We start from the raw sequence: 57,671 nt of genomic DNA, 5'->3' as shown, positions 1-57,671 counted from the left end.
GCCGGACGCGCTGTCGCAAGGCTACGCCGTCGCCAGCACCGACACCGGTCATGACAGCGGCACCGACGACGGCAAAGGTGGCCGCTTCGCCCTCGGCCATCCGGAAAAGCTGATCGACTACGCCTACCGCGCCGACCATCTGATGACGGTGCACGCCAAAGCCATCATCAAGGCCTTCTACGGCCACGGCCCGAAATACTCGTACTGGGTAGGCTGCTCGCTGGGCGGCCTGGAAGGACTGGTCGAAGCGCAGCGCTATCCCGAAGACTACGACGGCATCGTGGTCGGCGCGCCGCCCAACACGCTGGTCAACTTCAACGCCGCGCAACTGTGGCCCGGCTGGCTGGTGCGGCAGAACCCCGCGCTGAACATGACCAAGGCCAAATTCGAGATGGTCAGCAAGGCCGTGCTGCAAGCCTGCGCCGGCCCGGTCGGCCGCCAGCAGGGCTTTGTTGACGCGCCGGAGCAATGCGGCTTCGAGCCACGCCAACTGCTGTGCAAGGGCGAGGAGACGGCGGACTGCCTGACCGCCGGCCAGGTGCAGCTGATGGAGCAGATCTATCGCGGCCCGGTCAACCCGCGCACCGGCGAGGTGATCTTCCCCGGCCCGGCCAAGGGCAGCGAGGCCGAACTGTTCGTGTTCGCCGGTGACAAACCGTTCGCCAACGCGCTGGATCTGTTCCGTTATGCCGCCTTCGAAGACGTCAACTGGGATGGCACGCAGATCGACTGGGATCGCGATATCGCTCAAGCCAGCGCCAAGGTCGGCGCGCTGTTCAGCGTCGACGCCAATCTGCAGCCATTCTTCGCGCGCGGCGGCAAGCTGCTGCTGTACATCGGCTGGAACGATTACCACAACCCCGCCGAGCTGGTGGACTACTACCATGCGCTGCGCCGCAATGGCGGTCAGGATGGCGTGCGCCTGTTCACGCTGCCCGGCGTCGGCCACTGCTTCGGCGGCGCCGGCTGCGACACCTTCGACAAACTGGGCGCCATCGATGACTGGGTCAGCGCCCGCAAGCCGCCGCTGCGCCTGACCGCGTCCAAGGTCGTCAACGGCAGGATCGCGCGCACGCGACCGATCTGCGCCTACCAGGCCGTGGCCAAATACAAGGGCAGCGGCGATATCAACGATGCATCCAGCTTTATCTGCGCGGCTGCTGAAGAAAAAGGAAATACCGGTTCATGAAACTTCTGAATGTACATCGCTGGATCTCGATCGCGGTGGTGCTAGTCTCGCTGTACCTGTCGGTGACCGGCACGCTGATCCAGCTGGTCGACCTCAAGGGGCTGCTGCTGGGCAGTTCGCCGTATGACGAAAACCTGCAGGCCATGCGCGGTGATCTCAATGGCCCCGGCGACTACGCGATGATCGGACCGGCCGACTATCTGGCCGCGCCGCTGCCGGCCGATCTGGATTATCCGGCCATGTTTGGCAAGGCGCTGGCGGCCACCCGCGCGGCCGCCGGCGACACGCCGCTGCGCTATCTGGAGCTACGCCAGGATCAGGGGCGGCTGCTGGCGATCGCGCAGCTGGCGCAGCCAGTCGCCGTGGCACCCGGCGAACGTGAGCCGGCCTACGCCACGCTGGTGCTGGACGTCGTCAGTGGCCAGCCGCTGCCCGGCGTGCAGGCGCCGCGCCACAATATGGAGTCGCAGCAGTCGCTGCGCATCGTGGTCAAGTCGCTGCACCGCATGACCACTTTCGGCAATAACGCGCTGTGGATCAACGTGGTGGTGGGCACCGGCTTGATGGTGCTGATCGTCACCGGCGTCTGGATCTACGTCAAACAGTATCGTTCGCGCGCCGCGCTGGGACGCAAGGCGCTGTTCTGGAAAGCCCAGGACTGGTGGCGCACGTTGCACCGTTCGATCTCGGTGGCATGCGCGGTGTTCCTGATGGTGGTGACGGTTAGCGGCTTGTGGCTGGCGGTGGAGAGCCTGTCGTTCGGCTATTACATCTCGGCCCAGATCGCGCAGGCGCAGGCCAGCGGCCGGCCGCCGATGATGCGGCGTGACGCCATGCAGCCATTGCCGGACGCGCAGGTGGCGCAAATGGCGCGGATGACCATCGAAGCTTATCGCCGCAATCATCCGGACGTGGCGCCGCGCGCGCTGCGGCTGCGCGTGTTCGCCAATTATGCGCAGGGTGTGGTCATCAGCGGCGAGGGCGAGGCGCGGCAGCTGGTCTACAACGCCGACAGCGGCGCGCCGATGCTGCAGACCGAGGCGGGCTATCCGGACACCGGCTTCCCGTTCGGCTGGCAGGCGCACCAGTGGGCCAAGCAGGTCCACAACGGCAGCATGATCGGCATCAGCGGCCGCGCGATGAATCTGCTGGCCGGGCTGGCGCTGTTTTATCTGTCGTTGTCCGGCATCGTCATGTACGTCAAGCTGTGGCGCCGGCGCGCGGCCAATGGCCGCAAGGCGCTGGTGTGGTAATCGTTCGAAAGGAGAGAGACATGTTCAACCGAATTCTGGCAGCCGCGCTGCTCGCATGGCCGCTGTTATCGGTCGCCGCGCCGTCCACGCCATCCGCGGACGTTGCGCAGCTGCTGGCCGCCGAAGACGCGCGCTTCCAGGCGGTGCTGACGCATGACACGGCGGCGCTGGAACGCAGCATCGCCGACGACGTGGTCTACAGCCACATGACCGGCCAGCGTGACGACAAGGCGGCGGTGCTGCGCAGTGCCGCGCGACTGTCGTTCAGCAGCATCCAGCCGCTGGAGCGCACGGCGCGCGTGATTGGCGAGATCGGCATCGTACGCGGCAAGCTGGTACGCCAGCTGCCGGACCGCACGCTGACCGATGGCTATCTGGCGCTGTACGCGCTGCGCGACGGCCGCTGGCAGTTGCTGGAGTGGGTGTCGGCCGCGCCGCAGGCCGGGGAGCCGGCCAAATGACGCATATCGTGATCGCAGGCGCCGGCCATGCCGGCAGCGCGGTGGCGGCGGCGCTGCGCCAGTATGGTTTCGACGGCCAACTGACGCTGGTGGGCGAGGAGCAGGTGCTGCCGTATCAGCGTCCGCCGTTGTCCAAGGGCTGGCTGTTGGGCGAGGTGGAGCAGGACGATATCGCGCTGCGTCCGGCCGCGTTCTATGACGAGCAGAAGGTGGCGCTGCAACTGGGCCGCCGCATCAAACGGCTGGAGCGGCAGGCGCAGACGCTGCACTTTGACGCCGGTCCCGCGCTGCATTATGACCGGCTGGTGATCGCCACCGGTTCCTGTCCGGTGTGTCCGCCAATCCCCGGCGCGGATAACGACGGCGTGCTAATGCTGCGCAGCGTGCGCGACGCGGCACGCCTGAAAGCGGCGCTGCGGCCCGGCGCGCGGCTGGTCGTCATCGGTGGGGGCTACATCGGGCTGGAGGTGGCGGCGTCGGCGCGCCAGCTGGGCGCCAGCGTCACCGTGGTGGAGCGCGCGCCGCGCGTGCTGGCGCGGGTGGCGCATGCCGAGCTGTCGGCTTTTCTGACCCGTGTGCATACCGAGCGTGGCGTGCGCATTGAAACCAATCGCTGTGTGGCGCGCATCGACGCGGTGGGTGGCGCGGTGCGCCAGGTGACGCTGGATGATGGCCGCGTGCTGCCGTGCGATCTGGTGCTGGTGGGCGTGGGCGGCCGGCCCAACGACGGCCTGGCGCGCGCCGCCGGCCTCGATTGCGACGACGGCATCGTGGTCGATCTGCAGGCGCGCACGTCGGACCCGCACATTTACGCGATCGGCGACGTCACGCGCCGTCCGTTGCCGCTGTACGAGCGCATGGCGCGGCTGGAGAGTGTGCCCAACGCCACCGAGCAGGCGCGCCAGGTGGCGTGCGCCATCACCGGCCGCCCCGCGCCGGCGCCGGAAGTGCCGTGGCAATGGTCGGACCAGTACGACATGAAGATCCAGATCGCCGGCCATCCGTATGACGCCGACGAGGTGGTGCGACGCACGCCGGCGGGCGACGCCAACGCGCTGGCGTTGTTCCACTTCCGTGGCGAGCGCTTGCTGGCGGTGGAAGCGGTCAACGCGCCGGCCGAGTTCATGGCGGGCCGCCAGCTGATCGCGCGCAGGGCGGGGCTGGACAAACAGAAGTTGAGCGACGTGTCGCTGACGATGAAGCAGTTGATAAATCAAGGAGGGCAGTAAATGGCAGCGATCATTTTTATTCAGCCGGACGGCACGCGCCAAAGCGTGCAGGGCGTGGTGGGCAAGTCGGTGATGGAGGCGGCGGTGCGCCACAACGTGCCGGGCATCGACGCTGAGTGCGGCGGCAGCTGCTCGTGCGGCACCTGTCATGTGCACGTGCGCGACGAATGGTCTGGCCGGCTGCCGCCGAAAAGCGCGGACGAGGAGGCGACGCTGGACTGCGCCTTCGGCGTGCTGCACGACAGTCGTTTGTCATGTCAGATCGTGTTCCGCGAAGAGCTGGATGGACTGGTGGTGCACCTATGATCTTGTACTAAAAATACAGCGCTAAGGCGCGAGAAATCTGTGTGTTCCCCCATGCTGCGCCGGCTTTCGGCGCGGCAGGGAGGCATGCATTTCGTGGTTCCGTAGAGACGCGCAAAAGTGCCAGCGATTCTGATTTTTGTGTAAGGCTAGACAGCGTTAGACTGGGCTATGCTTTTCGCAGAGATTGTTTGAAAACTACAGCCACGAAGTTTTTGAATCCTCTCCAACAACGGATAAAAAAACAAGGAGACTCACATGAAAAACAGTACCCAGAAAGATTGGGCCATCAAGTCGCTCGGGCTGGTGACGGCGTTGGCCGGCGTGGCCCATGCGCAGGACAGCGCGACGCCGCCGATGACGGAAGTGGTGGTCACCGGTTCGCGCGTCAGCCTCGGTAACCAGAGCCCGACGCCACTGACCTCGGTCAGCACCGACGATCTGCTGACCACCAAACCAGGCAGCATTTCCGATGCCATCAACGAGCTGCCGATTTTCTCCGGCTCGCGCGGGCAGAATCAGAACTCCGGCAACGGCACCACCAATAACTCGGGCAATCTGCAGAATCTGCGCGGCTTGGGCTTCGCGCGCACGCTGGTGCTGTGGGATGGCCATCGGCTGCCGGCCACCACACAGGACCAGTTGGTCGATACCGACATGATTCCGCAGATGCTGTTGAAGCGGGTCGACATCGTCACCGGCGGCGCCTCGGCGGTGTATGGTTCGGACGCGGTGACCGGGGTGGTCAACTTCATCACCGACACCCGCTTCACTGGCGTCAAGGTGCAGGCCAGCGGCGGCGTATCGACCTATGGCGACGACAAGACGGCCGATCTGGGCATCGCCGGCGGCACCGATCTGGCCGACGGCCGTGGTCACGTCATCGCCAGCTACCAGTATCGCAACGATCCCGGTGTACTGTATCGCACCGACCGGCCATGGGGTACGCACCAGTGGACCGCGCAGGGCGCCGGTACGGTCGCCAATCCGTATCACCTGGTCGACAATACCCGCATCGCCACCTCGTCCTACGGTGGCCTGGTGCGCACTGGCCCGCTGGCGGGCATGAACTTCACCCAGGATGGCGTGCTGAGTCCTTTCGTGCACGGCAGCGCCACCGGCAACAGCACCTATGAAAGCGGCGGCGACGGCGCTTATTACAACGGCTCGATTCGCGGTTCGATGAAGTCGCACCAGGCGTTCGTACGCGGCGACTACGATTTCACCGATAGCGTGCATGGCTACCTGGAAGCCAGCTTCACCGACAACCACACCGAGAACTTCGGCGCCTACAATGCGCTGTTGAACGGCGTCACCGTCAGCGCCTCCAATCCTTTCCTGGCGCAGAATTACCAGAGCCAGTTGGCGGCGGCCGGCGTCACCAGCTTCAATGTGGCGCGCGTGTTTGCCGACGCGCCGCGCATTAACACGGCGAGTCATAGCCAGCAGTACTTCGTCAGCGGTGGCTTGAATGGCGATCTGGCGAATGGCTGGAAGTGGGATGTATTCGGCACTACCTCGCAGGCCAAGCTGAATACCCGTAACGACAATAACTGGAATGCGCAAAAGCTGGCGGCGTCGCTGGACGCGGTGGTCAATCCGACCACCGGCCAAATTGTCTGCCGCGCTTCGCTGACCAATAGCGCTTATTCCAACTGCGTGCCGCTGAATATCTTCGGCCCCACTGCGGCCAGCGCGGCGGCGCTGGCCTACATCACCGAGGCGACGACGTTTGATGTCACCAACACGATGGATGAAGTCGAGGGCACGCTGTCCGGCGCGCCATTCTCGACCTGGGCCGGCGCGGTCGATGTCGCGCTGACCGGGCAGTGGCGCCGTCAGACCTATGCGGTTGGCAGCTCGGCGGTGCCGACCGCCAAGGCCGATTGCACCGGCATTACCTACAACTGCTCGTCGTCGACGCTGTTGTATGTGGATTCAACGCTGGCCACGCGCTCGAAGGTGGCGCAGTCGGTGAAGGAGGCGGCGCTGGAGGCCGATGTGCCGCTGTTGAAGGGCGCTGCGTTTGCCAAGGATTTGCACCTGAATCTGGCCGGCCGCTTCACCAACTACGATACCAGCGGCAGTGCGCGCACCTACAAGATCGGCGTCGATTGGGATGTCAACGATCAGCTCAAGCTGCGCGCCAGCAGCTCGCGCGACATCCGCGCGCCGAATCTGAACGATCTGTTCGCGCCGGCCACCACCAACGCCGGTTCGTACACCGATACGCTGACCGGCACCAGCAACACGGTACCGGTGACGGTGGTCGGTAATCCGAATCTGAAGCCGGAAGTGGGCAAGACCATCGCCGCCGGTTTCGTCATCAAGCCGAAGGCGTTGCCCGGCTTTAGCGCGTCGCTGGATTACTTCAACATCGACGTCACTGATGCCATCACCAATATCCAGGGCACCAATCCGTCGGTGCAGGCGGCCTGCTATGCCAGCGGCGGCACTTCGCCTTACTGCGCGCTGCAAACCCGCCCGCTGGGCTTCACCAATACCAGCGCGGCCAATGCGGTGACGTCGTTCACCAGCACCGTGATCAATATCGGCAGCATGCGCACCCGTGGCTTCGATCTGGAGGCGGCGTACCGCACCCAGTTGGCGGGCAATCCGTTCAATCTGCGTTTGCTGACCACCTATCAGCCGCACATCATTTATGAAACCCCGGGCTTGCAGACGGTGGACATGGGCGGTGTGGCGTATGGCCCGAACGGCCTGCAGGCCAGTGCCAAGATCCGTTCGACGCTGCTGGCCAGCTATAAGGTGCGTGACTATTCGATCGATGTCAGCGAGCGGTGGCGCAGCAACCTGAGTTACAGCGGTGATCCGACGGTGGTGGTGTCGTCGCCGAATGCGCCGGCGGTGGCTTACACCAATCTGAATCTGGCGTGGAATTTCCGTTATGGCAGCCAGGCCAGTGGTCAGCTGTATTTCAATGTGCAGAATCTGTTCAACCGTCAGCCGCCGGCGATTGCCTTCATTGCCGGCAATGGCGCGGTGGGGACCTTCAGCGGCTTCGCCCAGGGTGACGATCCGACCGGCCGTTACCTCTCGGTCGGCCTGCGGGTGAAGATGTAACTCCCGATGCCGGGCGGTGGCCGCGTTGGCCGCCGTCCGGCTTAACCTTTATCCGATCCTGATTATGGCCCTCCATTCCGCCAGTCCCGCGCGCGTCGTCGCGGACCCCGTCGACAGCGCGCCGCATGCCGGTGCCGATCTGCCCGATCTGCGCATCTTCGTGTTTGCGCTGTTTTTTATTTTCGGCGGCATCACCAGTTTGAACGATGTGCTGATCCCCAAGCTGAAAAGCCTGTTCACGCTGTCGTACGCGCAGGCGATGCTGGTGCAGTCGGCGTTCTTTGCTGCTTACTTCATCGTGTCGCTGCCGGCGGCGGCCATCGTGCGCCGCATCGGTTATATGCGCACGGCGGTGGTGGGTTTGCTGACCATGACCGGCGGCTGTCTGCTGTTCATCCCGGCCTCGCTGTCCGGCATGTTCGTGCTGTTTCTGGGCGCGCTGTTTGTGCTGGCGGCCGGCATCACGGTGGTGCAGGTGGTGGCCAATCCGCTGATTTCGGCGCTGGGCGCGCCGGCCAGCGCGCATAGCCGTCTGACCTTTGCGCAGGCGTTCAATTCGCTGGGCACCACGGTGTTTCCTTATGTGGGCTCGATCCTGATACTCGGTTCGCTGGCCAAGGTCGATCCGGCCGCGCTGGCCGGGCCGGCGCTGGACGCGTTCCGCACTCAGGAGACACATGTGATCGTGCGCACCTATGCCGGACTGGCGATTGCGCTGGCGGCGATCGCGCTGCTGGTCTGGTTGCGGCGGCATCGGCTGGCGGAGGCGCCGGCCGAAGAGGGTGGCATGCTGCGCGCGTTTGAGCTGTTACGGCGGCCGCGCTTTGCGTTTGGGGCGCTGTGCATTTTTCTGTACGTCGGCGCCGAGGTGGCGATCGGGTCGCTGATTGTCGACTATCTGATGCAGGCCAGTGTGTTCGGCGTTGGCGCGGTGGAAGCGGGCAAGCATGTGCCGATTTATTGGGGCGGGGCGATGCTGGGCCGCTTCGTCGGCGCCTGGTTGCTGCGGGTGTGCGCGCCGGGCAAGGTGTTGGCGGCGGCGGCGGGCGCGGTGATCGTGCTGTTGCTGGTGTCGGCCAATAGTACGGGCGCGTTGTCCGGTTGGGCGCTGCTGGCGATTGGCTTGTTCAATTCGATCATGTTCCCGACGATTTTCTCGCTGGCCTGCGAGGGTTTGGGCGCACGCGCGGCGGAGGGCTCGGGCTTGATTTGCGTTGCGATCGTCGGTGGCGCGATTGTGCCGCTGCTGACCGGCGGCGCGGCCGATGCGGCCAGCCTGAAGATGGCGTTGGCGGTGCCGGCGTTGTGCTATGCGGTGATTCTGGCCTTTGGCGCATACGCGCGCCGGCCTGCATGACAAGGAGATGATGTTGAGCAGAATGAGAATCTTGCTGGCGGCGCTGCTGCTGGCATACGGCGCGGGCGCACAGGCGGAAGCCTGCGGCGGCGAGCAGCGGCTTGACGCTGGACGCGCGGAGGTTGGCGCGGGCGGGCTGGGTACGGCGTGTGCCGCGCCGGCGGGCGCGTTGCGTGCTGCGGCGCTGCGGGTCGATATCACGCCGCGCGATTTGCGTGGGTTGAATCCGATGGGCGGTTCGTTCACGGCGGTGCACGATCCGATTTATCTGCGAGCGCTGTTGCTGGACGATGGCCGGCAGGCGGTGGCGCTGGTGTCGCTGGATTTGATCGAGGTGGGCGACACCACGGCGGTGCGGGAGCGGATTGCGCGCGAGGTGGGCGTGGCGGCGGATCATGTGTTGATCAGCCCCAGTCACGATCACAATGCGCCGCGTCTGGGGCGGGTGACGCCGGGCGCGCTGGCGCATGATGGCGGGCCGGAGTCGGATGCTTATACCGCCTGGGTGTATGACCGCATGGTGGCGGTCTTGCGCGAGGCGCGGGCGGCGTTGCGGCCGGCGCGGTTGGGCAGTGGGCGCGGGCAGGTGGACGTCAACATGAATCGCGATGCCTACAGTGAGCGCGGCTGGGGACTGGGCCTGGCGCCGCAGGGGCCATCCGACAAGACGCTGCGTGTGCTCAAAGTGGAGACGGAGGATGGCGCGCCGTTGGCGCTGGTGCTGAACTACGGCGTGCATTCGACCGTGACGCTGGGCAGCGCCGAGCTGTCCGGCGACCTGGCCGGCGCCGCCGAGCGATACGTCGAAGAGACGCTCGGTCAGGGCGTGGTGGCGCTGTGGACCCCGGCCGCTCTGGGCGACCAAGCCCCACGCGTCTCGCGCCCCAACGCCGTATCGCGGCCAGCCGTCGTCGCCGCGCCGCAGCCCGCACCAGCCGCGCAGCAGCCGGCCGATGTCGCATCTCGCGCTGCCGCCGCCGCCGCGTCGCAGCCCGACGCCGTGGCATCGCCCGCCGCCGCCGGCGTCTCGGTGTCGCAGCGCTCTGCTGATCGCCGGGGGGCATCAGTACCCGGGGAGGGCGCGGCGCCGGCGGCCAAGGACGCGCAGCGCGCCAACGCCGCCGCCTGGCGCGCCATGGATGCACAGGGGCTGCTGGTCGGCGCCGAGGCGCTGCGGGTAGCGGACGGCATCACCATATTGCGCTCGGACGTCCATCTGGCCGCCGCGCAGCGCGTGATCTCCTGCCCGGTCAAAACCGGCCGCAATCTGATGTCGACCATGAAGCAGCAGACTGTGGACCACGTGCCAGTGCGACTCAGCCTGCTGCTGATCGACCGCGTGGCGCTGGCCGGCGTCTCCGGCGAGGTGCTGAACGCCATTGGCAGCCGCCTGTACGCGACCTCGCCGCTGAGCGACACCTTCCTGGTCTCCATCGCCAACGACCGCATCGGCTACCTGCCGCCGGATGCCGCCTACGACCAACCGCTGTTCGAAGTGAACGGCAGCCCGGTCGCGCGCGGCTGCGCCGAGAACGCCATCGTCGATGGCCTGAGCCAGATGATCCGTGAACACATGTAAGGAACCCGCAATGAAGCTGTTGAACATACAGGCGATCGCCATCGCCACCATCGCCGCTACCCTGTCGCCCGTCATGGCGGCGCAATCGGCACAATCGACGCCCGACGTCGGCCATGTGCCGGCATTGGCCACCTCGCTGGTCAAACCAAAATCCACCACCGCGCTGAAAGTCACCAGCCCGGCCTTTGCCGACGGCGCCCGCATCCCGGCCGACAACACGCAATACGGCGCCAATCGCTTCCCAGGCCTGCAATGGACGGCCGGCCCGCGCGGCACGCGATCGTACGTGATCATCGTGCAGGGCGATCCGCGCCGCGACGGCCAGACCGGCAGCCGCGCCACGCCCAGCGCTGCCGGCCAGACCTCGATCCACTTCAGCGCCATCAACCTGCCCGCCAACGTCACCAGCCTGGCGGCCGGTCTGAGCGCGCTGCCAGCCGGCGCCAGCTACGGTCCCAATGTGCACGGACTGGCCGAACCCTACGCTGGCCCGCACACCCACACCAGCGTGCCGCAGCCTTACCACTTCCAGGTGTTCGCGCTGAATACCAAACTCACCGCCAGCCACACGCTGACCTTCGACCAGATCATCGCCGCGATGCAAGGCCACGTGCTGGCCAGCGGCGAAATCACCGCCACCTCCGCCAAGCCCGAAGGCGAGCAATACGCCAAAGCCGTCCGCACCGAAAGCGGCCTGGTGACCGGCGTGGCCGGACGCGATTCCGCCGTCACCATCTACAAAGGCATTCCCTACGCGGCGCCGCCGGTGGGCGCATTACGTTGGCGGCCACCAGCGCCGGCGCAAGCGTGGGAAGGTGTGCGCAAGGCCGACCAATTCGGCCCTCTGTGCCCTCAACCTGCCGAACCAGGCATGCCGCCGCAAGCCATGAGTGAGGACTGCCTGACGCTGAACATCTGGACCGCGAGCGCGGTGGAAGCCACGCCGCGCCCGGTCTACGTGTGGATTTACGGCGGCGGCTTCATTGGCGGCACCGGCGCCAGCCCGGACTTCGATGGCGAAGGTCTGGCACGCAAGGGCGTACTGGTGGTCACCTTCAACTACCGCCTCGGCGCGCTGGGTTTCCTGTCCACGCCCGAACTGAGCGCGGAATCCGGTCACAAGGCATCCGGCAATTACGGCCTGCTGGACGATATCGCCGTGCTGCAGTGGGTACAGCGTAACATCGCCGCGTTTGGCGGTGATCCGAAGCGCGTCACCATCGGCGGCCAGTCGGCCGGCGCCGGCTCGGTGGGCTTCCTGTCGATGTCGCCGCTGGCCACTGGCCTGTTCCAGCAGTCGATCGCCCAGAGCCACGCACGCGACCCACGCGATCCCGAACTGCGCTACCTGTCGGTCTCCTACCGCCAGCAGCAGGCGGCGGAGCAGGCGGGCCTGCGTTATGTTGACGCCAAAGGCACGCATGATCTGGCCGCGCTGCGCGCCATGCCATGGCAGCAGGTGGTTGAAGGCAGCAACACCATCGACGCCAATGTCGACACGCTCAGCTCCGGCAAGCCGCCGCTGTTCCGGCCCGTGGTTGATGGCTGGGTGATCCCGCAAGGTTACAGCGCCACCATGGCTGCCAACGCGCAGAACAAGGTGATCTACATCGCCGGCAATAACAGCGACGAAACCGGCGCCGTGCCGGAAACCGCGTTTGCCACACTGCGCGCGCGCACCGGCCCACCGCGTGCTGGCAACCCGCAGGTGAACGTGACGCTGGAAGCCTTCCGCAGCAACGCCCGTGCCAAGTTCGGCGCGCTGGCCGACGATTTCCTCAAGCTGTACCCGGCCACCAATGACGATGAAGCGGCGCTGGCCAGCAACCAGGCGGCGCGCGACAATTCGCGCATCTCGACTTGGTCGTGGGCGCGCGCATGGGAGAAAGGTAGCGGCAAACCTGTCTACACGTATTTTTGGACCCATGCGCAGCCGGGGCCGGGGGCGGCCATGCGTGGCGCTTTCCATGGTTCGGAAATCAACTATGCGTTTGGTAATTTGTACGCTACCAACCGACCGTGGACTGACGAAGACAAACGCATCGCGGACACCATGTCGTCGTACTGGGCAAACATCATCAAGACCGGCAACCCGAATGGCGCTGGCTTGCCGCAGTGGCCAGCCTATGACGCAGGCGCGGCGTCGGTGATGCGGCTGGGCGAGGACTGGGGCACGATGCCCATCGCTACGCCCGAGCGCATCGACTTCTGGCAGCGTTTCTTCGCCACGCAGCAGCCTTGGTAGGCGGGGAGGTTATGAAAGCAAGCATCGCTTGCGGGCGACCAGCCCGCGAGGATGCTGCGAAAAGACTTACTTGCTACCCAATTCGTGCATCGGCACGCGGCAAGTCTCGCGCGCGGTGAACACCGAGAACGCTGAAATCGCCGAAGTGCAGCTGACGAAGATCGCCACCGGCACCCAACCCATCGGATCTTCCGGACGCAGGATGGCCGCGCTGATGGTCGGCGCAAAGCCGCCCAGTGCAAAGCCGAGCTGCGTACCGATCGCCATGCCCGATAAACGCACGCGGGTGCTGAACATCTCGCCATACATCGCCGGCCACACGCCATTGGCCGCGCTATACACCACGCCCGACAGCAGCAGACCAAACACAAAAATCAGCGGAATATTCGAGGTGCTGATCGCCCACATATAAGGCCACGCCAGCGCCGCCGAACCCAGCGCGCCAAACATGAACACCGGACGACGACCAATCCGGTCCGCCAGCGAAGCAAACATCGGAATCGCCCCCAGCGCCACCACATTGGCCAGCACCAGCACCGTCAGCATGGTGGAACGCGGCAGATGCATGGTATTCACCGCATACGACAGCGTGAACACACTGAAGATGGTACTGATCACCGACACCAGCGCCGCAAAGATCACGCGCACCAGATTGGCCTTATGCTCCTGGAACAGCACCGTCAGTGGCAGACGATCATCCTGATGCGACACCTCTTCCTTGAAGGCCGGGGTTTCAGGCAGCGTGCGGCGCACCCAGAAGCCCACCACCACCACCACAGCGCTAAGGAAAAACGGAATCCGCCAGCCCCACGACAGCAGCTGCTCTTCCGGCAGCGCTGATATGGGCAGGAACACCAGCGTGGCCAGAATCAGGCCGGCCTGCGTGCCGCTCAAGGTAAAGCTGGTGAAGAATGCACGGCGATTCGGCGGCGCGTGCTCCAGCGTCATCGAATTGGCGCCGGCCTGTTCGCCCGCCGCCGACACGCCCTGCAGCATGCGCAGGATCACCAGCATCACCGGCGAAGCGATACCCGCCTGGCCATAGGTCGGCAGCAGGCCGACCATAAACGTCGACACGCCCATCAGCAGCAGCGTAAACGTCAGCACCTTCTTGCGGCCGTACTTGTCACCGATATGGCCCAGCAGCACCGCGCCGATCGGCCGCGTGATGTAAGCCACGCCAAACGTGGCAAAGGCGGCCACCGCGGCGGCGGCCGGGTCAAACGCCGGGAAGAAGATCTTCCCGAACACCAGCGCGGCGGCGGTGCCGTAGATGAAGAAGTCGTAATACTCCACGGCGCTGCCTATCCAGCTGGCCAGCGCCGCCTTGCGCGGTGAACGGTTGGGTTGTGGCGCGGCAGCGGTTTGCTGCGTGGCCTTGCCCGGTGCGGTTGCTATCGACATTGCGTCCTCCAAGAACAATATTATAAGTAAGAGATCAGAAGCGGTGCAGGACGCCGGTCTGGAGACCGGTCAGTTTTTTTCCATTGACATCTGCACCAGCCAGGTTGGCCGAGGGGCCGGCCGAACCGCTGAAGCGGAAGCCGGCCTTGCTATCGTTGTGCAGCATGCTGACAAAGGAGTACAGCGTGGTGCGTTTCGACATATCGTAATAAGCACCGGCATTGGCGCCGCGCGCGCTGGCACCGCCGCCCGAGGTATCGTGCAGCACCCCGTACAGCGCGCCCACGCGCAACTGCTGGCTGATGCGGTAGTCGGCCGACACCTGCACCATGTTGTAATAGCGTCCGGCGTTGATGTCGGTGCCGGTGAAGTAGTTATTCGGGTTGCTGACGTTGTTCAGAATCGCCGCCGTGTTGTAGCCATTGGCGCTGCTGGTGGTATTGTTGCTGCGACCCAGCACCAGAAACAGCTTGCCCTTGCTGTACTGGTAGTTCAGATAGACGTTGTGATACACCACCCGATCCGGCACAGTGGCGGTCTTGCGGTCCGGCTCCGCGCTCAGACCGACGTAGCCGGCGCGCCACTTCTCGCCCTGCCAGTCCAGCATCGCCTGCAGCACCGGGCCGTTATCGGTTTTATTGGTGTTTTCCGGCAGCGCGTAGTGCAGCGTCAACTGCGTGCCCTGCACGCGCGGCGACTTGTAGTACAGATCATTGTCGTAGCGCGACGGAATGCCGAAGGTGTTGAACAGCGAACCGAAAGTGGTGCGGTCGGTATAGTCGATGGCACCGCCGGCCATGAAGATCTCGGTGTTCTGGCGGCCGATGCGGAATTCGCCATACGGCGCCACCACGCCCACCCACGCCTGGCGGTCGAAGATACGGCTGCTGTCGGCCATGGTGCCGCTGTCGGCGGCAAAGCCTTGCTCCAGCGTGAACTTCATCTGATAGCCGTCGCCCAGCTCCTCGCTGCCACGCACGCCGAGACGGCTGCGCAGAATCGCGCCGTCGTTCAGGCCCGTGATGCTGGCGCCGCTGCTGCTGTGGATATAGCCGATGTATTCGTCGAAATTGCCGTACAGCGTGGTCTGCATCGGCGCTTGCGCCGAAGCCGCGCCGCTGGCCAACGCGGCCAGCAAGCAAAGGTGCTTCTTCATTTTTGTGTCTCCGTTCTTGTCTTAGGTTTTATAGTATTTTTATGTCATGGCGTGGCCAACCTGTAAGCCCTCGGGATCGCCCCGAAGGCCGTCACTCCAATCAGGGCACTCAGGCCCGCCATGCAGGCCACCAGCGTTTCCGCCGGTGGCCAGGTGCTGGCCGAAGCCAGCTGGCCTGCCATGAAGGCCAGGCCGGTGATGATGCAACCGGACAGCGCGGCCGCGCGTCCAGCTTTGGACGGGAAGGGCGCTACCGCGCCACCCTGTCCGCACGGCTGGTGAAAGCCGTGCCCCAACATGAAGACGCACTGCGGAATCGCCAGCGTCCATACTGAATGCCATGGGCTGCGCCACAGCGCCAGTTGCGCCGCGCCGCCCAGCAGCGACAGGCAGGCGCCGATGCGCACCGTGTGCGGCACACTCCAGCGCCGCAACGCCTGCCGGCACAACACCGTCCCGCACAGGAAGGACAGCGTGCACGCCGCCGGCAACAGCCCATACGCCACACGCGACATGCCGAACTGGCTGATGAACACAAACGGCGACAGCACCAGAAACACCAGCGCACCGCTGTAGCTCAAGCCCGCCAACAGCGACGAATACACAAACTGCGGCGTCGCCAGAAAATCGCCAAAGCCGCCACTCGCCACCACGCCACTGCCCGCGCTGCGCACATGGCTATCCGCCAGCCCGCGATACACCGTCAGCCATGCCAGCATGCCGAAGCAGGCCACCGCCGCATTGGCCGCATGCCAGCCCAGATACTGCGCCGCCCAGCCACCCAGCAGCGGCGCGCAGGCGCCGATCGCCGCCATGCCGGTCATGGTGCGCGCCATCACGCGCAAGCCGGACGCGCCCGGATAACTGTCGCGTATCACCGCCCGCGCCCCAACCACACAAGCCGCCGTGCCGGCGCCCAGCAAGGCGCGGCTCACCAGCAGCACGCCAAAATCCGACGTCAGCGCCGCGCCCCAGGCGGCCACGCTATACAAGCCCAATCCGCACAACAGCGTGCGACGCCGGCCATAACGATCCGCCAGCGGCCCCGCCGCCAGCTGCGCCAGTCCGAACGTCAGCACAAACGCGGTCAACGTCCATTGCACCTCGCCGTTGGCACGACCCAGATCCGCCGCGATCTGCGGCAACGCCGGCAGATACAAATCGCTGCCCACGGTTTGCGTGGCCAGCAGCAGAACCAGAACCAATGCCATCGGCGGCGCGCGCATCACATCCCCGCCAACGCCGTAATCGCCAGCGGATAGCCATTCACGCCGAACCCCGCCATCACTCCCGCCGCCGCCGGCGACAGGTACGAGTGATGCCGGAACGGCTCGCGCGCATGCACATTCGAGATATGCAGCTCAATCACCCGCACCTGCGCGCCCTTGATCGCATCGTGCAGCGCCACCGAGGTATGCGTATAGCCGCCGGCATTGAACACCACCCCCGCCAGCTCGCCGCGCGCCTGCGCCGCCCCCGCCTCGTGCAACCAGTCGATCAGCACACCCTCATGATTCGACTGCCGGAAATCCAGTGCCAGACCATGACGCTCGCAAGCCGCCTGGCATAAACCCTCGACATCGGCCAGCGTCTGCGCGCCATACACGCCGGGTTCGCGCTGCCCCAGCAGATTCAGATTCGGCCCGTTCAGGACCAGTACCCGCTTGCTCATGCCATCTCCGGTTGACCGTGCACCGGACGGCGCACCTCCAGGCTGCGCCGCAGCACCTGATCGGTCACCCACTTGGCCGAACGATGCGCGCGCGCCGCCACAATCTCCGGCGCCAACTGCAGATAATCGTCATTGAACACCTCAAAGCTGTAATCGCCGCGATAACCGCCACGATCCAGCCGGCGCAGCAGATCGGCCAATTCCGTCGAATGCGCACCCTCGCCGGGGAATACGCGCAGATGGCGCGCCGTCTCCAGCCGCTCCTCCGCGCTGCGGATTTCGCGCCACATGAAGTCCGACAGCTGCACCATCGCGATCTTGTGCGCCGGGATATCGGCCAGACCATCCAGATCGGCGCGATTGGCCAGCATGTGGAAGGAATCGATCACCACGCCCAGATTCGCATGGTCGGCCAGCTCCACCGCCTGCCACGATTGTTCATACTGATTGATATGACGCCCCCACGACAGCGCCTCGAAGCCCACCCGCACCCCCAGCGGCACCGCCGCCGTGGCCAGCTTGGACAGCTGGCGCGCGATCAGATTGATGTCGCCGCTGGCATGGCTGGACGTGGTCGAACACACCATCAGCAACGGTGCGCCCACCGCCTGGCACACCCGCAGCATCTCCTTGGCGATATCGAACTTGTAGTCGTGCAGCGCGCCGCTCAAACCCTCGTAATCGCGCATCACCTGAATGCCGGTCACGCGCACGCCGCTGGCGCGCACGATGCGTACCGCCTCATCCAGCCCGCCCGGATGGCCGGCCAGATCGCGCGCCCACAGCATGATCTGCGAAAAACCCAGCGCCTTCGAGGCGCGCAGCTTGGCTTCCAGCGGCCCCGCCAGCGTAATGCTGTCCATGCCGAAGTTGGAGAGATTCATAACGCCCCCAGTGCGCGGAATTCGTCGGACGAAACACCCGGCCAGCCGAAGTGCTCCAGATACAAAGGCGCCTGCTCGATCAGCATCTCCTTGCCCTTCTGGATGCGGCAGCCCAGCTCCTCGGCCTGACGCAGCAAGCGCGTCATCTCGATCTTCATGCCGCAATCGGCCACGATGCAATCGGTCGACACGCCGCGCAAATCGATCGGCACCATGTCATCCGCGTGCATGCCCAGCGGGGTCGCATTGACCACCACCTGATAGCCGGCCGCGTGCGGCGTGCCGATCGTAATCCGCACCGCCGGGAAGGCCGCCTGCAAGCGCGCCTGCAGCGCCGCCGCCTGTTCGGCGCGGGTATCGCAGATCGCTACTTCCGAGAAGCCGCGCTCCGCCAGCGCATAGGCGATCGCGCAGCCAACGCCGCCCGTACCCACCACCAGCGCGCGCGACGTCGCCGGATTCGGCCCCTGGCCGGCGCAAGTGCGGTCGTACGCGCGAATGAAACCCTCGCCATCGATCAGATCACCGGTCAGCACGCCGCCGGCGGCGCGGAAGATCGAATTGCACGATCCCGCCAGCGCCGCCCGTGCCGTCGCGTGTTCCACCGCGCCCACACTGGCCGGCTTGTGCGGGATCGACACGAAGATGCCGCCCACGTTCTCGAACGACATCAGCATCCGCACCGCTTCCACATACGCTTCCGGCTTGATCTTCAGCGGCACCACGCGCGCATCGATGTTATGCCGCTTGAAATAGGCGTTGAACAGCGCCGGCGCCTTCACCTGCTCGACCGGCCAGCCGATCACCGGGAAAATGCGCGTGGTTCCGGAAATCTCAATCATGCTGCTTCTCCTTCAACTGGCTGGCCACCAGCTCGAAACTGACACCGCCTTTATACAACTGGGTCAACGCGCCTTTCTCGCTGGCCTGCGCCGGCTCGCGGTCGATGAACACGATGCCGCGCTGCTTCAGCGCGCGCACCGCCGCCGGCACATCCGGCGCGCCGAACGCCACCCGGATCAGCTGCTCGCCCCACTGCAGGCCGGCCGCGCCTTCCGGCGGCTCCACCAGTTGCAGATAGAAGCTGTGGCATGGGCTTTCCAGCAGCGTCCCTTTCGGCACCACGCCGAAGTAGCGACCTTCTGGCAGCGGATGGAAATCCATCAGCTGCTGATAGAACGCGATCCACTCCGGCGCGCGGCCGGCGCCAATCGCCTGCACCACGCCAAAGAAGTGCAGCTCGGCCAGCGCCGGCGCGCTGCTCGGCGCATGCGGAATCGGCTTGAAGTCGACGTCGTAAATGGAAAAATCGCGGAAGCGGTCGACGAAGTACAGAATCGAATCACCCGGACCATGCACGCCGGGGATGTTCAGCTCCATCACGCCGGCGCGGGTCTGGATCGCCCACGCGCCCTGATCGATGGCGTGGCGGTAGGCGGCATCGGCGTCGCGCACCCGTAGCGCGATCGCGCTGACCACGGTGGAACGCGGCTCGGTGCCGGACTGCTGCAGCGCGCGCGGGTCGGCGTTGACGATCACGTTCATGCTGCCCTGGCGGTACAGCGTCACCTCGCGCGAGCGGTGGCGCGCGGTCGCCACAAAGCCCAGCTGCTCCAGCAGCGTGCCGAACGCCAGCGGCTCGGCGCTGGCGTATTCGATGAATTCGATCCCGTCGATGCCGAGCGGATTATTCGGCTCGGGATGGATTTCTTGTGCTTTCATGATCTCCTCGCTTGAATGCATGTGCTAACGAGTGTAGGAAAGCGCCGGGCCGAAAAACAGGGCCGTAAACCGCAAATAATGCGATAATCGCCTGTAGTGCGCGATAATCGCGCAAAATGGCAAAAATGTATGAGAAAACAAGCATTGCAGGATGTCGAAGTCGCCAAGCGCGACGTCATCGAAGGCCTGGTCAAGGGCCTGGAAGTGATCCGCGCCTTCAGCGACGAATCGGTGCGGCTCAGCGCCAGTGAGCTGTCGGACAAGGTCGGCCTGACCCGCAGCGCGGCGCGGCGCTATTTACTGACGCTGGTCCACGTCGGCATGGCGCAGACCGACGGCCACCAGTTCTGGCTGACCCCCAAGGTGCTGTCGCTGGGCCACTCCTATCTCGACTCGGCGCGCCTGCCGCGCGCCATCGTGCCGTTCCTGCAGCGCCTCACCACCCAGCTGCAGGAATCCACCAACTACTCGGTGCTGGAAGGCGACGACGTGGTCTACGTCAGCCGCGTCAACGCGCCGCGCCTGCTGGCGCCCGGCTTCGATCCCGGCACCCGGCTGCCGGCCTACACCTCCACCGCCGGCCGCGTGCTGCTGTCCGGACTACCGGAAGAGGAACTGCACGCCTACCTGGAGCGGGTCGAACTGGTGGCCTACACCCACATGACCGTCACCGACAAGAACGCGCTGCGGCGCGAACTGCTGACCATCCGCCAGGACGGCTTCGCCGTCACCGAAAACCAGTACGAAGTCGGCATGCGCGGCATCTCGGTGCCGATCAAAAGCCGGCGCGGGGAGCTGGTGGGCGCGCTGTCGGTCTCGATGAGCATCGCCAGCTGCTCGCGCGCAGAAGCCGCCGCGCGCTGCGTGCCGGCGCTACAGGCCACCGCCAACACCGTCATGCTGTGGATTTAGCGCGCTGCGCGGCTAGAGGCCGCCCTCGGATGTAATGCTGGCATCGTGCCGGCGCTGCTCGCATAATGATCCGATCACTACTCGAAACAGCCTATGGAAAACTTGAATCGGGACCGCAGCGGCGCGGATGCGGTCAGCCTGTTGTCGGCATTGCGCGCCGGCGCGCTCACCTCGGAACAACTGGTGCGCACGCACCTGGACCGGCTGGCGCACACGCAGCCGCACATCAATGGCGCCACCCAGATCTTCGCCGACGCCGCGCTGACCGAAGCGCGCCGGTTGGACCAGAGCGGCGATCGCGCCTTGCCGTTGTTTGGCCTGCCGTTCAGCGTCAAGGAGACCTTCGGCCTGGCCGGCGAACAGGTGACCGCCGGTTCGATCCGCATGACGCCCGAAGCACACCGGCAGGACGCCGAAATCGTGCGCCGCCTCAAAGCCGCCGGCGCCATCGTCATCGCCCGCAGCAACGTGCCGGAGTTCGCGATGACGGCGGAATCCAGCAACCCGCGTTTCGGCCGCACCAGCAATCCGCTCGACACCAGCCGCGTGGCCGGCGGCTCCAGCGGCGGCGAGGGCGCGCTGGTGGGCTCCGGCAGCTCGGTGTTCGGCGTCGGCTCCGACATCCTCGGCTCGATCCGCATCCCGGCCGCGTTCTGCGGCGTGGTCGGATTCAAACCGCATTCCAACGCCATCGATCTACGCGGCACCTGGCCGGTCGTCACCGGCCACACCCGCAGCTGGTTGGCGCTAGGCCCGCTGACGCGCAGCGTGCGCGACGCGGAACTGGTCTACAACGTGATCGCCGATCAGCCACTTGCAGCGGCAGCGGACGCGCGCGGGCGCCTGCTGATGCCGGAGGGACTGCCGCTACGCATGCAAGACCATTGCATCTCGGCCGCACTGGCCGCCGCCCGCAGCGCGCTGATGGTGGCCGGCTATCGCCCAGAGTCGAGCGACTTCGCCGACACCCGCGAGCTATACCTGCAAATCCCCAAGCTGATTCTGGACGACTTTGCCGACACCTGGACCCGCCTGCTATCCTCGCCGCAGCACGGCCGCTACTCGCCGTTGAAGGAACTGCTGGCGCAACTGCGGGGCAAACCGACCATCGACAGCGGCCTGCTGCGCTGGACCCTGATCGCACCGTTGCTGAAGCCGCGCAGCGCGGCCAAGGTCGACCGGCTGGCGGCCCGTTTCGCCGCCGCCCGCGCCCACTACCACGCCATGCTGGGCAAGGACGGCGTCCTCGTGCTGCCGACCCTCGGCCTGCTGCCGCCGCCGCACGGCCGCATGAACCAGCTATCGCTGAAGCCCGGCGTCAACGGCATGTTCACCGCCCACACCATGGGCAATTACCTCGACCTGCCAGCCATCGCCATCCCGGCCTGGAAGCACCGCGATCCGGCCACCGGCCTGCCGCCCAGCATCTCGGTGCTGTGCGCCCCCGGTGCCGAAGCCGCGTTGTTCGCCGCCGCCAAACGCATCGAAGCCGCCATCTAGCGCGCCGCCGCAACCCCGCCCTGGAACTGCGCATCGCGTTCCAGCATGCGGTTGATGCTGGTCTCCGCGCGCGCCAGACTGCGATCCAGATCCGCGCCATAGACGATCACCGACGTCATCGCATCGCCCAGCGTCTTGCTGACGATGGCCTGGCGCGCCACCTCGATCGGCAGCGCCACGCCATCGCGCGAAATACTGGCGATCTCGCCGCGCAGCGGCAGCGCCTTGAACGTGGCCGACTCGATCACCGAGCTGCGGGTCGGCAGCTGCCCGGTGCGCGCCCACACGCCACCCTCGTCGTACAGGAACTTGAGGAACGCCAGCGCCGCATGCCGGCTGCGCGCATCCGGCGTGCCGCCCTTGAGCAGCACCATCACATGGTTGTCGGCCCACACCGCGCCCTGACCGTACAACTGCGGAAACGGCACTGCCAGATAGCCGCCGGCGGTGGCGCTGCCCGGCTGCGTCGACTGCCGCAGCAGATCGCCGATGATCCAGGTGCCGTTGACCATCACCGCGCCTTCGCCGGCCGCAAAGCCCTGCAGCGCCGCGCCGTAGTCATTGCCGCGCGTGGTCAGCCCCTCCTGATACATGCTGCGCAACAGCGCCACCGTCGACCGCACCACAGGGCTGTGCAGATCGATATGGAAGTCATCGTTGGGGAACAGGCTGGCGTTCTGCTGGCGTATCAGCGTCAGCATGATGCGCGGGAAAAAGGCCGGATCGTTATCCGTCAGCCAGATGAAATACGGCTTGCCGGTGGCGGCCTTGAACTTGCGCGCCTGCTCCAGCATCTGCTGCGGCGTATGCGGCAGCAGCGGCCTGCCATCCTTGCCGGTCAGCCCCGCGCGCCGTAGCAGATTGACGTTGATGTGCCACAGCCAGGAATGGGTATCGAACGGCAGCGCATAGTGATGGCCATCGACCGTCACCGCCGTCCGCGCCTGCGGCGTGAAATCGGCAACGTCGATGCCGGCCGCGCGGAACTCATCGTCCAGCGGCGCAATCAAACCGCGCTTGACGAAATCGTTCAGCGCGGAGCTGTGCAGGATCGCCACCGCCGGCACATCGCGGCCGACGATGCGCGCCCCCAGCTGGCTGTAATACGAGCCATGCTCCACCACCTGCGTATGCACTGTGATCTGCTCGCGATTGGTGGCATTGAACTTGTTCACCAGCGCCGTGATGATGCCGCACTCGCCGCTGGCGTGCGCGGTGTCGGTAGACTTGCCGTAATCCGCTTCGCAGGAACCGAAGAAGCGCGCGAACGAAATATCGACCGGCGTCGCCGCCGCCGGCATCGATGCGGCGGCCAGCATCCAGGCCAGCGCCGCTACAGGAATGAGTCTCATGCTTGACGTACCTTGGCGCCGGCAACCGCGGCGACGATATATTGTTGGAAGAAAGCGTACAACACCAGCACCGGCACCGCCGCGAACACCGCCTGCGCCATCAGGAATCCCAGCCCTTCGGATTGCGCGAAATTGGTCTGGGTCGAGGCCAGGCCCAGCGTCAGCGTGTAGTGGTCGGACTGGGTGGCCGAAATCAGCGGCCACAGATAGTCGTTCCACGCGCTGAGGAAAGTGACGATCCCCAACGTCGCCTGCGCCGGCAGCGACAGCGGCAGAATCACGCGCGTGAACACGGTCCAACGCGAGGCATTGTCCAGCAACGCAGCTTCCTCCAGGTCGCGCGGAATCGCCCTGAAATACTGCGTCATCAGGAACACCCCGAACGGTGCCGCCAGTCCGGGCAGGATCAGCCCCGGATAGCTGTTGTGCAGCCCCCAGTCGGCAAACATGCGGTGCAGCGGTATCACCACCGCCGTCTGCGGCACCGCCAACCCGGCCAGCACCAGCCGGTACAGCCAGGTCTTGCCGGGGAATTCAGTGCGCGCGAAGCCGTAGCCGGCCAGCGACGACAGCAGCAGCACCAGCACCGTCTGGCCGAACGCCACCACGCAGGAATTGGCGATCCAGCGGAACACCAGCGAGGTGCCGAGGATGTCGCTGTAATTCTTCAGCGTGTACGGTGGCGCCAGCAGAATGTCGGTGCGCTGCGCCAGCAGCTCATTCGGCTTGAAGGACAGCGCCAGTATCCACAGCAGAGGCGCCACCCAGGCGATGGCCGCCAGCACGGTGGCACCAAAGATGACGCGGTTGCCCCAGCGGTTGCTCAGATTCGGATTCATGACGATACCTTTCCGGCGCGGCGTTCCAGCCAGCCTTGCAGCGACATCCCCACCAGCATCAGCAGGAACAAAGCCTGCGCGCCGGCGGCGGCGTAACCCAGCTGCCATTGTTCGAACATGGCTTCGTAGACAAACATCACCAGCGAACGGGTGCTGTTGTTCGGACCTCCCTGCGTCAGCAGCTGGACCTGGCCGAACACCTGCAACTGGGCGATCAGCTGCGTCACCGCCACCAGCACCACGCTGTGACGGATGGCCGGCAGGGTGATGTGGCGGAAGCTGCGCCAGCGGCTGGTGTTGTCCAGCGCCGCCGCCTCGTACACATCCTGCGGGATCTGCTGCAGCGACGCCAGGAACAGCATCATCGGCATGCCAATGCCCCACCACACCGTGGCCAACGCCACCATCGGCAAGGCCAGCCACTCGTTGGTCAGCGGCGCGCCGGAATCCAGACCGACGCCATGCGCGAAGTTGGCCAGCATGCCGCGCTCCGGCATCAGCACCAGCCGCCACACCAGCGTGACGATGGTGACCGACAGCACGCCGGCGCCAAAGAACACGCCGCGCAAAATGGCGGTGGCGCGGCCCGGCCGGTTGAGCGCCAGCGCCAGTGCCAGCCCGGTGATCACCATGGCCGGCGTGCACAGGGCCGCGAACAGCACCGTGTTGCCGGCCGAGCGCACGAACATCTCGTCCTGTAGCAGATCGACGAAGTTGACGGCGCCGACCCAGCGGCCCAGATTGGACAGCAGGTCGATCGCGTGAAGACTGAGCCAGAGACCATGCAGCAGCGGCCAGGCCAGCAGCACCAGATAGCACAGCAGGAACGGCGCGATGAACAGCAAGCCGCTCCAGGAGCTGGCGCCGTGGCTGCGGCGGGCCGCCATCAGCAGGGAAGAGGGCAGGTCGCGCTTCATGCTGGATGATGCGCGGCGCCCGCCGCGTCGAACAGGTGAGCGCGTTGCAGCTCCAGCCGCAGACGGATGCTGGTGCCAATCGCCGGCTCGGCCGCGCGCGGCGGCGCATCGGCCACCACCAGCAGGCCGTCCGCCAGTTGCACATGCAACAGCGTGCGGTCGCCCAGGCGTTCGATCACTTCCACCACGCCTTGCAGCTGGCCGTCGGCGGCGGGCACGATGGCGTCCGGCCGCAAGCCCAGTTCCATCGGCGCCGCGCCGGCCGCCGCACTGACCGCGTCCAGCGCCGGCACACTGGTGCGCAGCAGAACGCCATTCGCTAGCGTCACCGCGCAGCAGCCATCGATATCGGCGCTGCGCGTCACCGGCAGGAAGTTCATCGCCGGGCTGCCGACAAAGCCGGCCACAAAGCGCGTGGCAGGCCGCTGATACAGCTCCATCGGTGCCGCAAACTGCTCGATGCGGCCCTGATTCAGCACCACGATGCGGTTAGCCAGCGTCATTGCCTCCACCTGGTCGTGGGTGACGAACAGCATGGTCGCGCCCAGCCGCTTGTGCAGGCGCGCCAGCTCCAGCCGGGTGCGGGTACGCAGCGCGGCGTCGAGATTGGACAAGGGCTCGTCGAACAAAAAGGCCAGCGGCTCCTTGACCACCGCGCGGCCGATCGCCACCCGCTGGCGCTGGCCGCCGGACAGCTGCACCGGCTTGCGCTCCAACAGTGCCTGCAGCTCCAGCATCTGCGCGGCGGCTTCGACCCTGCGCGCGATCTCGGCTTCAGCCATGCGGATGTTACGCAGACCGAACGCCATATTGTCGCGCACCGTCATGTGCGGATACAGCGCATACTGCTGAAACACCATGGCGATGCCGCGCTGGCCGGGCGGCAGCGTGGTGACATCGCGCCCGCCGATGGCGATGCTGCCGCTGGAAACCGGCTCCAGCCCCGCCAGCATGCGCAGCAGCGTCGACTTGCCGCAGCCGGAAGGGCCGAGCAGGGCGATGAACTCGCCGGCGCCGATCGACAGGTTGAAGTTCGGGATCACCGTGTTCTGGCCATAACGCTTGCTGACGTCGCGCCACTCGATGCCCGCCAGTTCATGCGCCATCTTCATTTGGCCGTGCCGTGCTGCCGCAGCAGCTCGACCTCATAAGCGCGATAGGGCGTGCCATCCTCGTGCAGCACATCGTGGAACCACACCGAAGGTGGCGCGAAGGTGTAGGGATTTTTCCACGAGTCCCACGGCATATTGGTCTGGCTCTTGCCGGCCACGAAGCCCCAGTTGATCATGCCGATGCTTTCCGCGCGCGCGATCTGCAGCGTGCTGTCAAAGGTGGAGCCCATGCCGCGTGCCATATACTCGGTGCACACCAGCGGCCGGCCGTACGCCTGCAACTGGCGGATGCGGGCCAGGAATTTCTCCGGCCAGCTGTAATCGTGGAAGGTGACGATGTCGGACAGCGCCAGTTGCGCCTTCTGCACATCGTTCAGCAGCGTGGAGGAGGGCGACCAGTCGTCACCGAACCAGATGCCGCTGGTGAGCGGCTGTTGCGGCGCGCAAGCCTGGGCCCAGCCGAACACCTGCGGCAGCAGTTTTGCCACCAGCGCGATTTTGTCCTTTGCTTCAAACTGCAGGTAGTAGCCCATGCCGCCGCCCTGGTTGTCCGGTTCATTCCACAAGTCCCAGCACCACACGCGGTCGTCCTGGCCGAAGCTGGTGACGATGTCCTCGACGTAGGCGCGCAGCGCCGGATAGCTGGCCGGATCGGCCAACTGCGCCGCACCAGGGCTCTGCACCCAGCCCGAGTTGTGAATGCCGGGCATGGGCAAGCGCTGGCGGCCCAGCGCGGGACGCGGGTCCCAGCACGAATCGAATAATACCAGCATGGTGCGGATGCCATGCCGGGTGGCGATCTCCAGATAGGTGTCGATGCGCTGCTTCAAGCCCTCGGCATCCTGCGCCCACAGCAGATCGTGCAGGAACACGCGCATGGTGTTCATGCCCAGACCAGCGGCCCAGCCGAGTTCCAGGTCGATGCGCTCAGTGTCGAAGGTCTCGGCCTGCCACATCTCCAATTGGTTGATGGCGCTGGCGGGAATGAAATTGGCGCCGAGGATGCGCGGCTGTTGTGCGTACCAGGCATGCGCGCGCGGGGCGCTCCACAGTGGTGCTTGCGGAACGGCGGGCGTGGCGATTGCAGTAGTCATCGTGTGCTTTCTTGGTCAGGTTGGAGGAGCGTATCAGGGCGTCAGTGCGGCGCTGCCATAACGGGTGCGGCAGCTTTGGTCGGCACCGCCGTCGGTTTGCAGCATCAGCAGGCGCTTGCCGTCGGCCGACGGCAGCAGCGGGCTGGAATAGTTCTGGCACCAGTTGGTGACGCTGGGCGGCGCAGCAATCGCCAGCGGCGACGCCACCGCCGCCCACGCACCGCTGCCATCGGCGCTGGTGTTGGTGAACATGGTCTTGCCATTGCCGGCATCGGGTACGCCGTTCTTGTCGAACAGGATCTGGCCAATGGCGATCAGCATGCCGTTCGGCTGCCCGGCCACCGGGGCCCAGGTGAAAGTGGGCGCGTGGCGGAAGAACTGGCCGCTGGCTGTCTCCAGCCGGAAGCCCGGATCGTTGGCGGCGCCCCAGTCGATGCCGTCGGCGGAGCGCTTGGCGCGCAACGCGCAATCGAGCGGGCCGGCGTAGCAGTTCTCATAGGTCATCAGGTAAGCGCCGGACGGCAGGCGGCGCACGATCGCCATGCCGGGACGCGCATTGGGATCGTCGCCGGCGACGATGGTGCGCGGCGCGCTCCAGTTGACGCCATCGCCGCTGCTGACTTCCACCAGAATCTGCGAATGGCCGGCCAGCGTTTCGTCCGAGTAGTAGCACATCAACTCACCGCTGGCGGCGATGGCGAATTCCGGCTCCCAGATGCCGGATGGGTCTTTGCTGTTCTTGGCGATGCGGCCCTTGCCGCACAGGGACAGGTAATTCCAGGTGACGCCGCCGTCGGCGCTTTGATAGATGCGGTTCTCCATCGGTGCCGTGCGTTCCTGGCCGACCGAGGCGGCATACAGCAGCGTACCGGCCGGCAGCGCACCGATCTTCACCGGCAGCTCATACAAGGCGGCGCAGCAATGGCCGCCCTTGAAATCCGGATCGGCGATGGTGCCGATGCGGCTGTAGCTCAGGCCATCGTCGCCGCTGGCGTAAATGGCGCCGACCGACTGGCCGCTCTCGGTCGACTGCATGGAGGCGAGCACGCGGCCGTTGAGCGCGGCGCTGGCGTGATGGCTTTGCCGCACCAAACGCGGATAGGCGCCGAAGGCGTCCGCGATCAGCGTGCCGCGCGTGCCGGCATTGGCTACCGGCGTGGTGGCGGTGGTGCCGCCGCTGCCACTGCTGGCAATCACGCCGCTGCCGCCGCAGCCGTTCAAATTCAATGCAAGGCTCGCGCACAGCGCGGCCACGGCAAACCTGCCGTAACGGTTGTTCATATAGTCTCCTGTTGTGGTGGAATTTGAATGTCACCAATTTTTTTGTGAGTTAATTATCGCAACATTCATCATTAGTGACAACAATATTTGTTATAAATTTTGAGCGGCTGGCGATTTCACCACGCGGTATCATGCTGACATGGTGCTCACGCACAGTGAACCAACAAAATTTTTCAGAGGAATAGGTCGCTACATGGATGCAGGAAATCGGGCGTTGCTGGTGGAGGGGGATGCGGTGCTGCCGCTGGTGAAGGCGCTGTCGTCGGACACGCGGCAGGCCATGCTCGGGCTGCTGACCCACAAGGTGCTGAACCTGTCGGAGCTGGCCGCCGCCATGAACCTGCCGCATTCCACCGTCAGCTTCAACGTCAACCAGCTGGAAGCGGTCGGCCTGGTGGTGGTCGAGACCGAACCGGGCACGCGCGGCATCCAGAAGCTGTGCTCCAAGCGCTACGATGAGGTGCGCATCCGCCTGCCCGGTGCGGCGGTGGAAGCGGAGCAGAACACCGTCACCATCAGTATGCCGATCGGCAGCTACCGCAGCGTCGAGGCCAGTCCCACTTGTGGCCTGGTCAGCGAGACCAAGATCATCGGCATGCTGGATGATCCGCGCTCCTTCTTCGAGCCGGAACACGTCAACGCCCAGCTGCTGTGGTTTGGCGCGGGCCATGTGGAATATGCCTTCCCTAATAATGTGCCGTACGGCGCGGTGACCACCGAACTGTCGCTGTCGATGGAGCTGTGCTCGGAGGCGCCCAACTACAATCCGGACTGGCCATCCGATATCACGCTGTGGATCAACGACGTCGAGGTGGGAACCTGGACCTCGCCCGGCGACTTTGGCGGCAAGCCGGCGCTGCTCACGCCATCGTGGTGGCAGATCGAAGGCACCACCTACGGCATGCTGAAACACTGGAGCGTCAGCGAGCGTGGCGCCATGATCGACGGCGTCTCGCTTGGCGCCACCACCATCGGTGATCTGAAGCTGGCACAGGCCAATCACATCCGGGTGCGGATCGGCGTCAAGGACGATGCCCGCAACAAGGGTGGCCTCAACCTGTTCGGCCGCAAGTTCGGCAACTACCCGCAGGACATCGTGATGAAGCTGGGCTTTGAATTTCCTTCCGGTGTAGCGGTTCCGGTATCGCCCAAAAACGGCTAGGGTGGCATTTATCCAACAAGTTTTGTTGTTGCTAAGGGCTGGGAATTAAATTTCCGGCCCTTTTTTCATGATATTTCGCCATTAGTCGCAAATATTATTGAAATAAAAAAGAAATGCATTCACTATTGCAGCGTTACCAGGGGCACTATCGCAAATAAATTTGCGACAGTACCCGCCCATAACAAAAATTCATAAAGCGATGACGCGCCGTGCAACGCGCTGGATGCATCCGGTATCTGTAGCTCGCCAGGGCATACCGGATCGGCATGGGAGCAGTCGTCCGATACAAATAGTGGAGACACAGACATGCAACAGTTCAAAAGGACGCCGCTCGCGGCGGCTTTGCTGACGGTATTGGCCAGCGCACCGGCATGGGCGCAGGAGCAACCTGCCGCCGACACCAGCAGCGAGGGCACCACCGTGGTGGTCTCCGGCATCCGCCAGAGCGTGCGCAAGGCCGAAGACATCAAGCGCACCGCCGACCAGGTGGTCGATTCGATCAACGCCGAAGACATCGGCAAATTCCCCGACCGCTCGGTGGGTGAGGCGCTGCAGCGCATCCCCGGCGTGCAGGTCGGCCGCACGTCCAGCGAAGTCAATACGGTGCTGATTCGCGGCTTGCCGGATCTGGCCACCACCGTCAACGGCAACGAGATCTTCACCGGCGATGGCCGCCGCCTGTCCTACCAGGATCTGCGCATCGAAGGCGTGGCGGGACTGGACGTGTACAAATCGGCGACGCCGGATCAGCAGGAGGGCGGCATCGCCGGTCTGATGGACGTCCGCCTGCGCAAGCCGTTCGACTTCAAGGGTTTGAGCGTGTCCGGCTTTGCCGATGCCGTCAACCTGCATCCGCGCGGCACCAACGCCGACCAGCACACCGATCCCTCGCTGGGCGGACTGGTGTCCAACCGCTGGAAGACCGACCATGGCGACGTTGGCCTGCTGCTGGACGGTACTTATGTGAAGGACCGTTTCGTCAATCCTATCCAATGGTTTGCGGAGCCGGGCGGTGCCGGCCTGTGGCAGGTGCGCGCCGACGGCACCGCCTACCGCGACGATCCCAGCAATCCTAACCTGGCGGCGGAAAAGGCCAAGGGCGGCACCACCACCGCCGCCATCATGCCGTTCCCCGGTGGCGTCTACGGCTACGGCGAGCGCGAACGCCAGCAGCTGCACGGCGCGGCGCAATGGAAGCCGAACGACAAGCTGGAACTGAATAGCCAGGTAATCTACATGGGCTATCGCGGCCGCACTGCCGACGACTATCTGTTTGGCGTGGCGCGCGATGGCTACAGCGCCACCAATGTGGTGGTGGCGCCGGGCGGCGACTACTGCAACACCAGCCGTGGCTACGCCTGCCCGATCGCTTCCGCCGACGTGACGGCGGCGGCCGATGGCAGCACCCCGTACACCGCCACCAGTACCCAGGCCCACCAGCAGAAAACCAATACCTATTACGGTAGCCTGGGCGGCAAGTACAAGGATGGCGCGTTGCAGGTAACCACCGATCTGGCCTTTACCTATTCCCGCTACTCCGACGACCGCATCATCGTCGACCAAAGCATTCCAAATGCGACCCTGCACGTGATTGGCCTGGATGACAGCGGCCATGGCGGCTTCTCCGTCAGCACACCGACCAGCGCGAACGCGGCGGCCGATCCGAATCAGTATGTGCTGCGCGGCTTCTTCCAGTCGTGGGAAGAGAGCATCGGCCGTCAGGCGCAGTGGCGCACCGACGTCAGCTACCGTCTGAACCAGGGCATCATCAACAAGCTGGTGGGCGGTATCCGCCTGTCGTCGCGCGATGCTGAATACCATGGCGCCGAAGGTGGTGTCGATACGCCCAACGGCGTGCGCCCGGTTCCGGTCAGCGTGTTCGGCTCCTCGTTCAACGACGTGGTGCCGGGTGTGAACCGCCTGGGTGGCGCCTATGCAGCGCCGGCGATGAACTTCCTGCTCGATAACCGCGACAAGCTGCGCGCCTACTATGGCTTGCCGGCGGGCCGCCTGCCGGACGATCCTACCCGTTTGTTCAAGCAGACCGAGAAAAACTACACCGCCTACGGCATGGCCAACTACGGCTTCGACGTCGGTTCGGTGGGCGTGTCTGGCCTGGCGGGTGTGCGCGTCAGCCGGCTCGATCGCGACCTGAAAGGCAGCAATCGCATCGGCGATGTGATCACCGACATCGACTCCAGCACCTCGCATACCGACGTGCTGCCGAGCGTGAGCGCCAAGGTGGACTGGGCCAACAACTGGATGTCGCACCTGGGCTGGGGCAAGACCGTGACCCGTCCGGACTTCGCCTCGCTCAATCCGGCGCTGGCGCTGACGCCCGCCACCGTCAACCGCCCCGGTTACGGCAGCGCCGGCAATCCCAATCTGAAGCCGGTGGAATCGAAGGCGCTCGACGTCACGCTGGAGCGCTACTTCGACAATAACGGCTACGTCTCGGTGGCGATGTTCGACCGTCGCATCGACGGCTATCTGCAGTCGTTCTCGCAGGTGGAAAGCATCGACGGCCAGCAGTACACCATCACCCGTCCGCAGAATGCCGGCAAGGGCAAGCTGTATGGTTACGAGCTGTCGGCGCAGAAGTTCCTCGACTTCCTGCCTGGCGCGCTGTCCGGCTTGGGCGTGCAGGCCAACTATACGTGGATCAACGGCCATACCGAGAGCGCCAATACGCTGAATGGCACTGACTACACCATCACGCCGCTGACCAACGTCGCCAAGAAGAACGCCAACCTGGCGCTGATCTACGAGCAGTTTGGCTTCAGCGGCCGGCTGGCCTTCACCCGCCGCGACAAGTATGTGGAGTCGCTCAACAACGGCGGCATCCAGCTGCCGGCGACCAATATGGTGCGGGCGCGTAATCAGGTCGACCTCTCGGTGGGCTATGAATTCAACCAGCACGTATCGCTGCAATTCAACGCCTGGAACTTGAGTAACTCCGCTTACCAGAGCTATAGCGGCTACGAGCAGTTTGGCCGCGACATCCGTTATGACCCGCGCACCTACTCGCTGGGCCTGCGCTTCAAACTGTAACGCCGTTTCAACCGATCCAGTGTAGTACTTTCGGCAGGGGCCATCCCCTGCCTTTTTTTTCACTCTGAAAAAAGGAGACATACACCATGAAGACCCGATTTTTCGCAGCGCTGCTGGCGCTATTGTGCTGGCTGGACGCTCATGCGGCGGTAACGCTGGGCAGTCAGAGTTCCTTCTATCCGCGCTTGCTGCGGCTATCGACCGAGAACCGCCTGATCGCCGCTTTCGACTATGGCAATACCCAAAGCACCATCTGGGACAGTACCGACAATGGCGCCAACTGGACCCAGATCGCCACCATCACCTTGAGCGAACCGGGACACTGCTGCAGCGGCCTGTATGAAATGCCGCAGGCGGTGGGCGGCACGCCGAAGGGCGCGCTGCTGTGGACTACATCCACCACCAACGGCAGCGCGCACACCATCAAGATCTACCGCAGTACCGACAAGGGCCATAGCTGGACCTTGCTGTCCACGCCCGTTACCGGTACCACTGGCGTGTGGGAGGCCGAGTTCGCGGTCGACAGCAGCGGCAGGCTGGTGATGTACTACTCCAGCGAGGAGTACAAGGGCAGCGGCTACAATCAGCTGATCGCGGAGCGCATTTCCAACGATGGCGGCGTCACCTGGAGCGGGGACACCGTCGTAGTCGGCATCAGCGACGGCAATGTGCAGCGTCCCGGCATGCCGCTGGTGGCGCGCCTGCCGAACGGCAGCTACGTGATGACCTACGAGGTATGCGGCGGCTCCAACTGCGACGCCTATATCCGCAGCTCGGCCGATGGCGTCAGCTGGGGCACGCCATCCAATCTGGGCACGCGCATCGAGTCCACCTCCGGCAATCACTTCGCGCAGACACCCACCGTGCGCTGGTATAACGACGGCAGCACTAATGGCCGCCTGCTGGTCACCGGCATGGTATTACGCCGCAACAGCGACAACAGCGTGGCTGCGTTCAACGGCCAGACCTACATGTTCAACACCAATAACGGCGTGGGACAGTGGACCGAAGGCGCGACGCCGCTGTCGGCGGCCACCAGCGGCGGCAGCGATGTTTGCAACGGCTACACCACGCAGCTACTGCCGTCCACCGATGGCACGCAGTTGTATCAGTTGGTGAATGTCGGCTGTTCGATCAAATTCGCCACCGGACCGATGGACAACCCGGTCGCCAGCGGCATCTACACGCTGATCTCGAAAAACAGCGGCTTAGCGCTGGATGTCGCCGCCTGTTCGACCGCAGCCGGCGCCAACGTACAGCAATGGACGCCGAACGGCGCCAACTGCCAGCGCTGGAATATGCAAAATCAGGGCAACGGCTACTACGTGCTGACCGCCATGAACAGCGGCATGGCGCTGGATGTCAACGCCTGCTCGACCGCCAACGGTGGCAACGTCCAGCAGTGGACGCCCAACGGCGCGGCATGCCAGGCGTGGCACCCCGAACCAGTTGGCGACGGCTACTTCCGGCTAGTGTCCAGGAACAGTGGCCTGGTGCTGGATGTCGACGCCTGCTCGACTGCGGCCGGTGGCAACGTCCAGCAATGGCAGTGGCTGGGCGGCGACTGCCAGCGTTGGCTGTTGCAGCCATCGCCATGAATATTCTCAGGAAGGCAGCGTAAACGACGACAGATCGGCCGCGCCGTCTTCGCCGCAGTAACGCATCGCCAGCGCCTCGCCCACTGCGGCCGAATGCTTGAAGCCGTGGCCCGAGCAGGCTGACACCACGGTCACGCCGGGCAGCGCAGGATGCTCGTCAATCAGGAAGTTGAAGTCCGGCGTCACTGTGTAAGCACACACGCTGGACTTCAGCAGCCGGCGCGACACTCCGGCCATGCGCGGCGCCACATATTTGTCGTACATCGCGTCGGCTTCGGCCTGGCTGATGACGCGCTGCAGCAGATCCGGATCGCCGCTGTCCTCATAGTCTTCCGCCGCGATCTTGATCGCGTTCTCGCCGGGCAGCGGCGGGAAGCCATAGCAGCTGTCCGCATCGGCATCGAGAATAATGTAGACCGGCGCCTCGCCGGCGTAGAGCGCCGGCTGGTCCAGCTCAAACCAGAACAGCTTCTGACGCGACACCTTCAAATAACTCGCATAGCGGTCCTGCAGCAGCTTGCCGTTCCACATGCCGGCGCAGCTGATGACGCGGCCCGCAGTCAGCGTGCCTTGAGCGGTATGTACGCGCACGCCGCCTTCGAACGTCTCCAGCCGCAGCATCTGCGTATCCGGATACAGCGCCGCGCCGGCATCGCGCGCCAACGCCAGTTGCACCGCAATCGCGCGCTCCGGCCGCACATAACCCGCACCCGGTTCGTAATAGCCTACCGCGTGTTCGCCATAACCGCTGAACTGTGGAAAGCGCTGGCGGATCTGCTGCGCATCCAGCACGCTGTGCGCGATGCCAAAGCGCTGTGCCAGCGCCGCCGTCTGGCCGGCGAAATCGGTGGTGCCGTGGCCGCGCGTGGCTTGCCGGCTGTCGCTCAACATCAGCATGCCGCACGCATTGAACAGCGACTCGCCGCTGCGTGCCTCCAGCTCGCGCCAGATGCGGTGCGCGTTCAGCGCCAGCGGCACATAAGCCGCGCCTTCGCCGATGGCCTGGCGCGTGATGCGCGTGTCGCCATGACTGGAACCCAGATTGTGCGGTGGCGAATAGCGATCAATGCCGGCCACGCGCACGCCGCGTTTGGCCAGCTGATACAGCGTGGCCGCGCCGAACGCGCCCATGCCGATGACGATCACGTCGTAATGCATGTAGTCCTTTCGTTATAAGCTCATAACCGAGTAACGTTTCCACATCAAGCATGTCGTTAATGTGATCGCACGCTCCTCAAATAATCATATGCGGTGATCATTTGATGATACCGGGACAGTGCTCTGCTGCGCAAACAACAGAATCCACTTGCCGCAATCATCATTTTGATTCTTTGGCCAGGCGCCGACTTTTTCGCGCAACTCCAACCTAGAATGCAGCCACAAGCTGATAAATAACGGGGGACCATTCGTGAGCAAGTCTTTGAAAGAAGCCAGCCGCTTCGCACGCCCAGCCATCGCCGTCGCAGTCGCGTCGGCACTATCCATCCTGGCGAGCAGCACCGCATTGGCGCAAACTGATACCGCAAACAGCAACAGCAGCAACAGCAGCACCGCAACGCGCGCACCGGAAGAACCGTCGGATGCGACCACCGTGATGGTGGTCGGCACGCGCAAATCGGTTGCCTCGGCGATCGACCGCAAGATCCGCAACGCCACCGTATCCGACTCCATCGTCGCGGAAGACGTCAACCAGTTCCCGGACAAGAACGTGGGCGAAGCACTGTCGCGCATCACCGGCGTGCAGCTGACGCGTGACTTCGGCGAGGGCACGCAAGTGTCGATTCGCGGCGTTGAGCCGGACCTGAACCGCATCGAGATCAACGGCATGTCGGTGCTGGCCACCAACGGCACCGCCGGTCGCGGCGCCGAGCTGCGCGAACTGGCCTCCGAGCTGATCTCGTCGATCGACGTCTATAAAGGCACCACCGCCGACCTCACCGAGGGTGGCGTCGGCGGCACCGTGTCGATCCGCACCCGCAAGCCGCTGGACTTCAAAGAGATGACCATCGCCACCACGGTGTCCGGCGAAAACTCCAGCAGCCGTGGCGGCGTGCAGCCTCGCGGCAGCCTGCTGTGGGCCGATAAATTCATGGACGGTCGCCTCGGCATCATGGCCAACATCGTCTACGACAAAGTGCTGACGCAGAATGACTACAGCCGCAACACCAGCTGGCGCTTCCTGCGTGACTGGGACTTCTCGCCTGATAAGACCATCACCTCGTTGGATCCGACCGTGGCCGGCATCAGCACCCAGGCCGGCTGCTCGGCCAGCAGCCTGACTGCGGCGCAGAAGACCGCCTGCCTGTCGCAATGGTATGACTACAGCCCCGGCACCGCGCGTTACGGCATCTGGACCCGTGATCACAAGCGCTCGTCGGCCGAACTGACCGCGCAGTACAAGTTCAATAACGACCTGGTTGCCTTTGTCGGCTACCAGCGCAACGATCAGGACCAGCGCCTGAACGACCGTAACTACGGCACCGACTTCAGCGCCACCACGCGTCTGTCCAACGCCGGCACCGCACCAGTCTACAACACCAGCACCGGCAACGTGACCACCGCCGGCACCTGTATCGCGCCATCCACCACCACCACGCCGGCAGGCATGGTCGTGACCAACCACGTGGTGACCCAGTACACCGTCGGCAGCTGCGACTATGTATCCGGCGTCGGCGGCCAGGGCGCGTTCAGCACCTCGGCGCGTGACTTCCGGCTGAAGGTCAACTCCGACTACATCAGCACCGGCTTCAATTACAAGCACGACCGGCTGGAAGTGGAAGGCTTGCTGAACTCCTCGAAATCCAAGTACCACAATGAGACCAACTCGATCGTGCTGACGCAGAACGTGCCTGGCCTGGTGGTGACGCTGGACTCGGCGGGCCTGCCGCACTTCACCTTCCCGACCGGCTATTCGTCGGACAACGTCAACTCTTATGTGCAGGCGCAGTTGCAGTATCGCCCATATGAGACCAAGAACAGTGAAGATCAGGCCAAGGTCGACTTCAAGTACCGTCTGACCACGCCGTTCTTCAGCAAACTGTGGTTCGGCGCTCAGGCCCGCAAGGCCGACTCGCAACGTTATGACGGCGGTGGCTACCTGGTCAGCAATAACGGCACCACCAGCACCACGGACGACATCTACGCGGCGTCGGCCAACATCAATGCGACCGTTGTCTACGATCCATACAACACCACTGGCGTACTGCCGTCGGTCAGTTCCACGTACCCGAACGCCTTCTACACCACCAAGTACATCACGCAGGCGCAGATGGCATCGCTGATTGCGGCGGTGGCCGGCCGTTCGCCGGGCACCTTCTTCAGCGGCTACAGTGGCGTGAGCAATGTGCCAAGCAGCTGGCTGAGCCCCATCTACAACAACGCCACCCAGTACTTCGACACCTCGCACTTCAACTTCAATAACGTCTACAGTACCGTCGGCAACGACGGCAATACGTATCCGCAGATCCCGACCTTCAAGGTCAAGGAAACCATCCGCTCCGCCTATCTGCGGGCTGACTTTGATACCGAGATCTTCAACCGCAACCTGTGGGGTAATATCGGCGTGCGCTACACCGGCACCCGCGACAGCTCGACGGGCCTGAGCAAACTGACTGTGCGTACGCCGACCGGCGTCGGCACCAACTACACCGACACCGTCATCAGCAACAGCATCGTCAGCGTCGACAACAAGTACAACGACTATCTGCCGAGCGCCAATGCGATGATGTGGCTGATCCCCGACCAGTTCATGCTGCGTCTGGGCTGGGGCAAAGTGATGGCGCGTCCCGCCATCGACAAGCTGGTGCCGGGTGCATCGTGTATCCTCGGCAGCGGCGCCGCCGCAGTCGGTGGCGACGGCACCGACGATTGCACCGCCGGTAACCCGGACCTGAAGCCGTACCGCGCCACCAACAAGGATCTGAGCCTGGAATACTACCCAAGCGCGGACACCCAGCTGACGGCAGGCTTCTTCCGCAAGGAGATCGACAGCTACATCATCACCAAGGCCACCCGCTTTGGCGTCGACCTGTTCCACAACGGTGCGCTGTTCGACGTGACCGGTCCGGTCAACGGCCAGGGCGCCACCACCAACGGCGTCGAACTGACCTGGCGTCAAGCGCTGACCTTCCTGCCGAGCTATGCACGCGGCTTGGGTCTGGACATGAACTACACCCGCATGAACTACAAGTATGCGCCGGGTACTGCTCTGATCAATCCACTGGACGGCAGCGAACTGACTTACCCTGGTCTGTCGAAGAACAGCTACAACGCCGCAATCTGGTATGACCTGGGACCGATCAACGCCCGCGTGGCCTACAACTACCGCGATCGTTTCTACACCGGTACCTCGGACGTTTCCGGTTACCCGATCTTCACCCAGAAGACCGGTTACCTGGACGCGAAGATCCAGTGGCGCTACAGCAAAAACGTCACCTTCTCGCTGGAGGGTAAAAACCTGACCGACCAGGCGCAGACCACCGACAGCGGTGATCCATACCGCGTCGACGAAGTGGCATGGGCCGGCCGCCGTTACTTCTTCAGCGTCTCTGTTAAAAACTGATGAAACGACGTCTCTTTGCAATGTGGGTGATGTGCTGCGGCGCCGCCGCGGCACTGGCCCAAACCCTGCCGGCGGCGGTGAACACCGACCCGGCGCGGGCGCAGGTTGTGCTGCCCGAACCGGCCAATCCCAAGCTGCCGTCGCTGATTCTGATCGGCGACTCCACCGTCCGCAATGGACGTGACGACGGCCAGGGTCTCGGCCCGGCGGGTCAGTGGGGCTGGGGCAATCCGCTGGCGGCGCTGTTCGACACCACGCGCATCAATGTGGTCAACCGCGCCGTTGGCGGCTTGAGCAGCCGCACCTACCTGACCAGCGGCCATTGGGAGCGCACGCTGGCCTACATCAAGGCTGGCGACGTGGTGCTGATCCAGTTCGGCCACAACGACAGCACTGCGATCAATGACAACAGCCGCGCGCGCGGCACCATCAAGGGCGTGGGCGACGAGAGTCAGGAGATCGACAACCTGCTGACCGGCCAGCACGAAACGGTGCACAGCTACGGCTGGTATCTGCGGCGCTTCGTGGCCGACATCAAGGCGCGCGGCGCCACCGCCATCATCTGCTCACCGATTCCGCGCAAGCGCTGGGATGAACAGGGTCGCATCGTCCGCGACGGCGCGTCATACGCCGGTTGGGCAGCGCAGGTGGCGCGCCAGCAGCAGTTGGGCTTTATCGATTTGAACGAGCAGGTCGCGCGCCAGTACGATACGCTTGGCCACGACGCCGTCATGCAGCTGTTCCCGCAGACCACGCCGGACGAGCATACCCACACCAACTGGGCCGGCGCGGAACTCAACGCCCGCACCGTGGTAGCGAGCTTGAAGGCGCTGCGGGAGGCGCTGCCGTTCAGCGCTGCCGGCCAGGCGATAGCGGCGCTGGAAGACGATAGACCGGTGGTCGATGCCGCCAAGGTCACAACCGAGAAGCCGCTGAATGCGGCTTTGCCCACTTTATTCCTGGTGGGCGATTCCACGGTTAAAAGCGGTGGCGCCAATGGCGCCATCGGCTGGGGCGAGCGCATCGCCCCGTTCTTCGATGCGAACAAGATCAACGTCGTCAACCACGCTATTGGTGGCCGCAGCAGCCGCACCTTCTACACCGAGGGACGTTGGCAGCGCGTGCTGGACCAGCTCAAGCCGGGCGACGTGGTCGCCATCCAGTTCGGCCACAACGACGGCGGCCGCATCGGCGATCCGGCCATGAAGGGCCGCGCCTCGGGCAAAGGCATCGGCCCCGAAACAGTGGAAGACATCAAACCTGACGGCAGCAAGGAACAGGTCCACACCTTCGGCTGGTACATGGCCAACTACGTGGCCGACGCCCGCGCCAAAGGCGCCGGCGTGATCCTGCTGTCGCCGGTGCCGCACAAGGACGCGTGGGAGCAAAGCCGCGACTTCGCCAGCTTCGCCGCATGGGACCAGGAAGTGGCGCAGAAAGGCGGTGCGCGCTTTGCCGACCTGACCATCGTCATCAGCGACGGCTACCGCGAACTGGGCGCGCAGACCGTCGGCAGCTACTTTGCCGACGCCCGCACCCACACCAACGAAGCAGGCGCCGTATTCAACGCCCAAAGCGTGGTGTCAGCCTTCAAAGGTTTGCAAGGCAATCCACTGGGCGCCTACCTGTCGCCCGAAGGCCAGAAAATCCCAGCCGCCGACCTGAAGCCGCTGCCGCCACAATCGGCAGAAGCGCGCTAGATTCTATGCTGCTGAATTGAGTAGCATCAGCATATCAAGGGAAATTCGAGCATAGAGTTGTACCTCCGTTGGGACCTAGGTGCTCGCATGAGAATGCGCCAGAGAGAAACTGCGCAGTATCGTTATTACGACGATGGCGGGCCTGGACGCGGAAATTGTACATGGGGAATTGGTACGCTAGCGCATAGAGGCCCATGTACGACGGAAGAGTTGTCGATGCCGGTTAGCGCGGAAAAGGTCGAGATAACTTTTTCGCAAAAGGTCGCAGAGGCCGAGCGGGTGGTTCGCAAGCGTGTGCTTCGTCAGGCACTCAACCAGGAGCAGTTCGATGCACTGGTGAGTTTCACGTTCAATGCTGGTCAACGTGGCGCCGAGAGCGTTCTGGCGAAAGTGGATAAAGGCGATTTCAAAGGCGCGGCCGTGGGTATATCCCGAACGATCTACATTACAGTAAGAACCAGGAAAGGAACCAAACGTGTGGTCGCTCGTGGCCTGATATCGCGCAGAGCCGAGGAAAGCGCACCCTTCCGCGAAGCTAAGAACTAAAGCTGAAGTTCTAGGGAGAATGAACTATGAGACGGCATGACATGCTTCGTCGACCTCGCCCGATGACTCTCGTTTTAATGGCTTGGCTGGTCATTTCTTCTGCAAGTGCCTGGTCTGGTGACGATAGTGAGCCCGTGATCGCGAATAACTCAGACATCTACGGTCTCTGGCGCATTGTCAAAGTCGTTGGCGTAGCCGACATCGCAGCTATGTCGGACAGAGAGGCGCGTGCCCTGATCGGAAAACCGGTGGAAATTGGGAAACGCGCCTTCGTCTTTGGCGGCGAGAAGTGTGAAGAGCCGACCTATGAACGAATTACTCGGGATCTTGTACAATCATTCCGCGAGGAGAGTCATGCAAGCGTGGCCGGCATGGGGCTCCCTGATCCAGTAACGTCTGTTGATGCCCGCTGCACGCATATATTCCTCAAGCGCCCCGGTGTCATTGTCATCCACTGGAATGGCTACTACTTCGACGCTGTAAGGCGTGGCGGTAAAAGGTAGGGCGGCAAGTATTCAGCCGCCGCCATTTAACCCGGACCGCCACCGCCCGGGAAACCACCACCGCCGCCACCTGGGAATCCACCACCACCCGGACCACGACCACCGCCTTCGCCTTGCGGGCCACGGAACATATTGCCGCCGTTGCGCAGGCGCTGGTCACCGGTCACGCCACCGAAGCTGTAGCTGAGCGCAAGGCTGTAGACCCGGCCCGCCTGGCGGCTGTAGCTCTCCGATTGCACCGTGTCCGAATACTGGATCTGGTGATTCACATTGCTGTTGAACAGATCGCGGATGCTGGCGCGCAGCGTCAGGCCGGGCGCGAAACGCCAGCTCCAGCCGGGATTCACTTGCCAGCTGGAGTCGACCTGATTCAGGCCGATCAAACGCTTGCCGTTGTAATTGGCATTCAGCTGGAAGCTATGATCGCCGATGTTGTACTGCGCGCGCAGTTGCACGATCTTGGGATCGGACACCAGCTCATACTCCCTGCTGTAGCGCGTGCCGTCGGCGTTGTACTGGGTGGCCAGCACCGACTGCGTTAAATGCTGAAGATTGACCGTCGCGCCGAAATTCATGGTGCGGTCAGGGCGGGCCTGGACGTTGATGCTGACGCCATTGGTGGACTTGGCGCCGTAGTTCACCGACTCGGTGATGACGATGGCGGTACCCGGCACCGGCGTCAGCGCACGGCCGATCAGCGGCGAATCCTTTTCGCGATACGGCGTGATGGTGTAATTCAGCCAGCCCCACTTGTCATCATATTTGATCTCGTACTTATCGCCATTCATCGGCGCGATGCGCGGATCGCCGACTTTGTAGCTGGTGTCGCTGACATACTGCACATAGGGGTTGATGTCATCCAGGCTAGGACGCGTGATGCGCCGCGTGAAAGCACCAGTCAGTGTGGAGTTGCCCAGCTCTCCCCAGGCGTATTGCACAAACATGCTAGGCATCAGTTTCTTGCTGCTGTCGCTGGCCGAGTTGCTCTGGTTGATGTAATCGATGCTGCGGTTGACCACCTCGTAGCGCATGCCCGGCTTGATGGTCCAGTGATCGCTTAGTTTTGCGTTGGTGGTGAAGTAGGCCGCATACGAACGCTCGGTGGTCTTGAAGGCGCTGGCACGGTTGACATCGATGACTTCCTCGCCGGTGATCGGATCGATGTTGAAGTAATCGGCGTCACTGCGGCCAGTGTTGATCCCCGCCTTCATCCCGGCCGTCACCAGCACCATTGGCGTCAGCGCCTTGGTGTAGTCCATGCTGAATTCACTCAGATGGCTGGTGGTGTTATTCCCGTTCAGGAATTGCGGACTAGGTCCGGTCGGCGGCGTGATGGTATAGCTGTTGATGTTGCGGCTCTCGCCATCCTTGTCGTTGCCCGAGGTACGAAAATCGTAGTTCAGCTTATCGGTGCGATTGAACTTCTGCTCGTAGGTGAGGGCTAACTGATAAACCGTCAGATGGCTATCGCCACCACTGCGCTGCCGGTATTGCTGGTACGGCGTTGGCTGGCCCTGATAGATCACATAATCATTCAGCGATTCGTTTTCGCTGTTGTTACGGTTGTAGTTCAGCGCCACCCTCAAGCGATCAGTTTCACCGACGTTGTAGGTAAAGGTCGGATTCAGCATGAAGATGTTCGAGTCTGAGTGGCTCGAACCAACGCGCTGAGTGGAGGAGCTGGTGCTGCCGGTGTTGGTCAGCGAATTGCTCCAGCCGGTGCGCTCGGTCACGTTGCGGTTGAAGCCAGCCTGTCCCTCCAACTGGTAGCGGCCTTCGTTGTAGCTGCCGACGATGGAAGTGGTACGACGCCCATCCGGACCAAAGCCGGCGCTGACCGCGCCCTGGCTGCCTTTCGGCCGCACGCGGCGCGTGATCAGATTCAGGATAGGACCGCCGCCGCCCTCGGAACCGAATTCCGCGCCCGGCACGGTGATGACCTCCACGCTTTCCAGCGCCTCGGCCGGGTAGCTGTTCAGCGCATCGCCCGCATTCGCGCCCGAGAACATGGCCGAGCGTTTGCCGTCGACGAAAATCTGCGTGTTCTGGTTGCCGCGTATGGCGACCTTGCCATCCTGGTCTACCGTCACATTCGGCACGTTGGCGATGACGTCCGCCGCCGATGCCGCCGGCGTAATCACTTCCTGCTTAAGGTCATAGACGGAGCGGTCAATCTGCTCATTCGGCCGCTGCGCCACCACCTCGATGCTTTGCATGCTGCTGTCGTCGGCCGGCTTGGCGTCGGGCTTCTTGTCGGTCTTGGCCGCCGTCGCGCTGACGGTGGCGCTGCTGTCGGCCGGCTTGCTCGCGGCCGGTGTGGCGGTGTTGGTGGTGGTGGCGGTGGCAGGAGTGACCGGCGCCACGGGCTGGGTCTGCGCCAACGCCGCCGCGCCGCTGCACAGCAGGGTCAATCCGGCCAGGCCGCCGGGGATTAGAGGGGTCTTGTTCATCACATCTCTGTTAATGGTTGATTGCTGTCTTGTAAATGGCCTGTTACATTCGGCCTTCAAAAAAAAATAGGCCGCAAGGATCACCAATGCGGCCGTTATTCAGTGGGCGGTCCCACACGTCAGTTCACCTTGCGGATGCTGTCTATCACCGCCTCCGGCACCGCGATCACGGTACCGTGGCGTATGCGCTGCGGCGTGCCTTCGTCCGGGAAGTGCATTTGCTGGCTCACATCCTCCCAGTGCTGCAGATCGCGTGAGCGCAAAGCGCCGTAGTGCTTATCTTTATAAGCATCATAATAAATAATTGTGTCTTCGCCAATCTGAATTGTGGTTGGACCTTCCACCCACACGCCCGGCGGCGAAATCGGCGCGCTCAGTTTTCCGAACGGGCCTTGCAGATCAGGAGCCTCGGCAATCTGCAGATACTTGCGCGGCGGGTTGCGCGTTTCATCCTTCACCAGCAGATAGTGCTTACCGTTCGCGCGCAGGAAGGTGGCGTCGATCACGCTGAAGCCGGGATCGTAAAACAGCTTGGTCGGCGCGTAGCTGACGAAATCCTTGGTGGTGGTGTAGTACATGCGGTGGTTGTACTTCTCTTCGGACGAACCTGCCGTCTCCGCAAACTTGCCCGGCACCGTGGAAGCCCAGAAGATCAGATACTCGCCGCGTTTGTCATCGTAGATGATCTCCGGCGCCCATGCGTTCAGCGTACCCGGCTCGCTCGCCATCACCGGAATCTGCTGCTGCTTCGACCAGTGCACCAGATCCTTGGACGACGCGTAACCGATATTGTTCTCCTGCCAGCCGCTGGTCCACACCATGTGATAAGTGCCATCCGGCCCGCGCACGATGCAGGGATCGCGCATCAGCTTCGCATTGCCGACCTCCGGCTTCAGAAAGCTGCGGCCCTGTCCCAGCTTGTCCCAGTGGTAGCCGTCCTGGCTGGCCGCGAGATGCAGGCCATCCTCGCCGTTGCCGATGAAGTAGGTGAACAGATAAGCGCTTGCAGCCGGCACGGCGGCATTACTCTCATCGCCCAGCGGCCGCTGATTGCTGAAGTTCGGGCTGGCCGGCACCGCGAATGACGCCACCGGATCGGGATGGGACGGATCGAAGTGACCATAGCCATCAGCGATATACGCCGCCACTGGCAGGCCGGCCTTCCGCAGCCCAGTCACCACCGCCTGCGCCAGCTCGTAGCTACCGTAGCTGTTGTGGTGCGTATTGTCGATGCGGCCCGGCTGCGGCTCGGCAAACGCCAGCTTCGACTGCTCCGGCCCCAGCGCCTCGTAAAACGGCTTGCTCATCGCGTTCAGATCGATGAAGGCGACGCCCAGCTCCTGTGCCGACTGGCGCGCGGCGTTGGCATAATCGATCAGCGAAGGCACCACCTTGCCGTTGGCGTCGAAGTTGCGGCGCTCCATCGATGAGATGATGACCGGCGTGCCACCATGCGCGCGGATCGCCTCTACGTGCGCGCGGATCTCGTCCTTGTAGGTGGTGAACGGGCCGCCCTTGCCATCCTTGATCTGTTTCTGGTCGTTGTGCCCGAACTGCATCAGCACCGTGTCGCCGGGCTTGAGGGCGCTGAGGATCTTGTCCAGCCGGCGGCGCGCCAATGAGTCGCGATAGGTTTCACCCGACTCGCCATGATTGGCCACTGCGATGCCCGGCTTGAAGAAGCGTGGCAGCATCTGGCCCCAGCTGTTGTACGGCTCGCCCGGCTGATCGCACACAGTGGAGTCGCCCAGCAGGAACAGCGTGGGCGCCTGCACCGGCGTGATATCGATGGCGCGGATGGCCGGATGGTCGCCGTTGAATTCCAGCGTCAGGCGTTGATCCCAGGCCCATGCTTCCTGCACGGTTTCGCGCGGCGACTTCAGGTCCACACGACCGGCCTTTACGCCCGCCACCGCCGGAATGCGCGGCGTGCGGACGTTGACGGTGAAGGTGCGTGTGACGCTGCCGCCTGGCGCCGTGGCCACCCGCTCCAGCATCAGCCGCCGAAGCTCGGCCTTGACGGTGGTGTTGGCGGCCTCGTTGCCACCCAGCGTAACTGTGACGTTGTAATTCCCCTCGGGGAGGTCGGCCGAGAAGAAGAATGGCTGATCGCTGGTGAGATAACCGGCAGTAGTGCGCACCACCGCTCCCGGCTCAAAGCCAAAGCCGCGCTGGCTACTGTACTCCATGTCCGGCCGTACCACGGTCTCGCCTTGCCGCGCCGTGCCGAACGTGAAGTGCCAACTGTCGGCGGCGGCAGCCTGCATGCTGGCTGCCGCCAGCGTGGCACAAAGAACGCCTCGTATCATTTGGCCTCCGGCAGATAATCGCCAATCAGCGCCAGGTTCTGAATCGCCGCCAGACCCCATTGCGCGGTATCGTTGGTGCTGATCCAGTCCACTTCCTGAATCGGATTCAGTACCGCCGGACCGTTGACCGCGATCGGTCGCAGCGGCTTGAGCGGATGCTCAAAGAACTCACCCCATGCCCGCCGCGCCAGCGCCGCATCCTTGGTGCGCGCCGCCGCGTAAGCAGTCAGTCGCGAATGCCCAACCCGCAGCACAGTGCTACCACCGTGCGGCATGCCGAGCGCGCGGATCTGCGCCGCCTTGTCTGCATTGAACAGCGTGCAGTATTGAATCCACGCCTTTTCGAAATCCTGCTGACCGGTGATGTCGATCAGCTCCGCGAAAACTTCCACCGCGCCGAACACCGAATTCAGATGGCTGGCGGCGACCTTATCACCGGTCATATTGTGCAGATGGCCGCTGTCCTGCTCATAGCCGGCGCGGTCGGCGTTGAAGAAGCCATGCGGCATGGCGGCGATGTCGCGCATGCCGGTCAACAGCTTGTCGCGATAGCGTTGATTGCCGCCGCGCTCCCATTCGGTCAGCCAATTGCCGGCCAGCGAACCCCAGTCGGTGCCGAAGCTGGCGCGCGCCGGATACTGTCCTTTCGGCGGCGCGTTGGCGATCTTGCGCACCGGGTCGGTGGCCTCCAGCTTGGCATCCGCATCCAGCAGTTCGCGCATGATGTCGCCGATCCGCTCATCGGCTGTGAGGAAGTAATAGAAGCGGCGATACACGGCGGCGCTGATGCGCAACTGCTTGGCGCTACAGCCCCAGTGCTGCACATTGTGGCGCGAACCGAGACCGGCGAAACGCCCGGAGTGATAGATATCGACCTCGCTGGTGTGCCGCACCATCGCCTCGGCCAGCCGGAAGATATCGGCGCGGCCGCTGCGCAGGAAGGAATACCACAGCCACAGGTCCGGCGACAGCTCCGAATTGTCCCAGGCATAGCCGCCGACGTCGTAGCGCCAGACGTGACGGTCCGCATCGTAGGTGTGCATGATGTCGCCGTAGTTCCAGAAACCGTACCAATGACGTTGCTCAACCTGGCCCTTGTAGAAATCGAAGCGGCGGTCCAGCTCATCCTCGATAGCCGTCTTGGCCGGCGTCGAACGGTCCGGCAGACTCCATAAACGGCCAAACACGCCGCTGGCCAACAGATGCGCGGGTGATGCCACCAACTGCGGCGGCGTTTGCACAGCGGCGGCAATCTGCACCATGCGCTCGCGGCTCGGCGTTGCGGCCAGTGCCCACAAGGTGATTTCGCTGCTGCGGGCGACGCCGTTCGGTGTGCCATAGCCTTTTTCGTAATCCTCGTAAGTGATGTCCAGTCCCTGCAGCTCCTGCTCGTGGGTCTCCATGCCCATGCCGTCGTGGTAGAAGCGCAGATCCATCGCCGGCGCATCCGGAGACCACATCCACAGCGTGACTTCGGCGCTGTCGGTCTGCGCATTGCGGATGTCCAGCCGGGTGGGATGTCGCTGCCAGAAATCGCGCAGGCCGAACGCCACGCCACCGCCGCTGCCACCGATATAACCGCTACCGGCGGCGCGCTTGCCCGCATCGGCATCGATCCAGCCGTGACCGGGCTTGGTGCGCTTGCGGATCTGGAAGCCATCCGCACTCAGTTGCGACAGCGTGTAGTCGCCCCACGCCGGCACCAGATGCAGCGCCGACGACACCCGAGTCGCCATCTGCGCCAGTGGAGGGCAGGGCAGGCCCGCCACCTGCGCCTCGCGGAACGCGGCACCGGGATCGCGACGCAAGCCTGTCAACCCCTGCACCGCTTCCGCCCACAGCCCCGGATGTTCGCCCGCAAAGCGCACATGACGGTCATACAGCGCGCCGCTGAGCGGCACGTCGAAGCGCACGCCCAGGCCACGGATGAAGTCCTGCTGTTCATCGCCATCAAACACGAAAGTGTGCATGATGCGCACCGACTCCGCGTCGGCGTACAAGTACAGTCGCAGCGAGAATGGCAACCACTGTCTGGCCGTTGTACTGTGCTTGCCATCGACCTTGATGACGCAGCGTACCGGGCCTGTCTGCTCGACTGTGACGGCGGTGATGGTGCTGCTGTATTGGTGCTGCGCGGTGTTGGCCGCTTCGGTGTCTGGCGTGTTGGCGGCTATCGCCACCAATCGGCCGTTACGGGCGATATCGCGGCCGTTACGGCTGATCGACTGAATCACCGCCTCGCCGCGTTTGGGGATGGTGCAGCGGATCACGCCAGTGTCGACCACGATCGCATCGGCGCGCTGTTCCAGCTTGAGTGTGTCGGTTGTGGCGGGGGGCTTGTCCACGGCGGCCAGACGCAGGCCGGAGGCCAGGCCGGCGTTGGCGGGCAGGGCGTGCGCGGTCCACTTGAGCGAACCGTCCGGCCACCAGGCCAGTGGCCACGATTGCATCGCCACCGGCTTGCCATCCGCTGTTGTGAGCGCGAACGCCTGCGTGGCGCGATGCTGCCCGCGCGGCCATGGCACGCCCAGAGTGGTGCCGGTGGAGATGGCCGGTGCAGCACCATCCAGCCAGCGCAGTGTGGCGTTGTCGATGACGGCATCGTGACGGGGCGTGTCGGGTGTGCTGGCTGCGGCCGTCATCATGACGGGCAGCGTGCCGGCGGCGGCGGATTTCAGAAAACTGCGTCGGCTCAGTGACATGGCATCGGGCTACTCGTTGTTGGGTAGCGAACGAGTATCGGGATTCCGAAATCCAGTGTCAACGGCCTACGCCATCTAATCACGACTCTGATTAAACCGCGCCTTATCTGGCGGGCAGGGACCAGATCTTGGCAAGTAACGTATTGTATCGCTCAAGATGTTGATCGGGATAGAAGTCGCTGGCCTGAACGCTCAATCCACCGCGCCAACTGGCCCAGCCGATTTCACCGAAATGATCGACCGGCCAGTCGTCCAGATGTTCGTGTTTGTCGTACAGGGCGGAGCTGCGCAGCACCACGCCATCGTTGGCGCCGGACAGCTTGCCTATCTCGGCGGCCAACTGCAGCAACAGCTGCTGCGAATTCATCGGCGCGACGCCCGCGATATTCATGTAATGCACACCGCCCGCATCCGGCGTCTTCTCGTTGAACGCCTGTGCGCGTGCGGTGGTTAGATCGGTCAGCGCGCCGATTTGCCTGGTCAGAAATGCCGGCGCCAGATCGTACAGCGCATTCGTCCCCGAGCGCACCATGTCCGCGACCGCCGAACCGCGATGCGGTGTGCCTATGGTGGTGAGCGACGTAATCCGTTGCGCAATATCGGGATAGCGATGCAGCACGAACCGCGCATCCAACCCACCCATGCTGTGCGCGATGATATCGACCCGGCCGGCGGGCAGACTGTCCAGACTCTGCGCCAGCAGCTTGCCGCGATCCTCAATCGCCTGCAACGGCGGCGTAGTAGGCGCCATGACGCCGATCCCAGACTTCTCCAAATGCACCTTCACGCCATTGAAATAATCAACCACCGGCCGAATCGGCAAAGCATGGGTGGGAAACAACTCAGAACCCACGCCCAGAATGCCGTGTACCAGAACGATCGTCGCCATGCCGCCTCCGTTTTCCATATCGATGAATGTAGTTCTGACGATAGATCTGCGATGCGATGAATGACTCTTAACTTAATCCCACTGATTTCGCAGCGAACAGATCACGTTCGCATTTTGAAAATCGCTGTGGGAAGATTTCCTTGAATTTGAGTAGATTTCGAATGCTCCAGTTCCGGACTTCCGCTAATTCCTCTGAGTCCATGTCGATGTCACCGTCGCGATAGATCGCAATTCGGCAAGCGCGGCGATTGTCCAGTCGTTCCCAGCTCAACTCGCTGCCGACCATCGCTGCGATTTGCTCTTTATCCTTGAACAGGCAGTCGAAGACCTCTTCATTTTTAGCTTTGTCGCCGCAATCGATGTACACCTCAACGCGTGCTTTGCCGCCTTGCGAGAAATTTGCAGAGTACTTATAGAGCTTGGAGTTTTCAGATGCGAACGTGTACCAGGCTTGTGGCTGCCCGGCGCGCGCGTTCGTGAAGTAGTGCTTTTCACGAAGCTCGTCGATCAGGCTCTGGAAGTAATTTCTATATTTCTCTTTCGTTTCAGATAGCTGTTGGCCTGATTCTGTTGTCACCAAAGGGGCTTCGCTTGGCATTGAAACGACGTTTAATATAAAGGCGGGCTTTGAATTGTCGATGCGGACCGCAGATGCCTCAATAGCGTATAGGCTTAAGGACTCTTTTAAATTCAGGTTGAGGAAATCAATGGCAGATTTATGCTCTGGCCGAATTGTTTCCGCGATCCAAACGACAGCGCCAGCGCCGAGTACAGACGAATATGTGAGCAGTTGCCCCAAGTGCTTATGATCGGTTCCGCCGAATTGGTTCTCAATGACGACCAGGCGATTACGGCCAAGATCACGGGCGATGATATCGGCGGAAAAATCTCCGGCAGATGCCTCGGTGGCGACCAGTTCCAGATCAGTGCCAAGCTTTTTTGCGAGAACATCGAGATTTTGGGCCAGCCACGGCGTGAAATGCGTCGCTTCACCGGGCCATAGGGATTTCAGGCTGACGTTTTGGATAGTACCGAGTTCCATCTAAATAAAGCCTTTCTTGTTTTTGCTGGTAGGGACAGGAAGTAAGTATGCCTTGTTGCTATCTTAACGGCAACATTCCAGATCGAGACTTGACTTCTTGTAAATCAACCCTAAAATCAGGGTGTGATTAAAGCGAGAGGTACGTCATGACCCACAAAACAGCCTTGACGCTCAGGGAAGCGGCTTTCGTCTTTGGGACACCCCTCAAGGAAATTACCCGCACCGTGGATGCGCATGCGGCCCTGTCGGTATCGAAAGTGATAAAGGGGAAGCAACGAGTGCGTCTGTTGGGGATGCCCGATCTCATGTATTTCCAGGCGCTGATTGATGTCGGCCATCTGTTGACGCCTGAAGGGCGATTTGAATTGCACCAAGCTTTTCTTGCCTCTCCTAAAGGACCGCTGGTTACATTCAATAAGTTCCAAATGCCAGTTAAGGATTTAAAGCGTCGAGTTGAAGAAAAACTGGAGGTGCTTCGCAGACTGAAAGATCAGGTTGAAGGCGATCCTGATGACCCCTTCATCAAGGGAACCAGCGTTGAGGTCTATCGTGTAGGTGCCTTGTTTGAAAACTACACGTTGCAGCAAGTCCAAGAGGATTATCCTGGGCTATCACTAGATCAACTGAAGGTGGCAAAGGAATTTTCAGAATCGATCCCCAAGAAAGGCCGTCCTTACCCCAAGAAATCAACCAAGCGTGTCCTTGCAGGATTGAACTTTGATGCTTTGGACGACCTTTCATCTCTATCGTTGCGACGAATCAACCAGCAACCGCAGTGACACAGAACCTCAAGGATTTTCGTCACCGGGGCATTGAGGTCCTTAACCCTTTCAATGACCCACCCGCCTTGTTTAACGATCCTGAGACAGGAAGTTGAGCGGGGAGGAGGCGAATACTAGAGCTTATCAGCAAGAAATGTAGATGCAAATGATTATCATTTGATATATCATGATGCGCCAGCCAGAAATCCCCACCACACCATAAAGGAGGTATCCAGCTAATAACAACGACGAAAAAAGTATATGACTGGATGCCCCAACCCTCTGCTGGCCCGGACCGCCTTGGCCTGCGCCATCTCCACCCTGTTCCTGGCCTCGGCATTTGCCCAGGAAAACAGCAACACCCCATCCCCAGCCCCACAAATCCTGCCGCAAGTCGACGTCACCGAGCAGGCAGAACCGGGCACAAGCACCACCATCAGCGGCGACGAGCTGGATCGCGCCAACAACATGAAGGACGTGGTGCGCAATCAACCGCTGGTGTCCGCGCCCGGCACCGCCGCCGGCACCACGCGCAACCGCAGCAGCTTCGACCGTTCCGGCACCACCGGCTATAACATTCGCGGCATCGAAGGCAACCGTGTCGGCATGGATGTCGATGGCGTGGAAATGCCGGATGCCACCACCCGTCCTTACGTCAGCCGGGCCGGCGTCAATACCTTTGGTGTCGGTCGCGACTTCATCGATCCGGAGATGTTCTCCACCGTGAATATCCTCTCCGGCACCACCTCGGCCAAGCGTTCGGCCGGCGGCATCGGTGGCGCGGTGAGCTTCAAGACCAAGTCGGCCGACGACTATCTGCGTGGCGACAAGACCTCTTACTTCGGCGCCAAACTCGGCTACGACTCGGCCGACCGCTCGTGGAACGAGAGCGTGACCGCCGCCGGTAAAAGCGGCAATCTGGACGGACTGATCAGCTATTCGCGCCGCGACGGCCACGCCACCCGCAACAACAGCGATATCGTCGACAGCATGGCGAACGACTGGAACTCGGACGCCTTGCTGCTCAAGGGCGGCCTGCGTATCGACGCCCGCAATCGACTCGAACTGTCGGCCGATTTATACCGCCGCAAGAACGACACCTTCTTCAACGGCTGGGACACCAATAGCACCACCATCACCGAAAATTCGCAGCAGCATAGCGACACCAGCCGCAACACGCTGCAGCTGACGCACCAATGGACCCCGAACTACGCCTGGATCGATCAAGCCGATACGCGCCTGTACTTCCAGAGCACCGATACCGAAGACACCACCGACACCACCACCTTGTCCACCAGCGCCAAAGTGCGCAATGTGTCCGAGAACAAGACCCGGACCTGGGGCGTGTCGAGCGTGGCCAGCAAGCGACTGGATCGGCACAACGTCAGCTATGGCATCAACGCCTCCACGCAGGACGTGGACCGGCCATGGAACGTCTCCGGCTACATGAAGCCGCAGCCCGACACCACCACCGTGCGCGCGGGCGTCTTCGTGCAGGATGACATCAGCTTCGACCTCGGCGGCCATCGCCTGATGGTGATCCCCGCCTTGCGCGGCGACTACGTCAAAATCAAGACACGTGATCTGGACAACTTTGTCTCGGGCGTACTGACGATCGCCGACGTGGAAAAGATGTACGGCAGCCGCAGCAACACCATCTGGAGCCCCAGCCTTGGCCTGAGCTACGACCTGACGCCAACCATGCTGGCGTACGCGCAATACAAGCGTAGCGGCCGCGCGCCATCGGCCGGCGAGATCTTCGGCTCCTGGAACCTGGCCAGCAACTACCTCACCGGCAACCAGTACGCGCTGGTCGGCAACCAAAATCTGAAAGAGGAAACCAGCGATGCCTTCGAAGTCGGCGTCAAGGGTAAGCCGACGCCGGGCGTGACCTTGAACTCGTCGCTGTTCTACACCAAGTACAACAACTTCATCGCCTACACTCGCTACACGCGCGCGCTGTATCCAAGCCTGTTCACCAATGTGCCGGCGCACATCGGCACCATCTACCAGGCCGAGAATCGCGACGATGCCAAGATTTACGGCCTCGAACTCAGCGCGCGGCTGGAGCACGGACAGTGGAATCCGCTGGCCCAAGGCTTTTACTCTACCTGGGCCATGGGCTTGAGCCGTGGCACCTCCAAATCCCACTACGACGGCGACAAGGACGTGCCACTCGATTCGGTGCTGCCACGCAAAGCCATCATCGGCGCCGGCTACGACGCGCCACAAAAAGCATGGGGACTGAATCTGACCGGCACCTTCGTCGCCGGCAAACAGGCAGTGGCGACCAATCGCGATGCCTACACCAACGCCGGCACCGCGCTGACCGATTCCACCACGGCGCTGTTCCGTGTGCCAGGCTATGCCGTGTTCGACCTGATCAGCTACTGGCAGATCAACAAGAACACGCGCCTGGATCTCGGCATCTACAACCTCGGCGACAAACGTTACTGGGATTATTCCAGCGCGCGCAATCTGCAACCGTCGGTTGCGCGTGACCGCCGCGATATGGAACTGCTGACCGAATCGGGCCGCACTGCGGCCGCGTCGCTGAACCTGGCGTTTTAACTTGTCCCGCCGGCCTGAGCAAGGCCGGCGGTTTTATTCACTTCTCATCAACAGAAAAAAGGGGCACACATGAAAACACAGAAAAGTCGTCTCGTCATCGCGGCCGTGGTTGCCGCGATGACGGCAACCGCTGCGGCGGCCGCAGCCGAAGGGCCGGCGGCGCCGGCGGGCGGTCATGGCTTGTCGGCATTCATCGGCGGCTACGACGCCAACCGCGACGGTGTGGTCACGCGCGAGGAATACGACGCGGTACGCAAGCAGCGCTTCGCGGCGGCCGACACCAATCGCGACGGCTGGCTGAGCGAAGACGAATACGTGGCCGAGTTCGAAGGACGCCTGAAGCAGCAGTACGCCGGCCGTGCCCAGGACGACAGCTACGCCGGCTCGATCAAGCAGGCCCATGTGCGCTTCAATATTCTGGATACCGATCACGACGGCAAGCTGACGGTGGAAGAAGAAAACGCGATCGCCGACAAAACGTTCAAACGGACCGACACCAATGGCGATGGCAAGGTCGATAAAACGGATGGAGAAAAATCATGAAACGCCCAATTTTGCTGCGCACCTTCATCGCCGCATCGTGCTTCGTCGCGCTGAGCGCGCATGCGCATACGCCATTCCTGCTGCCGAACAGCTTCGACATTCAGCCGAAAGAGATGATCGGCGTCGATGCCGGCTTCACCGAGAAATTCTTTGTGTCGGACGTGGCGTTTGGCGACACCGCATTTGTCATCGTCACGCCGGAAGGCGAGCGCATTCCGTTTGGCGACATCCACCAGTTCAAGCAACGCACGGTCGCCGAACAAAAACTGCCCGATGAGAAAGGCACCTATCGCCTCAGCACCGGCCCGCGACTGGGTGCCGTGTTCCGCACCTGGGAACGCAATGGCAAAGTCGAATCCGCGCGCGATCCACAGCAAGTCATTCCGGCCGATGCCAAGTTGCTGAGCCACTACCAGTCGCTGTCGATTTCCGAGGCCTATGTCACCGCCGGCAAGCCATCGACCAAAGCGCTGGCACCGGTAGGGAAGGGCTTGGAAATCGTCGCCGTCACCCATCCTAGCGATTTGTTCGTCAACGAGAAATTCAACTTTACCGTGCAATACGACGGCAAGCCGCTGCCGAATCAAAAGGTCAGCGTCTATCGCTCGCCGATGGATTTCGCCAGCCAGAGCACGGTGCAAAATGTGTCCACCGATGCGGACGGAAAAGTCGCCTTGCCGTTGACCAAAGCGGGCATTTATCTGGCGCTGATTCGCTATCAGGCACCAGCACCAGCCGGTGCCGCCGCGCCGATGTACGGTAACAACTACACCTTGACGTTCCGCGTATTGGATCAGTGATCGTGGTGACGCGAACTCGCTGCCGTGCCCAAACAGCCAGCGTCAAGCTGTAATGCCGTTAAGTTAAGCCGAGATCGCCCTTCGTCATTCCGGCGAAAGCCGGAATCCATAGGGCGCATGCCAGGCAAATTCAGCATGGGCCGCAGGACCGCCCGGCTTTCGCCGGGACGACAGCGCTTACTTGGCGGCATTACCCAGTGAATCGCGGTTTTTTGCATAGACGGAGTGGAGCGCGCCGACCTATTCTGCGCTCCGCTATCCATTTTCCAGATAGCAGATATCCCAATAAAAGTTTGGCGCTCAAGGGCGCAGTTCGTCTATGCTCGCTTTATTAGTTAAACGTTTGACTAAAATAATAATTCCGAGCAGGAGACACGATGAAAACCTTCCATCACACGCATTCCCGGCGCCAACGGGTGCGGCGCGCCATGGTCGTCGCGCTGGGCGCGGCGTTGCATGTCACGTTGGCTGCGGCGCCGGCGCAGCCGGAGATCGGCGTGCGCAGCAAGGCGGTGCTGCGGGTCGACGGGCTGGCATTCCGCGATGCTAATGGCAACGGCCAACTGGAACCGTATGAGGACTGGCGCCTGCCGACCACGCAGCGGGTGGCCGATCTGGTGGCGCGCATGACCTTGCAGGAGAAGGCGGGCCTGATGCTGATCGATACCCTCAACGCCGGCTGCGATGGCGCCTTGCCGCCGCAGGCGCAGGCGCTGGTCGGCGGCGAGCATATGACGCGCTTCATCCTGCGCAATCTGGTGGCCGGCGCCGCCGCCTGTCCAGCCGATAGCGGCGGCATGAGCGGGCCTGCGGTCACGCCCGGCCAGATGGCCGGCTTCATCAACAGCGTGCAGGCGCTGGCCGAGGCGCAGCGCTTGGGCATACCGGTGCTATTCAAGAGTAACTCGCGCAACCACGTCGACACCGATCCGCGCTTCGGCATCAGCAGCGGCGCCGGAGTGCTGAGCGAATTCCCCAAGGAACCGGGCATCGCGGCGGCGGTGCTGGGCGCCGGCAGCGTTGAACCGGCGCGGGTGCTGGCGCGGGTGATGGGGCAGGAGTGGCGCGCGCTGGGCATCCGTGGCATGTACGGTTATCAGGCCGACCTGGCCACCGAGCCGCGCTGGCACCGGGTGCAGGAGACCTTTGGCGAAAACGCGGATCTCAGCGCCGACATCATCACAGCGCTGGTCGAGGGCTTGCAGGGTGGGGCGCTGAATCCGGCGTCGTCGGTGGCGCTGACCATCAAACACTTCCCCGGCGGCGGGCCGCAGGAAGATGGGCTCGATCCGCATTACTCGTTCGGCAAATGGCAGACCTATCCGGCCGGCCAGTTCGACGCCGCGCTCAAGCCATTCAAGGCGGCGATCAAGGCTGGGGTGTCGTCGATCATGCCGTACTACGGCGTGCCGCGCCAGCTGCGCTATGAGGGCGTGGACTACAAGCAGATTGGCTTCGCCTTCAACGCCCAGGTGGTCGACGATCTTCTGCGCAAGCAGCTGGGCTTCCAGGGTAATGTCAATTCCGACACCGGCATTGTCAGTGACCGCGCGTGGGGACTGGAGCAGTTGACGGTGCCCGAGCGGATCGCGGCGGCGGTCAATGGCGGCACCGATGTGCTGTCCGGCTTCCATCAGGCGGCGACAGTGTCGGCGCTGGTGGGCGCCGGGCTGGTGACCGAGCAGCGCATCGATCTGGCCGCCAGCCGATTGTTGACCGAGCAGTTCCAGCTTGGCCTGTTCGAGAATCCCTATGTCGACGCCGCGCGCGCCGATGCGGTGGTCGGCAGCGCTGACAAGCGCGCCGCCGGGCTGAAAGTGCAGCAGCAGTCGGTGGTGCTGTTGCAGAATGGCGTCAAGGACGGCGCGCGCCTGTTGCCGTTGAAGGCCGGCGCCAAGCTGTACACCATGGGTGTGGACCGGGCCGAGGCGGAGCGGC

The 57,671-nt window shown here is 63.4% G+C and carries 42 protein-coding genes (2 of these 42 only partly in view); 23 read left to right on the top strand and 19 right to left on the bottom strand.

All coding sequences use genetic code 11. From position 1 onward, the window contains the following. The 9 genes from GJ699_RS15845 to GJ699_RS15805 form a co-directional block, all read left to right on the top strand. Positions 1-1,189 carry the 3' portion of a tannase/feruloyl esterase family alpha/beta hydrolase gene (locus tag GJ699_RS15845; RefSeq protein WP_154377869.1) on the top strand. 419 nt of this gene lie to the left of the window's left edge, so only the last 1,189 of its 1,608 coding nucleotides appear in the window; its start codon lies beyond the left edge, outside the window; it ends in the stop codon at positions 1,187-1,189. Further along, entirely contained in the window at positions 1,186-2,442 is a 1,257-nt protein-coding gene (locus GJ699_RS15840) for a PepSY domain-containing protein (RefSeq protein WP_154377867.1), read from the top strand. The genes GJ699_RS15845 and GJ699_RS15840 overlap by 4 nt, the downstream gene beginning before the upstream one ends. Before the next feature lie 20 nt (positions 2,443-2,462). Continuing rightward, on the top strand, positions 2,463-2,903 hold the full coding sequence (locus GJ699_RS15835) for a nuclear transport factor 2 family protein (protein WP_154377864.1): 441 nt from the start codon (positions 2,463-2,465) through the stop codon (positions 2,901-2,903). Next, complete coding sequence (locus GJ699_RS15830; protein ID WP_154377862.1) at positions 2,900-4,132, top strand: NAD(P)/FAD-dependent oxidoreductase; 1,233 nt, start codon at positions 2,900-2,902, stop codon at positions 4,130-4,132. The genes GJ699_RS15835 and GJ699_RS15830 overlap by 4 nt, the downstream gene beginning before the upstream one ends. Then, positions 4,133-4,438 (top strand): 2Fe-2S iron-sulfur cluster-binding protein, encoded by a 306-nt coding sequence (locus GJ699_RS15825; RefSeq protein ID WP_154377860.1) that lies wholly within the window; start codon positions 4,133-4,135, stop codon positions 4,436-4,438. It abuts the gene before it with no gap. Positions 4,439-4,693: 255 nt separating this feature from the next. After that, the gene (locus tag GJ699_RS15820) at positions 4,694-7,519 is read left to right on the top strand and encodes a TonB-dependent receptor domain-containing protein (protein WP_154377858.1); all 2,826 of its coding nucleotides are present in this window, start codon (positions 4,694-4,696) and stop codon (positions 7,517-7,519) included. A gap of 64 nt (positions 7,520-7,583) precedes the next feature. Continuing rightward, positions 7,584-8,876, top strand: coding sequence for a sugar MFS transporter (locus GJ699_RS15815; protein ID WP_154377856.1), 1,293 nt, complete (start codon positions 7,584-7,586; stop codon positions 8,874-8,876). A gap of 22 nt (positions 8,877-8,898) precedes the next feature. After that, the gene (locus tag GJ699_RS15810) at positions 8,899-10,455 is read left to right on the top strand and encodes a hypothetical protein (RefSeq protein ID WP_154377854.1); all 1,557 of its coding nucleotides are present in this window, start codon (positions 8,899-8,901) and stop codon (positions 10,453-10,455) included. A 10-nt stretch (positions 10,456-10,465) separates the two neighbouring features. Continuing rightward, a complete protein-coding gene (locus GJ699_RS15805; protein WP_229262119.1) occupies positions 10,466-12,700 on the top strand; it encodes a carboxylesterase family protein in 2,235 nt (744 codons plus the stop codon). A gap of 66 nt (positions 12,701-12,766) precedes the next feature. Here GJ699_RS15805 and GJ699_RS15800 read toward each other — a convergent pair whose 3' ends face one another. The 7 genes from GJ699_RS15800 to GJ699_RS15770 are packed head-to-tail and all read right to left on the bottom strand — an operon-like array spanning position 12,767 to position 19,538. Beyond that, positions 12,767-14,104 (bottom strand): MFS transporter, encoded by a 1,338-nt coding sequence (locus GJ699_RS15800; protein WP_154377852.1) that lies wholly within the window; start codon positions 14,102-14,104, stop codon positions 12,767-12,769. 34 nt (positions 14,105-14,138) lie between these two features. Then, a complete protein-coding gene (locus GJ699_RS15795; protein WP_154377850.1) occupies positions 14,139-15,260 on the bottom strand; it encodes a porin in 1,122 nt (373 codons plus the stop codon). 44 nt (positions 15,261-15,304) lie between these two features. Further along, entirely contained in the window at positions 15,305-16,471 is a 1,167-nt protein-coding gene (locus GJ699_RS15790; protein WP_195763557.1) for a multidrug effflux MFS transporter, read from the bottom strand. 14 nt (positions 16,472-16,485) lie between these two features. Further along, positions 16,486-16,932, bottom strand: coding sequence for a type II 3-dehydroquinate dehydratase (aroQ, locus tag GJ699_RS15785; protein WP_154377846.1), 447 nt, complete (start codon positions 16,930-16,932; stop codon positions 16,486-16,488). Beyond that, positions 16,929-17,816 carry a sugar phosphate isomerase/epimerase family protein gene (locus GJ699_RS15780; protein WP_154377844.1) on the bottom strand — a complete coding sequence of 296 codons (888 nt, stop codon included), beginning with the start codon at positions 17,814-17,816 and terminating at the stop codon, positions 16,929-16,931. The genes aroQ and GJ699_RS15780 overlap by 4 nt, the downstream gene beginning before the upstream one ends. Continuing rightward, on the bottom strand, positions 17,813-18,658 hold the full coding sequence (locus GJ699_RS15775) for a shikimate dehydrogenase family protein (RefSeq protein ID WP_154377842.1): 846 nt from the start codon (positions 18,656-18,658) through the stop codon (positions 17,813-17,815). Before GJ699_RS15775 ends, GJ699_RS15780 begins: the two co-directional genes overlap by 4 nt. After that, a complete protein-coding gene (locus GJ699_RS15770; protein ID WP_154377840.1) occupies positions 18,651-19,538 on the bottom strand; it encodes a 4-hydroxyphenylpyruvate dioxygenase in 888 nt (295 codons plus the stop codon). Before GJ699_RS15770 ends, GJ699_RS15775 begins: the two co-directional genes overlap by 8 nt. 129 nt (positions 19,539-19,667) lie before the next feature. Between GJ699_RS15770 and GJ699_RS15765 the strand changes: the two genes are divergently transcribed. Together GJ699_RS15765 and GJ699_RS15760 are read left to right on the top strand one after the other, a co-directional pair. Beyond that, positions 19,668-20,450 carry an IclR family transcriptional regulator domain-containing protein gene (locus GJ699_RS15765; protein WP_154377838.1) on the top strand — a complete coding sequence of 261 codons (783 nt, stop codon included), beginning with the start codon at positions 19,668-19,670 and terminating at the stop codon, positions 20,448-20,450. Between the two features lie 93 nt (positions 20,451-20,543). Beyond that, a complete protein-coding gene (locus tag GJ699_RS15760) occupies positions 20,544-21,950 on the top strand; it encodes an amidase (RefSeq protein ID WP_154377836.1) in 1,407 nt (468 codons plus the stop codon). On the opposite strand, the gene GJ699_RS15755 is transcribed toward GJ699_RS15760, so the two are convergent. From GJ699_RS15755 to GJ699_RS15730, 6 genes are read right to left on the bottom strand one after another with little or no spacing between them, the layout of a single operon-like run. Next, positions 21,947-23,302 (bottom strand): extracellular solute-binding protein, encoded by a 1,356-nt coding sequence (locus GJ699_RS15755; protein ID WP_154377834.1) that lies wholly within the window; start codon positions 23,300-23,302, stop codon positions 21,947-21,949. The genes GJ699_RS15760 and GJ699_RS15755 overlap by 4 nt on opposite strands. Beyond that, entirely contained in the window at positions 23,299-24,141 is an 843-nt protein-coding gene (locus GJ699_RS15750) for a carbohydrate ABC transporter permease (RefSeq protein WP_154377832.1), read from the bottom strand. The genes GJ699_RS15755 and GJ699_RS15750 overlap by 4 nt, the downstream gene beginning before the upstream one ends. Continuing rightward, positions 24,138-25,058 (bottom strand): carbohydrate ABC transporter permease, encoded by a 921-nt coding sequence (locus tag GJ699_RS15745; RefSeq protein WP_195763556.1) that lies wholly within the window; start codon positions 25,056-25,058, stop codon positions 24,138-24,140. Before GJ699_RS15745 ends, GJ699_RS15750 begins: the two co-directional genes overlap by 4 nt. Beyond that, positions 25,055-26,170 (bottom strand): ABC transporter ATP-binding protein, encoded by a 1,116-nt coding sequence (locus GJ699_RS15740; RefSeq protein ID WP_308495520.1) that lies wholly within the window; start codon positions 26,168-26,170, stop codon positions 25,055-25,057. Before GJ699_RS15740 ends, GJ699_RS15745 begins: the two co-directional genes overlap by 4 nt. Continuing rightward, positions 26,167-27,264, bottom strand: a complete 1,098-nt coding sequence (locus GJ699_RS15735; protein WP_154377829.1) for a glycoside hydrolase 5 family protein — start codon at positions 27,262-27,264, stop codon at positions 26,167-26,169. The genes GJ699_RS15740 and GJ699_RS15735 overlap by 4 nt, the downstream gene beginning before the upstream one ends. A 33-nt stretch (positions 27,265-27,297) precedes the next feature. Beyond that, complete coding sequence (locus GJ699_RS15730; protein ID WP_154377826.1) at positions 27,298-28,545, bottom strand: sialidase family protein; 1,248 nt, start codon at positions 28,543-28,545, stop codon at positions 27,298-27,300. 193 nt (positions 28,546-28,738) lie between these two features. On the opposite strand from GJ699_RS15730, the gene GJ699_RS15725 reads away from it, so the two are divergent. From GJ699_RS15725 to GJ699_RS15715, 3 genes are all read left to right on the top strand, one after another. Beyond that, complete coding sequence (locus tag GJ699_RS15725; RefSeq protein WP_154377824.1) at positions 28,739-29,707, top strand: ArsR/SmtB family transcription factor; 969 nt, start codon at positions 28,739-28,741, stop codon at positions 29,705-29,707. A 306-nt stretch (positions 29,708-30,013) separates the two neighbouring features. After that, positions 30,014-32,758: a TonB-dependent receptor gene (locus GJ699_RS15720; RefSeq protein ID WP_154377822.1), complete on the top strand. Its 2,745-nt coding sequence runs from the start codon at positions 30,014-30,016 to the stop codon at positions 32,756-32,758. A gap of 86 nt (positions 32,759-32,844) precedes the next feature. Beyond that, positions 32,845-34,356 carry an RICIN domain-containing protein gene (locus GJ699_RS15715; protein ID WP_154377819.1) on the top strand — a complete coding sequence of 504 codons (1,512 nt, stop codon included), beginning with the start codon at positions 32,845-32,847 and terminating at the stop codon, positions 34,354-34,356. A 6-nt stretch (positions 34,357-34,362) separates the two neighbouring features. On the opposite strand, the gene solA is transcribed toward GJ699_RS15715, so the two are convergent. Continuing rightward, complete coding sequence (gene solA, locus GJ699_RS15710) at positions 34,363-35,514, bottom strand: N-methyl-L-tryptophan oxidase (protein WP_154377817.1); 1,152 nt, start codon at positions 35,512-35,514, stop codon at positions 34,363-34,365. Positions 35,515-35,764: 250 nt separating this feature from the next. Here solA and GJ699_RS15705 point away from each other — a divergent pair, with 250 nt between their 5' ends. The 4 genes from GJ699_RS15705 (at position 35,765) to GJ699_RS15690 (ending at position 41,666) form a co-directional block, all read left to right on the top strand. Beyond that, positions 35,765-38,917, top strand: a complete 3,153-nt coding sequence (locus tag GJ699_RS15705) for a TonB-dependent receptor (protein ID WP_371867570.1) — start codon at positions 35,765-35,767, stop codon at positions 38,915-38,917. Next, the gene (locus GJ699_RS15700; RefSeq protein WP_154377814.1) at positions 38,917-40,617 is read left to right on the top strand and encodes a rhamnogalacturonan acetylesterase; all 1,701 of its coding nucleotides are present in this window, start codon (positions 38,917-38,919) and stop codon (positions 40,615-40,617) included. The genes GJ699_RS15705 and GJ699_RS15700 overlap by 1 nt, the downstream gene beginning before the upstream one ends. 87 nt (positions 40,618-40,704) lie before the next feature. Then, positions 40,705-41,163 carry a glycoside hydrolase family protein gene (locus GJ699_RS15695; protein WP_154377812.1) on the top strand — a complete coding sequence of 153 codons (459 nt, stop codon included), beginning with the start codon at positions 40,705-40,707 and terminating at the stop codon, positions 41,161-41,163. Positions 41,164-41,225: 62 nt separating this feature from the next. Continuing rightward, the gene (locus tag GJ699_RS15690) at positions 41,226-41,666 is read left to right on the top strand and encodes a hypothetical protein (RefSeq protein WP_154377810.1); all 441 of its coding nucleotides are present in this window, start codon (positions 41,226-41,228) and stop codon (positions 41,664-41,666) included. A gap of 26 nt (positions 41,667-41,692) precedes the next feature. Here the strand turns inward: GJ699_RS15690 and GJ699_RS15685 are convergent, their stop codons facing one another. The 5 genes from GJ699_RS15685 to GJ699_RS15665 all read right to left on the bottom strand — a co-directional run bounded on the left by GJ699_RS15685 (position 41,693) and on the right by GJ699_RS15665 (position 51,058). Further along, entirely contained in the window at positions 41,693-44,116 is a 2,424-nt protein-coding gene (locus GJ699_RS15685; protein WP_154377807.1) for a TonB-dependent receptor domain-containing protein, read from the bottom strand. A 119-nt stretch (positions 44,117-44,235) separates the two neighbouring features. Then, positions 44,236-46,425, bottom strand: a complete 2,190-nt coding sequence (locus GJ699_RS15680) for a GDSL-type esterase/lipase family protein (RefSeq protein ID WP_195763555.1) — start codon at positions 46,423-46,425, stop codon at positions 44,236-44,238. Beyond that, positions 46,422-49,127 carry an exo-rhamnogalacturonan lyase family protein gene (locus GJ699_RS15675; protein ID WP_154377805.1) on the bottom strand — a complete coding sequence of 902 codons (2,706 nt, stop codon included), beginning with the start codon at positions 49,125-49,127 and terminating at the stop codon, positions 46,422-46,424. Before GJ699_RS15675 ends, GJ699_RS15680 begins: the two co-directional genes overlap by 4 nt. Before the next feature lie 103 nt (positions 49,128-49,230). Next, positions 49,231-50,016: an esterase/lipase family protein gene (locus GJ699_RS15670; RefSeq protein ID WP_195763554.1), complete on the bottom strand. Its 786-nt coding sequence runs from the start codon at positions 50,014-50,016 to the stop codon at positions 49,231-49,233. Between the two features lie 67 nt (positions 50,017-50,083). Further along, positions 50,084-51,058, bottom strand: coding sequence for a DUF4268 domain-containing protein (locus tag GJ699_RS15665; protein ID WP_154377800.1), 975 nt, complete (start codon positions 51,056-51,058; stop codon positions 50,084-50,086). A gap of 146 nt (positions 51,059-51,204) precedes the next feature. Here GJ699_RS15665 and GJ699_RS15660 point away from each other — a divergent pair, with 146 nt between their 5' ends. The 5 genes from GJ699_RS15660 to GJ699_RS15640 all read left to right on the top strand — a co-directional run. Then, positions 51,205-51,837: a DUF433 domain-containing protein gene (locus GJ699_RS15660; protein WP_154377798.1), complete on the top strand. Its 633-nt coding sequence runs from the start codon at positions 51,205-51,207 to the stop codon at positions 51,835-51,837. Between the two features lie 243 nt (positions 51,838-52,080). Continuing rightward, positions 52,081-54,390, top strand: coding sequence for a TonB-dependent hemoglobin/transferrin/lactoferrin family receptor (locus GJ699_RS15655; RefSeq protein WP_154377796.1), 2,310 nt, complete (start codon positions 52,081-52,083; stop codon positions 54,388-54,390). 69 nt (positions 54,391-54,459) lie between these two features. Further along, positions 54,460-54,933, top strand: a complete 474-nt coding sequence (locus GJ699_RS15650) for an EF-hand domain-containing protein (RefSeq protein ID WP_154377794.1) — start codon at positions 54,460-54,462, stop codon at positions 54,931-54,933. Continuing rightward, positions 54,930-55,733, top strand: a complete 804-nt coding sequence (locus GJ699_RS15645) for a DUF4198 domain-containing protein (RefSeq protein ID WP_154377792.1) — start codon at positions 54,930-54,932, stop codon at positions 55,731-55,733. The genes GJ699_RS15650 and GJ699_RS15645 overlap by 4 nt, the downstream gene beginning before the upstream one ends. Positions 55,734-56,110: 377 nt before the next feature. Beyond that, positions 56,111-57,671 carry the 5' portion of a glycoside hydrolase family 3 protein gene (locus GJ699_RS15640; protein WP_229262117.1) on the top strand. 662 nt of this gene lie beyond the right edge of the window, so 1,561 of the gene's 2,223 nt are visible here — the first part of the coding sequence; the start codon lies at positions 56,111-56,113; its stop codon lies off the right edge, out of view.

The organism is Duganella guangzhouensis (assembly GCF_009674535.1).
In the GTDB taxonomy this organism is placed as follows: Bacteria; Pseudomonadota; Gammaproteobacteria; order Burkholderiales; family Burkholderiaceae_D; genus Rugamonas; species Rugamonas guangzhouensis.
Note: the sequence above shows the minus strand (reverse complement) of the source record. Positions and strands in the feature narration are given on the sequence as shown.

Bases quoted from the DNA above. Each gene is read 5' to 3' on its own strand.
- GJ699_RS15840 (WP_154377867.1), top strand. From the start codon at position 1,186: ATGAAACTTCTGAATGTACATCGCTGGATCTCGATCGCGGTGGTGCTA.
- GJ699_RS15835 (WP_154377864.1), top strand. From the start codon at position 2,463: ATGTTCAACCGAATTCTGGCAGCCGCGCTGCTCGCATGGCCGCTGTTA.
- GJ699_RS15830 (WP_154377862.1), top strand. From the start codon at position 2,900: ATGACGCATATCGTGATCGCAGGCGCCGGCCATGCCGGCAGCGCGGTG.
- GJ699_RS15825 (WP_154377860.1), top strand. From the start codon at position 4,133: ATGGCAGCGATCATTTTTATTCAGCCGGACGGCACGCGCCAAAGCGTG.
- GJ699_RS15820 (WP_154377858.1), top strand. From the start codon at position 4,694: ATGAAAAACAGTACCCAGAAAGATTGGGCCATCAAGTCGCTCGGGCTG.
- GJ699_RS15815 (WP_154377856.1), top strand. From the start codon at position 7,584: ATGGCCCTCCATTCCGCCAGTCCCGCGCGCGTCGTCGCGGACCCCGTC.
- GJ699_RS15810 (WP_154377854.1), top strand. From the start codon at position 8,899: ATGAGAATCTTGCTGGCGGCGCTGCTGCTGGCATACGGCGCGGGCGCA.
- GJ699_RS15805 (WP_229262119.1), top strand. From the start codon at position 10,466: ATGAAGCTGTTGAACATACAGGCGATCGCCATCGCCACCATCGCCGCT.
- GJ699_RS15800 (WP_154377852.1), bottom strand. From the start codon at position 14,104: ATGTCGATAGCAACCGCACCGGGCAAGGCCACGCAGCAAACCGCTGCC.
- GJ699_RS15795 (WP_154377850.1), bottom strand. From the start codon at position 15,260: ATGAAGAAGCACCTTTGCTTGCTGGCCGCGTTGGCCAGCGGCGCGGCT.
- GJ699_RS15790 (WP_195763557.1), bottom strand. From the start codon at position 16,471: ATGGCATTGGTTCTGGTTCTGCTGCTGGCCACGCAAACCGTGGGCAGC.
- aroQ (WP_154377846.1), bottom strand. From the start codon at position 16,932: ATGAGCAAGCGGGTACTGGTCCTGAACGGGCCGAATCTGAATCTGCTG.
- GJ699_RS15780 (WP_154377844.1), bottom strand. From the start codon at position 17,816: ATGAATCTCTCCAACTTCGGCATGGACAGCATTACGCTGGCGGGGCCG.
- GJ699_RS15775 (WP_154377842.1), bottom strand. From the start codon at position 18,658: ATGATTGAGATTTCCGGAACCACGCGCATTTTCCCGGTGATCGGCTGG.
- GJ699_RS15770 (WP_154377840.1), bottom strand. From the start codon at position 19,538: ATGAAAGCACAAGAAATCCATCCCGAGCCGAATAATCCGCTCGGCATC.
- GJ699_RS15765 (WP_154377838.1), top strand. From the start codon at position 19,668: ATGAGAAAACAAGCATTGCAGGATGTCGAAGTCGCCAAGCGCGACGTC.
- GJ699_RS15760 (WP_154377836.1), top strand. From the start codon at position 20,544: ATGGAAAACTTGAATCGGGACCGCAGCGGCGCGGATGCGGTCAGCCTG.
- GJ699_RS15755 (WP_154377834.1), bottom strand. From the start codon at position 23,302: ATGAGACTCATTCCTGTAGCGGCGCTGGCCTGGATGCTGGCCGCCGCA.
- GJ699_RS15750 (WP_154377832.1), bottom strand. From the start codon at position 24,141: ATGAATCCGAATCTGAGCAACCGCTGGGGCAACCGCGTCATCTTTGGT.
- GJ699_RS15745 (WP_195763556.1), bottom strand. From the start codon at position 25,058: ATGAAGCGCGACCTGCCCTCTTCCCTGCTGATGGCGGCCCGCCGCAGC.
- GJ699_RS15740 (WP_308495520.1), bottom strand. From the start codon at position 26,170: ATGAAGATGGCGCATGAACTGGCGGGCATCGAGTGGCGCGACGTCAGC.
- GJ699_RS15735 (WP_154377829.1), bottom strand. From the start codon at position 27,264: ATGACTACTGCAATCGCCACGCCCGCCGTTCCGCAAGCACCACTGTGG.
- GJ699_RS15730 (WP_154377826.1), bottom strand. From the start codon at position 28,545: ATGAACAACCGTTACGGCAGGTTTGCCGTGGCCGCGCTGTGCGCGAGC.
- GJ699_RS15725 (WP_154377824.1), top strand. From the start codon at position 28,739: ATGGATGCAGGAAATCGGGCGTTGCTGGTGGAGGGGGATGCGGTGCTG.
- GJ699_RS15720 (WP_154377822.1), top strand. From the start codon at position 30,014: ATGCAACAGTTCAAAAGGACGCCGCTCGCGGCGGCTTTGCTGACGGTA.
- GJ699_RS15715 (WP_154377819.1), top strand. From the start codon at position 32,845: ATGAAGACCCGATTTTTCGCAGCGCTGCTGGCGCTATTGTGCTGGCTG.
- solA (WP_154377817.1), bottom strand. From the start codon at position 35,514: ATGCATTACGACGTGATCGTCATCGGCATGGGCGCGTTCGGCGCGGCC.
- GJ699_RS15700 (WP_154377814.1), top strand. From the start codon at position 38,917: ATGAAACGACGTCTCTTTGCAATGTGGGTGATGTGCTGCGGCGCCGCC.
- GJ699_RS15695 (WP_154377812.1), top strand. From the start codon at position 40,705: ATGAGAATGCGCCAGAGAGAAACTGCGCAGTATCGTTATTACGACGAT.
- GJ699_RS15690 (WP_154377810.1), top strand. From the start codon at position 41,226: ATGACTCTCGTTTTAATGGCTTGGCTGGTCATTTCTTCTGCAAGTGCC.
- GJ699_RS15685 (WP_154377807.1), bottom strand. From the start codon at position 44,116: ATGAACAAGACCCCTCTAATCCCCGGCGGCCTGGCCGGATTGACCCTG.
- GJ699_RS15680 (WP_195763555.1), bottom strand. From the start codon at position 46,425: ATGATACGAGGCGTTCTTTGTGCCACGCTGGCGGCAGCCAGCATGCAG.
- GJ699_RS15675 (WP_154377805.1), bottom strand. From the start codon at position 49,127: ATGTCACTGAGCCGACGCAGTTTTCTGAAATCCGCCGCCGCCGGCACG.
- GJ699_RS15670 (WP_195763554.1), bottom strand. From the start codon at position 50,016: ATGGCGACGATCGTTCTGGTACACGGCATTCTGGGCGTGGGTTCTGAG.
- GJ699_RS15665 (WP_154377800.1), bottom strand. From the start codon at position 51,058: ATGGAACTCGGTACTATCCAAAACGTCAGCCTGAAATCCCTATGGCCC.
- GJ699_RS15660 (WP_154377798.1), top strand. From the start codon at position 51,205: ATGACCCACAAAACAGCCTTGACGCTCAGGGAAGCGGCTTTCGTCTTT.
- GJ699_RS15655 (WP_154377796.1), top strand. From the start codon at position 52,081: ATGACTGGATGCCCCAACCCTCTGCTGGCCCGGACCGCCTTGGCCTGC.
- GJ699_RS15650 (WP_154377794.1), top strand. From the start codon at position 54,460: ATGAAAACACAGAAAAGTCGTCTCGTCATCGCGGCCGTGGTTGCCGCG.
- GJ699_RS15645 (WP_154377792.1), top strand. From the start codon at position 54,930: ATGAAACGCCCAATTTTGCTGCGCACCTTCATCGCCGCATCGTGCTTC.